We start from the raw sequence: 47188 nt of genomic DNA, 5'->3' as shown, positions 1-47188 counted from the left end.
CCGGTACTAATAGGCCGAGTGGCTTGAACACACTGAACGTTCAAAGCATCTCGCTGTGTGTTGTTCGCGTCCCTGTGTGGTTCCCAGAAAACAAACGGGGAACCTGTTTTGATAAGTAAATTTTCGAGCTGTCCGCTCGGACGATGAGTTTCCGCACCTGTGGGTGTTGGGGTTGGTCGTTCGGTGGTTATGGCGAGGGGGAAACACCCGGTCCCATTCCGAACCCGGTAGTTAAGCCTCTCAGCGCCGATGGTACTGCATGGGAGACTGTGTGGGAGAGTAGGACGCCGCCGGACCTTTTTTGCAGGGAGGCCCCGCCGATTTTCGGCGGGGCCTTTCTCATTTTCAGATGAGATCGCATAATGCGTGAACCGCTAATGGGGCGCGGGGCGGGCGGGAGCTTGCCGCCCATCAGCGCGGAGATGAAGACGTGCAGGGCCCGGGTCGTGGAGATCAGGTCGCCGGCGGCGCGGAGCATGGTGGGGTTCTGGTCGCCGACGTCGACGACCTTCCACTGGTCGCCGTCCTGGTAGCGGCAGTTGCCGCAGGCGAACGGCTCGGGGAGAGCTGGGGAGGTACCGGCCACCACGGTGCCCGACAGCCCGAGCGGGTCCAGGATGCGCCGCTGCATCTCCTCGGCGTAGGAGCGGCCGGTGAGCGGTTCGATGAGCAGCGAGGCCAGCGTGTAGTTGGTGTTGGAGTAGCTGAAGTCGGTGCCCGGCTCGAACCCCCGAGCCCCACCATGGTGGAGATGGTCCGCAAGATCACCGAGGCCTCCGACGCCACGCCGGCCCCGTCCGCTGCAGCACACCAGCGGCCTGCACAACTACACCGACGAGGTAGAGCCCGACGGGACGCTCGTGCAGGGGATCCCCTTGAGGGGCAAGGACTGGGTGGACAACGGGCTCCACGTTTACCAGCCGGAAGAGCTGGTGAAGTTCGCGCTGGCCAAGCCGTCCCGACCGGGCCGGTCGCCGAGGTCAGGTGATGGAACCCTCGGTGGCGGCCTTGTGCGCCGAACCGGCGGCACCGGCGGCCGACATCAACGACACGGCGCCCCATGCGGCCGTCCGCAAGCCGGTTTCGTCCTGCTCGGACAGGGTGATGGACATGAGAGCGTGATCCTGCTGCGCCGCCTCACCGGCCGCCCGCCGTGACCCTTTCAGACACCCTCTGGCGCCCCCGTGCAGGCCGAAGCCGCCGACGCCGGGCGGCGGACGCTAGTTCTACGAGATCCCTGCCGCAGGGACGACCCTTGAGAAGTAGGGAACTTTTTTTGCTCGCACGTGGCCAATGAGACGTTGCATCCTTAATGCACTACTCAGGACACTGAAGAAATATGTGGGCGAGGTCCATGGAGAGTAGGATCCTACCGGCTCTTCGCTTCCGATCCTCAGCGCAATGCTTCGCCGTGACTCGGTGCCGATAAAAGCTACGGTTTCCGTAGTGTGATATCCAGGTCGATGCTTCCTGTGAGAAACGGAGAGATCTGTGGCCCTTACTGTTAACGCGGTAACTATCGACGCTCAAGACAGTATCATCGGAGTGCATCGGTACAATGGCTCCGGGACTTCGTGGACTCAGATCAGGGGACCGGTCACCGTCAGTGAGACGGTGGGCGGAAGATGGGGAATTATTGTGGGAGGGACCGGCGGCGAGGCGGGGCAGATATTTGGCTATAGCGGTACGCCCTTTGACTGGTTCTCTATGGGTGAGCGTGGTTCGACATACGCCGTCTCCGATGAAACGGTCTACAAGACGACTCCAGATAGTAGTCAGGTGCTCCAGTTTGACGGTTTCGATGGCGCAACCCCACTCTGGAGCAATGTTGGCGGCCCTGCGCATCTGCGCGCAGCGGGTTCCGCTGGTGTAGTAGCGCACATGCCCGATGTCTTTGGTGACACCTTCCTCTACACCGGAAACCCGAACGACTGGCAACGCATCGGCCCCAGTGGTTCGGCTTATGCAGTGGGGGATACGGTTTATCGCTCACACCCCCTTGGTAACACGGTATTCAAGTACAATGGCGGAACCTCATGGGAAGATATTGGCGGTCCCCCTAATGGCGCCGCTCAGCTCTTTGTCGGGGGTTTCGGCCTCATCGCCACCGCCCTTGACGGAGTGAGTGGGGTCTTCCGGTATCGAGGCACCCCAGGAAACTGGGAACGCATTGGCGACCAGACGCGCTCCTGTGCGGTCACAGACGAGACGGTGTATCGCGTGGGTAACGATGGGACCGTATTTCGGTACAACGGGTCCGGGAATTCTTGGTCTTCCATTGGTCGTCCCGACCGCGTTATGGACCTCTTTGTCGCTGGTGATTAGGTGCCAGGACGTGGCTCCCGCCCACATTCGACGCGTCCTGGCAGACGGTGCGCCGCCGCTTCACCGAGTGGAGCGCCGCGCGGGTATGGGCCAAGCTCCACCGGGTCCTGCTGGACGAACTCGGCGCGACCGGTGAGCTGGACTGGTCGCGCTGCGCGATCGACGCCCGACTCCTAATGACTTCTGATCGCCGCCCCTCGGCCTGGCCGTTGGTCGATGTCTGGCCCGAATCAGGAGCATGGGACTCCCCTCGACAGGCTGACACGCTGGCGGAGTAGAACCGGGCGGGCGGCGGTCATTTGGGGCCTGAAGGGGAAGCCAGCAAGATCGTGGGCTGAGCCAGCCGCAGGAGCACTGCTCACCTGGATGGGGGCCACGAGCCCCGGCGCAGAGGGCGGACCTGCGGTCGGCTGGGGTCACGGACTGCTGATCGGATGTTGAGCCCGGAGCTCTCTCATTAGGGCGTGGCGTGTCCCCTGCACGGCTCACCGACCTGCACCAAGTCCCGTCGAAGGAGCGGTGGATCTTAAAAGGAGTTGTTCGCGGCGCATGGCGACACTCCCCAAGAGCCGATCCCCGTAGCCATCGAGACGGGCCGCGGCCTGCTGGTCGCCTGCCTGCGAGCCACCGGCCGCAAGGTCTATGCCATCAATCCGCTCTCCGTCGCCCGCTATCGGGAACGCCCCACCGTCGCCCGGTCCAAAAGCGACCACGCCGACGCCATGACCTTGGCGAACATCCTGCGTGTCGACGCCGCCCACCACCGGCCGCTGCCCGCCGACTCGGAACTGGTCCAAGCGATCGCGGTGCTGGCTCGCGCCCAGCAGGACGCGGTCTGGAACCGCCAGCAGCTGGCCAACCAGCTCCGTTCCCTGCTGCGCGAATACTTCCCCGCCGCCCTGAAGGCCTTCCAGCTCAAGAACATCGGGCTGATCAGCCGTGAAGCCCGCGCCGTCCTGGCCCTCGCACCGACCCCGGCCCGAGCGGCCAAGCTCACCAAGCCGCGCATCATCGCCGCGCTGCGCCGCACTAGACGCGAGCGGAACCTGCAGGCCTGGGCCGACCGGCTCCACTCGATCTTCCGCGAAGAGCAGATGCGCCAGCTTCCGATGGTCGAGGACGCCTTCGGCAAACAGGCGCTGGCACTGCTGCGCCAGGCCGATGCCGCCTGCCAGGCCGCCGACGAACTCGCCCAGGCCACCAGCGAGGTCTTCCATCAACATCCCGACACCTCGATCGTGACCAGCTTCCCCGGCCTGGCCGATCTCACCCGCGCCCGGGTCCTGGCCGAGATCGGCGACGACCGTGAACGCTTCGCCGATGCCAGACGGCTGAAGGCCTACGCCGGGTCCGCGCCCATCACCCGAGCCTCCGGCAAGTCCACGGTGGTCCACCACCGCAAGGTCAAGAACCAAAGGCTGGCAGCGGCCGGCTATGTGCGGGCCTTCGCCTCGCTTCAAGCCGCAGGACCCAGAGCCCACTACGACCACCGCCGCAACGTCGGCGACCGCCACTCCAGTGCCTTGCGCAACACCTTCAACCGCATGCTCGGATGCCTGTTCCACTGCCTGCGAACCAGCACGCCCTACGACGAACAACAAGCCTTCGGCCCCCGCCTCGCCGCCGTCCCTTGACACACTACGAAGATCGGATGTCTGTCGACCGCGGCAAACCTGGGTCGAAAATTCACCTACTGGTCGACCGTGCCGGTCTGCCGCTGTCCGTCGGAATCTCGGGGGCCAACACACGACGAACTCGGGCTGGAGCCGCTGGTGAGGGGCATCCCGCCCATCAGGTCAAACGACGGCGGGCGAGGTGATGCGGCCTTGCTGCGGTGCCCCCGCCGCAGGTGCGCGGCGGCGGGGGCGTGAGCGTGTGACGGTGCGGGCCGTGGTCGGCTTCGGTTATGGCTTGAGGAACGTCGTGACGGGGTCGATGAGGGCGGCGGCGGGGGCGTCGTGGCCCACGCCTTCCAGGATCTGGACGCGCGCGTCGGGCATGGCCTCGGCGAGGCGGACGGCCGTGTCGCGAAAGAACGGGGCGCTGGCGGTGCCCGCGAGGACGAGCGTGGGGACGGTGACGGAGCCGGCCGCGTCGCGCGGGATCACGCCGTCGTCGCCCATGACCGCGTAGTCGTACGGCATGGTCGGGGCGATCGCCTGCATGCCGGGGTCGGCGCCGATGCCCGCGGCCATCTCGTCCGGCATGCCGGTCGCCGCCATGAACGTCCTGATCGCGTCGGCGCGGCGGTCGTCCGCGATGGCGGTGCGGACGTCCTCGGCGAGCGAGCGGGCCCGGGAGCGGCTCTCCTCGTCGTCCCCGCCGTACGGGGGCTCGTGCAGGACGAGCCGTCCGATCGGCAGGCCCGCGGCGGCGGCCAGCAGGGCGAGGGCGGCACCGGACGACATGCCGTGGACGAACGCGGTGCCGCCGGCGGCCGTGATGAGGGCCGCGATGTCCTCGACCTCGCGTTCGGGGGCGTAGGGGGCGGTGTCGCCGCTGTCGCCGCGGCCCCGGCGGTCGTAGTTGAGGACGGTGAAGTGCGCGGCGAGGGCCTCGGCCAGGTCGCGGGTCGCGCGGCGGTCGCAGAACATGCCGCCGACCAGGACGAGCGGCGGGCCGTCGCCGAGCCGGTCGTAGGCGATGCGCGTGCCGTCCGCGGAGATCACGTGATCGGTCATGTCCCTAGGAGACCGGGCGGGCGCCGGGAATTCATCGGAACGGGGGATGGGACGGCCGGATCCGGCCGGGCGGCCGCCCTCGTCACACCAGGTGGACTTCGACGCCGGCGTCGCGGAGGCGCGCGACGGCCGGGGCGGGGGCCGTCCGGTCGGTGACGACCGCGTCGAGTCCGGTGACGGGGCAGACGAGGCCGAGGCCGGTGCGGCCGAACTTGGCGGCGTCGCAGACGGCGACGGTGCGGCGGGCGGCGGCGATCGCGGCGCGCTTGACGGGGACCTCGTCGAGGTCGTGGGCGGTGAGGCCGTGCTCGGCGGAGAGTCCGCAGACGCCGAGGACGGCGGTGTCGACGCGGAGGGACGCCAGGGACGCCTCGGTGAGCGGCCCCGTGAACGCGAGGGCGCCGGGCGTGGTGCGGCCCCCGGGGACCAGGAGGCGGACGTCCGGGGCGCCGGTGAGGGCGTTCGCGGAGTGCATGTCGAGGGGGACGACGGTGAGGCGGCGGGCGGCGAGTGTGCGGGCGATCGTGAGGGTGGTCGTGCCGCCGTCGAGGATGACGGCCTCGCCGTCGGTGAGGAGTTCGTCCAGCTTCGCGGCGATGCGCTGCTTGGTGTCGACGGCCTCGTGCTCGCGCACGGCGAACGGCATGGCCTCGCCGCGCAGCAGCAGGCTGACGGCGCCGCCCCGGACGCGGCGCAGGACGCCCTGCTCGGCGAGCTGGTCGAGGTCGCGCCGGATCGTCATCTCGGACGCGCCGGTCGCCGCGGCGAGGTCGGCCACGGTGACGTGCTCGTTCGTCCGCAAGTGATCGATGAGCACGAGGACGCGGTCTGAACTTTCCATGTGTTCAATCAAACAGGTTCTGTGTTAGAAACGTCAACATGACGTGGATCGTGTTCGACTACGCGGGTGTCATCAGCCTCTCGCCGCCCCGGGACGCGGGGGCGCTGCTGCCGCAGACCGTCGGCGTGGAGCCGGCGCGGTTCTGGCCGGTGTACTGGGCGCGGCGGGAGCCGTACGACCTGGCGGAGGTGACGGCGGCCGAGTTCTGGGACGACGTCTGCGGCCGCCTCGGCGTCCGGGCGGACCCCGATCTGGTCGAGGTCCTGGTGACCCTGGACGTCCGGACGTGGGGGCACGTGAACCGGGGGACGGTCGGGCTGCTGGGGGAGCTGGCGGCGGGCGGGACGCGGCTGGCGCTGCTGTCGAACGCGCCGGTCGAGCTGGCCCGCATGGTCGACGCCCGTCCGTGGGCGGGGTTGTTCCGGCACCGGCTGTTCAGCGCCGACCTGCGGCTGGTCAAGCCCGACCCGGAGATCTTCCGGACGCTGCTGGCGCGCCTCGAGGCCGGACCGGACGACGTCGTGTTCGTCGACGACCGCGCGGAGAACGTGCGGGCGGCCGAGGCGGCCGGGATCCGGGGCGTCCTGTTCGAGCGTGTCGAGGACGTGCGGGCGGAGCTGCTCGCGGCCACCGGGGGCCGCCGCGGCTGACGCGGCGGCCGTCCGGGACGGTCAGGAGGCGGCGGGGAGGTCGGTATAGAGGCGGCTCGGGTCCTCGGCCAGGGCGGCCTTGACCTGCGCGCTCGCGGCGTCGACGAGCACTTCGAGCCGGCCGTCCTCGATGCCGTCGAGCCCGGCGCGGGCGACGTCGGCCGGGTCGAGCAGGTCGCCGTCGTAGCCGGCCATCATGTCGGTGGCGGCGCCGCCGAGGTGCATGCCGGTGACCAGGGTGCCCTGGGCGGCGAGTTCGAGGCGGACCCCGTTGGTCAGGCTCCACTCGGCGGCCTTGGCGGCGCTGTAGGCGTTGGCGCCGTCGTGGGCGAGCCACGACAGCACCGACAGGACGTTCAGGATCGCGCCGCCCGCCAGGTTCGGCGCGAAGGCGCGGATCATGCCGAGCGTCCCGTAGAAGTGCGTGTCCATCTCGCGGCGGACGTCGTCCAGGTCGCCGGTGACCAGGTTCGTGTACGTGGCGATGCCGGCGTTGTTGATCAGCAGGGTGACGTCCGGGGCGGCCTCGGCGGCGGCCCGGACGGACGCGGGGTCGGTGATGTCGAGCCGCAGCGGTTCGGCGCCCGGCACGTCGATGAGCTCGGGGCGGCGGGCCGTCGCGTAGACCTTCGCGGCGCCGCGCTCGAGCAGCTGCTGGACGAAGTGGCGTCCGATGCCGCGGTTGGCACCGGTGACGAGGGCGGTCGATCCGGCGATCTTCATGGGTGTTCCTCGGTGTCGGCGGGGGCGCGGTGAGCGCCCGTTCGCCGCTACGCTAGAACTTGACGTTGACGTTAAAGGCAAGTGTTTGTGGCCGGAGTCACGCCGGAGGCGACGATGCGCATCGGGGAACTGGCGGAACGGGCGGGCGTGAGCACGCGCGCCCTGCGGTACTACGAGGAGCAGGGGCTGCTGGAGCCGCAGCGCAGCGCGGGCGGGCAGCGGACGTACCCGGACGGGGCGGTCGACCGGGTGCGGCTGATCCGGCAGCTCTACGCGGCGGGCCTGCCGAGCCGGTCGATCGTCCCGCTGGTGCCGTGCATGGTGACGGGCCGGGCGACGCCCGAGCTGCTCGGCCGGCTCGCGGCGGAGCGGGACCGCATCGACGGGCAGATCCGCGAGCTCACGGCCGCCCGCGAGCGGCTCGACGAGGTGATCGTGCAGGCCGCCGAGAGCGTGCACACCCCGTGCGAGCCGGCGTGACGCCGTCCCGTCCGGTCCCGTAGGTCAGATCTCGCCGCCGGACAGGACGGTGTCGGCGTCGACGATCCGGTACGCGTAGCCCTGCTCGGCGAGGAACCGCTGCCGGTGGGCGGCGTAGTCCTGGTCGAGGGTGTCGCGGGCGACGACGGCGTAGAAGCGGGCGCCCTGCCCGTTCGCCTTCGGGCGCAGCAGGCGGCCGAGGCGCTGGGCCTCCTCCTGCCGCGACCCGTACGCGCCGGACACCTGGACGGCGACGGACGCCTCGGGCAGGTCGATCGAGAAGTTCGCGACCTTCGAGACGACCAGGACGTTCAGCTCGCCCGAGCGGAACGCGTCGAAGAGCCGTTCGCGCTCGCGCACGCGGGTCTCGCCCTTGATCACCGGGGCGTCGAGGAGGGCGCCGAGTTCGTCGAGCTGGTCGATGTACTGGCCGATGACGAGGGTCTGCTCGCCGGCGTGCCGGTCGACGAGGGACTTGACGAGCTTGGTCTTGGTGTCGGTGGTGGCGCAGAAGCGGTACCGCTCCTCCGGCTCGGCGGTCGCGTAGGCGAGCCGCTCGGAGTCGGTGAGGGTGACGCGGACCTCGACGCAGTCGGCGGGCGCGATCCAGCCCTGCGTCTCCATGTCCTTCCAGGGCGCGTCGTACCGTTTGGGGCCGATGAGGGAGAAGACGTCCCCCTCGCGGCCGTCCTCGCGGACGAGCGTGGCGGTGAGGCCGATGCGGCGGCGGGCCTGCAGGTCGGCGGTCATCCGGAAGATCGGCGCGGGCAGCAGGTGGACCTCGTCGTAGACGATCAGGCCCCAGTCGCGGGCGTCGAACAGCTCGAGGTGCGCGTAGGCGCCCTTCCGGCGGGTGGTCATGATCTGGTAGGTGGCGATCGTGACCGGCCGGATCTCCTTCTTCGTGCCGGTGTACTCGCCGATCTCGTCCTCGGTGAGGGACGTGCGGCGGATCAGCTCCTGCTTCCACTGGTGCGCCGACACGGTGTTGGTGACGAGGATCAGCGTGGTGGCCTTGGCGCGGGCCATGGCGGTGGCGCCGACGATCGTCTTCCCGGCACCGCACGGCAGGACGACGACGCCCGAGCCGCCGTGCCAGAACGCCTCCGCGGCGTCCCGCTGGTAGGAGCGCAGCTCCCAGCCGTCCTCGGCGAGCTCGATGGGGTGGGCCTCGCCGTCGACGTAGCCGGCGAGGTCCTCGGCGGGCCAGCCGAGCTTGAGCAGGGCCTGCTTGAGGGCGCCGCGCTCGCTCGGGTGGACGATCACCGCGTCGTCGCCGACGCGGTCGCCGAGCATCCCCTTGATCTTCTTCGCCCGCAGGACCTCCTCGAGGACGGACCGGTCGGACGACGACAGGACGAGCCCGTGGTCCGGGTGCTTCTCGAGGCGGAGCCGTCCGTACCGGGCCATCGTGTCGGCGACGTCGACGAGCAGCGCGTGCGGCACCGGGTAGCGGGAGAACTTCAGCAGCGTGTCGACGACCTGTTCGGCGTCGTGCCCGGCGGCGCGGGCGTTCCACAGGGCGAGGGGCGTCACGCGGTAGGTGTGGACGTGCTCGGGCGCCCGTTCGAGCTCGGCGAACGGCGCGATCTCCTTGCGGCAGGCGTCGGCCCGGTCGTGGTCGACCTCGAGCAGGAGGGTCTTGTCGGACTGGACGATGAGCGGACCGTCGGACACAGGTAAGCAGCCCCCGTCGGGAATCGTGGCTGGGATCGCGGGTGTCCCGCCGATGCACGGTACCCGAGGCGCGGCGGACCCGTAGGGACAACGAGCGGGGACCGGCCGTGTCTTCCCGGTCAGGCGCGGGTGGCGGCGAGGACGGACGCGAGCAGGCCGGGGAAGCGGGCGTCGAGGTCGTCGCGGCGGAGGGACAGCAGGTTCTCCCGGCCGGACGGGCGCTGCCAGATGACGCCGCTGTCGCGGAGCACCTTCCAGTGGTGGGTGAGCGTGGACTTGGAGACGTCGTCGAGGATGACGCCGCAGGACTGCTCGCCGCCGTCGGCGAGGGCGCGGACGATGCGGAGCCGGAGCGGGTTGCCGAGCGCGGACAGGACGTTCTCCAGCAGGATCTGCTCGCGCTCGGGGTGCTGGGCGATCACGGGGGCCAGTCTACGCGACCGTACGACTGTTCGTAAGTTGACGAACAGTTCGACTGTACGTATGTTCTCGAACAGTTCGACGGCCGCCGAACCCCCATCGTTCCCCCCTCGAGAGGTCGTCCAGGTACATGTCGTCCATGACCGTGCGCCGTCCAGGCTGGGCTCTGGCCCTGCTGGCGACGGCGCAGCTCATCTACTCCCTCGACATCAACATCGTTTACGTGGCGCTGCCCGAACTGGCCGCCGACCTCGGCTTCTCCGAGCAGACCCGGCAGTGGGTCGTGAGCGCCTACGTGGTGTTCGCGGGCGGCTTCCTCCTGCTCGGCGGCCGCGCGGCCGACCTGCTCGGACGCCGCCGCATGTTCGTCCTCGCGCTCTCCCTGTACGGGCTGTCGTCCCTGGCCGGCGGACTCGCGGACGCGCAGGGCGTGATCGTCGCCGCGCGTGCCGTGCAGGGGATCGGCGGCGCGCTGCTGCTGCCGTCCACCCTCGCCCTGATCGGCACCCTGTTCGAGGAGGGGCCGCGGCGGAACCGGGCCCTCGCCGTCTGGGGCGGCGCCGGCGCGAGCGGGCTGACGCTCGGCGCGCTGCTCGGCGGGGTGCTCACGCAGGCGTTCGGCTGGCCCGCGGTGTTCTACGTCAACGTCCCGCTGGCCGGGGCCGTCGCCGTCGCCGCGCTGCTGGTCGTCCCGCGCGACGAGCGGGACGGGACGTCCCGCCGGTTCGACCTCCCGGGGGCGCTGACCGCGACGGCCGGTGCGACGCTGCTGGTGTTCGCGCTCGTCCAGGGCCCGGAGATCGGCTGGACGCAACCGGCGGTGCTCGGCGCTTTCGTCCTCGCGGCGGCGAGCCTCGCCGCGTTCGCGCTGATCGAGTCGCGGGGCGCCGACCCGCTCCTGCCGTTCGCGATGCTGCGGAACCGGAGCCTGGTCGTCGGCGTGACCGTCACCTTCGTGTTCATGGGGACGTTCGGGGCGCTGCCCTACTTCCTGACCGTGCTGTTCCAGGACGTCCACGGCTTCTCCGCGCTGGAGGCGGGCCTCGCGTTCCTCGTGCCGTCCGCCGCGATCGCGTCCGGCACCCAGCTCGGCGCGCGGATGGTCGGACGGTTCGGGGCGCGGCGGACCCTCGTCGCCGGGTTCGCCCTCGGCGCCGCCGGGACCGTCGCCCTCGCCGCCGGGTTCGGCGTCGGCGCGGCGTTCACGACCGCCGTGCCGGGGCTGGTGGTGTCCGGAGTCGGCCAGGGGATCGTGTGGACGGCGATGTGGATCGCCGCGTCCACGGGCGTCCCGCCCGAACGGCAGGGCGTCGCGAACGGGACGGCGTCGATGGCGCTGAACCTCGGGAACGCGATCGGCCTCGCCGTCCTCACCGTCGCCGCGAACGCCGGGACGGACGGCCGCACCGGCGACCTGCTCCGCGCCGCCGTCGCCGACGGCGGCCGGACCGCGGTGCTGCTCGCCGCCGCGGGCATGGCCGCCGGCCTCGCCGCGTCCCTCGCCCTGCGCACCCCCGCGCGGACGTCACCGCCGGTGCGGGTGCCGGATCAGATGCCCTCGTCGTAGTAGACCGGGTCGGGCTCGGAGCGGACGTCGAAATAGATGAGCAGCGCGAACGCGATGATGACGATCAGCGTCGACACGCCGAAGATCACCCAGCTCCAGATCATGAGGCTGCGCGACGACTCCGGCTGCCGCTCCGCCCGCTGGATCGCCAGCGCACCGGTGATGATGCCGGGGATCGCGAGCACGTTGCAGCACGACACGACCGCCAGGCTGTTGCAGACAAGCGCGATGATCGCGCTCGTCATGCTCGCGGGCCGGCGCGGGACACCGGGCGGCCCGTACCCGGGACCGGGCCCGTACCCCGGACCGGGCCCGTAGCCGGGCCCGTGCCCGTAGGGCTGCCCGTACGCACCGTTCGGGTCCCAGCCCTGGGATGAGCCGTGGGGCGAGTCCCAGCCCGACGGCGGAGTACCTCCGTATCCGCTCACGCGGCCCTCCCTGTGCGATTCCCCGGCCCGCCGCGGCCGGGTGAACCAACCTACCGGCAATAAGGGACATTCGGTTGGATGCCGGAACCCACTCCCGAGTTCCTCCCGGCCCGGAATCGGCACGGCCTCCAGGCGCAGAGCGCCTTCCGGCCGCGCCGGAGAAAAGCCCCCCACCCCCGGGGAGGGGACCCACCCTCCGGCCGGGGCATGCGCCGCCCTGGACGCGGGCCACGCTTCCCGGGGGGCCTTCCGGGTGGGCGGGCGCCGCGCCGGGCGCGGGCCCGCTCCCGGGCGTGCGCTTGCTGGGGGCGCTTCTCCTGGGGCCCGTTCTCCGGGCGGGCGCCGTGCTGCGGTGCCTTCTTCGGGGCGTGGGGTCGAAGAGGTACGGGGTGTGCGGTGGGGTCAGGGGGTGTCCAGGTCGGAGACGCCGGTTATTCGGTGGAGGGCGAAGCGGTGGACGGCGGCGCGGGTGGCGTCGTAGCCGGTGAGGAAGCCGCCCTCGACGCGGACGGGTTCGACGATGCGGCTGGACGCCTGGCCCTGCTGGTCGAGGTAGCCGATCCAGACGCGGCCGCCCCGCTCGACGGCGGCGCGGAGCCGTTCGACGGTCGCCATCGCGGGGGAGCGGGGCGGGTCGCCGCCGGGGGCGTCGGGGGTGCGGTCGGGGCCGTGGCGGGACGCCTCGTCGCCGGCCCGCAGGGCCCGGACGGCCGCCGCGATCATCGACGCGTCGGCGTGCGGGTCCTGCCGCACCCGGACGATCTCCGCGCTGGGCGGGGGGTCGGCGCGCTGCGCGTCCGGGCGGGTGACGATGACGCCGCCGCCGGGCGACTCGGCCACCGGGGCGAGGCCCATCGCGCGGAGGCCGTCCAGGAGTTCGGCGCGGTGCAGGCCGGACGCGAGGACGGTCGGGGCGAGCCGGTGCAGGCGGAGGGGTTCGGCGCGGCGGTCGGCGAGGATTTCGTCGAGCATCGCGGGGGAGTCGGCGCGGACGTAGGAGGTGAGGGAGCCGACGCGGAGCTGCCCGTGGCGGCGGGCGACGTCCTCGATCAGGTACGTGAGCGGCTGGGGGAGGGGTGTCGCGGAGTGCCGGGCCAGGAGGGCGGTGAGGTCGGCGGCGGTGCGGCCGGCGTCGAGGGCGCGGCGGACGGACGCGGGCGTGAACCGGTAGACGGTCGCGCCGCCGGTGGACTCGACGTCGGCGGTGAGCGCCAGCTCGCGGGCCAGTTCGGTGACGAGGGGGCCGGGCGCGATCGCGGTGAGGTCGGCCTGGATGAGGATCTCGTCGACGGGTTCGGGGAGGTGCTTGTCGAGTTCGGGTTCGGGGTCGTCCCCGGAGAGCAGCGCGCGGGCGAACGGGGCGAGTTCCCCGAAACCGGTCAGGCCGAGGGCGGCGGCCTCGCGCAGCGTCCAGCCGAGCAGCCGGTCGCGGAGGGCGCCGCCGCGGCGGGGCCGCAGCCACGCGAGGCGGGCGCGCAGGGCGTCCGTGGACGGGACGGTGCCGCGTTCGGCCTCGCCGAGGACCTGCAGGACGGCGCGGCGGGTCGCGGGCGCGGAGCCGCGCACCATCGCCTCGCTGAGCGCGTTGATCAGCCGGTCGCGGTCGTCGCGCTCCCCGGCGAGCCCGGCGACGCGGTCGGAGCGCAGCCAGCCGCGGGCGAGTTCGGTCCAGCGGCCGGCGGTGTCGCGCATCAGCCACAGGTCGTAGGCGGGGGTGGGCAGCCATTCGCCGTCGAGGTCGCCGCTGCGGGTGAGCAGGCCGGTGGCGAGCGCGGACTCGATCAGCAGCGCGGCGTGCCACTCGGGGACGTCCAGCAGGGCCGCGGCGGCGCGCAGGTCGCGGACGGCGAGGCCGCCGCTGCGCAGCACGGCGGGCGGCTCCAGGCCCCAGTGTTCGAGGAGTTCCTCGACGAGCCGGACGGCGGTCGCGGCCTCCCCGGCGGCGGCCCGGACGACCGTCTCCTCGGAGTGCGCGGGGCCGGTGGGCTCGCCGAGCGGGGGCGGGTCGGCGAGGACGTCCCGGAACAGCCGGCCGTCGCGCAGGTGCAGCGCGACCTCGCGGGGGAGGGTGACCGTCCGGTCGTCCTCGGCGGCGAGGAGGCCGCGGGCCAGCAGCCGCTCGATGGGGGTGGTGGCGGTGTCGACGCGGACGGGGCGGCGGGCGTCGGCGACGCGGCCGACGGGCGGTCCCCACGCGAGCTGGTCGAGGGCGGCGCGGGCCTCGGGTCCGGCGTCGTCGATCAGCGGGCCGGGCGCGGCGAGGTGTTCGGCGAGGCGGGCGAGGAGCCGGTCGGCGTCGGGGAAGCCGCGGGGCGCCGTCCCGTCCAGATCGGCGACCAGGACGGTGAGGCGCTCGGGGGAGTAGCCCGCGAACACCTCGCGGACGGGCGGGCCGAGCCCCGCCGGGTGCGGGAGGGCCTGGCGGACGCCCGGTGCCGCGTTCGGCGTCCGGCCGCCCCAGGCGAGGCCGTGGCGGCGCAGGACGGCGAGGGCGTCGTCGACGCGGGCGCGGGGGGCGCCGAGGGCGGCGGCGAGCGCGCGGGGGGCCGGGTCCGGGAGGACGAGGACGGCCTCCAGGACGGCGAGCGTGAACCGGTCGAGCCGGTCGAGGGCCCGGGAGATCGCGGCGGGGGTGGTGGCGCGGGCGGCGAGGGCCGTCAGGTCGGCGGGGACGGGCGCGAGCAGTTCGGGACGCGCGGACAGCAGCGCACGCAGCTCGTCGTCGCTCCGTGCGCGGAGCCAGTCCGCATACGTCTCCATGCAGCGCCACTCCTGCCGGCCGGGACCCGCCCGGCCCGCCGATTCTCTGCCCGTCGTCGCGTGCCGCCGTCGTGACGGCTCTCTTCAGGGTAGGAGCACCCGAAGCGTGCGGTGGCGGCGGCGCGCCCCCGACCCGCCGGACGGCCCGGTTCGTCCGGGCGGGTCAGGACGCGGGCGAGGACTCGCGGGCGACCAGCCCCATGCCGAGCCGGGCCCAGCTCTCCACGAAGCGCCGCTCGTCGATGCGGGTCGGCGGCTCGTACATCGACTCGTTCGCCAGCCAGTAGTTCACGACCGCGCCGCCCAGGATGGAGGCGACGGCGGGCCAGTCCTCGTCGGCGCCCGCGTACTCGGGCTGCTCGGACAGCCAGGTCGCGATCCCGTCGTAGAGCGGGTTGACGATGCCCTCGCGCATCTCCGCGACGAGGTTCGGGAACTGGTCGAGGTCGCGGAACAGCACGCGGATCAGGTCCTGCTCCTCGCGCATCTTGGCGAGGCCGGCCTGGCAGGTCATCCGGAGCCGGACCTCCAGCGGCCGGTCCTTGTACGAGCCGGACTGGGCGAGGACGTCGCTGATCTGCTTGCGGGTCCGTTCGATGTGCTCGCGGATGGCGGAGGAGAGGACCTCCTCCTTGGACCGGAAGTGCCGGTAGAGACCGCCCGCGCCCGGGGACAGCCCGGCCGCGGCCTCGATCTCGGCGACGGACGTCGCGGCGTAGCCCCGGTCGGCGAACAGCCGGAGCGACTCGGCCACGATCCGCTCGCGAGTACTTGGCGTCATGGTGATGATTTCCTCCGCAAGAACAGTAAGGCATCCCCGACTCGATGACGGCTGCTCAGGCCCGGCGAGCCCCGTTTCGTGACCGTTCTCGCAGGAGACGGCGGCGCCCGCCGGTCAGGCGAGGCGCCGGACGAGCGCGGCGAGGACCCGGCCGGCGGCCAGGTACACGAGGGCGGCGAGGCCGTAGTTCACCGCGACGGCGACCTTCGGGTCGTCCGGGCGGAAGACGTCCTCGAACTGCCAGGCGAGCCGGTCGGCGGAGCCGGCGAACCATTCGACGATCCCGTTGCCGGTGTTGGCCTCGAACACGACGAACAGGATGTGGATCGCGAGGATCGCCACGACGGCCGTCGTGACGACCGAGACGGCGGTGGCGACGGCGCCGACGGCCCGCGCGGGTGCGCGGGGCGCGCGGCGGCGTCCCGTCCGGGTGGTGGGGTCGGTGCCGGTGGTGCCGTTCGTCATGGCGCCCTCCTTCGCCGGGCCGGCTGATCGTTCTTTTGCCGGGGGTGGTCCTATCGGGTACTGCGTTTTCCCTGGTGGGGCGGTTGCTGGCCGGGGTGCCGGGTATCCCTGCAGCACGGGCGGAGTTCCCGGTGACCGGACAGGCCAGTTCCGGCCACGCGGAACGGTTCCCGCGCGGAAAGTTCCCGCGCTCTCCCACTCGGATCCCGTCGCATCGCCACTACCGGGAGGGCGCGGGTACTCGCGTCTCGAGCGTCCTAAGAGGACCTTTACCCTGTGGGGCGTGCTGCACCGCGATTCACCGGAAATGTCACCGGAAACGTTCGCCGAACCCCCGCCGGGCGCGCGGACCGGTTCCGGGCCGGTCGTCGGATTCGACCTCGACCTGACGCTCGCCGACACCCGCGCCGGGATCTCCGCGGTGTACGCGGCGCTCGCCGCCGAGAGCGGCGTCCCCATCGACACCGACGTGGTCGTGGGACGGCTCGGGCCGCCGCTGGAGGTCGAGCTCGCGCACTGGTTCCCGGCGGCCGAGGTGCCCGCGATGGCGGACCGGTACCGGGCGATCTACCCCGAGGTGGCGCTCCCGGCGACGGTCGTCATGCCCGGCGCGGCGGCGGCGGTCGACGCGGTGCGGGCGCTGGGCGGGCGGGTCGTCGTGGTGTCCGGGAAGAACCAGGCCGACACCGAGCGGACGGTCCGGTTCCTCGGGCTGCCCGTGGACGCGGTGGTCGGCGGCCTGTTCGGCGCCGACAAGGGCGCCGCGCTGCGCGCGCACGGCGCGGGCGCCTACATCGGGGACCACACCGGCGACGTGGACGCGGCGCGGGCCGCCGCGGCGGTGGCCGTCGGCGTCGCGACCGGCCCGTTCGACGCGGCCGCCCTGACCGCCTACGGCGCGGACGTCGTCCTGCCCGACCTGCACGCGTTCCCGGACTGGCTCGGGCGTTTCGCGACCCGCTGACGGGACATTTCCCGCGCGCCGAAAATGGGGTGCCGGGCGAACTCCTTCGGGGTACTTTGCGAGCATCGGTCCCGGTGTGCCGTCCACGCCCCCGGCGTGTTCACCGGCGCGCGGTGAGGCACTAATCTTGGGACCGATTCCAGACGATTACTAGACGAGGTCTCCCGTGCCGACTGGCAAGGTCAAGTGGTACGACTCCGACAAGGGGTTCGGTTTCCTCACCCGCGACGACGGGGGTGAGGTCTTCGTGCACTCCTCCGCCCTCCCGGGCGGGGTGACGACGCTCAAGCCCGGGCAGCGCATCGAGTTCGGCGTGGTCGAGGGCAGGCGCGGGCAGCAGGCGATGCAGGTGCGGCTCCTGGAGACCCTGCCGTCGGTCGAGAAGGCCATCGCCAAGCAGCGGCGCAAGAAGCCGGACGAGATGGTGCTGATCACCGAGGACCTCATCAAGCTGCTCGACGGCATCTCCAACACCTACCGGCGCGGCAAGCACCCCGCGCCGGCCGAGGCCAAGAAGATCGCCACCGTGCTCCGCGCGGTCGCCGACGACCTCAGCCCCTGACGTTCCCGGGGGCGGCGGGCGCCCGCGGCGGGCGCGTTCACTTGGATCCATGGGCGAGAATTGAGGCGTGAGCCCAACGCGTCAGTCCAGCCCAGCTCCCGAGAACGCCAAGACCCCGTCCGAGAACGGGGCGACCCGCCGCTCCACCGGGCCCCGCCGCACCCGGACGCCCGCCGTCGACCGCGCCTGCGCCGAGGCCGTCGACCTCGCCCGCGCGGCGGCGGAGGAGACGGCCCGGCCGGGACAGGTCGGCGAGCATCTCGGCCTCCGCGCCGAGGCCGACCGGTTGGTCACGCACGCGTTCGAGTGCCTCGACCCCGCCTACCGGGGCTGGCGCTGGTCGGTCACCGTGGTGCGGGCGTCCCGCGCCAAGAACGTGACCGTGAACGAGTGCGTCCTCCTCCCCGGGGACGACGCGCTCCTCGCGCCCGACTGGGTGCCGTGGCTCGAGCGGCTCCGCCCCGGCGACCTCGGCCCCGGCGACCTGCTGCCCACCGCGCCCGACGACGTCCGGCTCACCCCGGCGTTCGCGCAGACCGCCGAGGGCGACCGCGAGGCCCAGTGGGAGCCGGGCCTCGGCCGTGTCCGCGTGCTGTCCCGCGAGGGCCGCGACGAGGCCGCCGCCCGCTGGTACGACGGCGTCCACGGCCCCCGCGCCCCCATCGCCGCGTCCGCCCCCGCCCAGTGCTCCACCTGCGGTTTCTACCTGCCGCTCGCGGGCGAGATGCGCCAGGTGTTCGGCGTGTGCGCCAACGAGTACGCCCCCGACGACGGCCGCGTCGTGTCCGCCGACCACGGCTGCGGGGCGCACTCCGAGGCCGTCACGCTGCCCGCGGCGTCCGAGCACGGCCCCCCGGTGATCGACGAGCTCGGCTACGACCTCGTCCCGGGTCCGGGGGACGACTCGGCGCCCCTGGACGACGAGGCGCTCGGCCACAGCTGATCCGGTGACCCGCCCCACGACCCCGGACGCGACGGACCCGGACGCGACGGCCCCGAACGGGACGGCGGCCGCCGACCCGTTCGGCGCCCGCGCCCTCCGCGAGCGGGTGCTGCGCGCCTGGGAGGAGTCGCCCGCCCGGTTCCGCGAGGACGCCAACACCGAGGACGACCACGCCCTCGGCGGCTACCGCGACCGGGTGGTCGTCGAACTGGCGCAGAACGCCGCCGACGCCGCGTCCCGCGCGGGCGTGCCCGGCCGCCTCCGGCTGACGCTGGACGGCGCCGTCCTCACGGCCGCGAACACCGGCGCGCCCCTCGACGCCCCCGGCGTCGAGGCCCTCTCGACCCTCCGCGCGTCCGCGAAACGGGACGACACGGGCGCCGTGGGCCGCTTCGGCGTCGGCTTCGCCGCCGTCGTCGCCGTCACCGACGCCCCCGCGATCGCGTCCCGCACCGGCGCGGTCGCCTGGTCCCGCGACCGCGCCCGCGACCTCGCCGAGGCCCTTCCCGGCGTCGCCGCCGAGGTCGGGCGCCGCTCCGGCCGCGCGCCGCTGCTCCGGCTGCCGTTCGCCGTCCCGCCCGCGGAGGCCCCGCCGGTCCCGGACGGCTTCGACACCGTCGTCCGGCTGCCGCTGCGCGACGACGCCGCGCTCGCGTCCGTCCGGGCGCAGCTCGCCGAGGTCGCGGCCCCGCTGCTGCTCGCGCTCCCGGCCCTCGAGTCGGTCGAGATCGTCCTCGACGGCACCGAACGCACCCTCACCGCCCAACGCCCCGGAACGGCCGAGCCCGCGCGGCGTGCCGAAGGCGAGGAGGCGGGGGGCGCCGGTCGCGTGGACGGCCTGAGCGCGTCCGATGGTGGGGCCGGTGCGCGCCGGGCGGCGGATACCGGTCGGCATGCGGACGGCCTGGCCGCGTTCGGCGGTTCGGACGTGCGGGGCGTGGTGATCGACGGGGTCGAGTGGGCGACCGTCGAGGCGCACGGGGCCGTGCCGGGCGAGTTGCTGGCCGACCGGCCCGTGGAGGAGCGGGACCGGCCGTTCTGGCTGGTGCGGTGGGCGCTGCCCGAGGGCGGGGACGTCCCGCGGGCGCTGCACGCGCCGACGCCGACGGACGAGCCGCTCGACCTGCCCGCGCTGCTGATCGCGTCGTTCCCGCTCGCGCCGGACCGGCGGCACGTCGCCCCCGGGCCGCTCACCGACTTCCTCGTGGCGCGGGCCGCCGACGCGTACGTCCGGCTGATGGGGGCGCGGGCGGCGTCCCCCGGGGTGCTCGGGCTGGTGCCGGGGCCGGTGGCGGCGGGGGAGCTGGACGCGCGGCTGCGGCGGGCGATCGCCGACCGGCTGCCGGAGGCGCCCGTGCTGCCCGGCGGGGCGCGCGGACGGGACGCGCTGGTGCTGGACGCCCCGGCCGGGTTCGTCGAGCTGCTCGGCGGGCACGGGGACGGGCCGGCGGTGTTCGGCGGGCTGCTCCCGCCGGGCTGGCCGGCGCGGAGTCCGGCGCTCGCGGCGCTCGGGGTGCGGCGGGTCGAGCTGGCCGACGTGGTGGACGAGCTGGCCGCGGTCGAGCGGGAACCGGCCTGGTGGCGGGGCGTGTACGCGGCCCTGGAGGGGGCCGACGCGGAGGGCCTCGGCGCGCTGCCGGTGCCGCTGGCGGACGACCGGCTGGTGCGGGGCCCGCGCGGGCTGCTGATCGCGGACGGCGTCGACCCGGCGGGGCTCGGGGCGCTGGGGCTGCGGTTCGTCCATCCGGACGCGGTGCATCCGCTGCTGCGGCGGCTGGGCGCGGTCGAGGCGGGGCCCCGCGCGGTGCTGGGCGATCCGGCGGTGCGGGCGGCGGTCGAGGAGTCGTTCGACGCGGACGATCCGGAGGCGGTCGCGGAGGCGGTGCTCGGGCTCGTCGCGGCGGGGTCGGTCGACCCGGGGGACGAGCCGTGGCTCGCGGAGCTGGCGCTGCCGGGCGACGACGGCGAGCCGTACCCGGCGGGCGAGCTGCTGCTGCCCGGGAGCCCGCTGCGGGGCCTGATGGCGGACGACGCCCCGTTCGGCGTGGTCGACGGCGGGCTGCTCGACCGGTGGGGCGCCGAGACGCTCGCGGCGGTGGGGGTCCTCGACGGGTTCGCGCTGGCCCGCGGCGAGGACGTCGACCTGACTGCGCTGGCCGACGGGGCCGAGACCCTGGAGCTGGACGACGAGGACCGCTGGGCCGACGACGTCCTGCGCCGCATCGGCCCGCAGGACCTGCCGCCCGCCGTGCCGGAGCTGATCGCGGTCCGCGATCTGGAGCTGGTCGACGACTGGGGCGCCGCGCTGCGGCTGCTCGCCGAACCGCCGTGGCGCGCCGCGATCGTCGAACCCGCGCACGTCGTCCTGCACACGGGGCGGCGCGCGGCCGTCCCGTCCTACACGGCCTGGTGGCTGGGGCGGCGGCCGGTGCTGGACGGGCGCAGGCCGCGCGAGTTCCGGCTGCCGGGGGACGCGTCGCTGGCGGGGCTGTACGACGTCGCGCCGGACGGGCCGGACGAGCGGCTGCTGACGGCGCTCGGCGTCCGGACGTCGCTCGACGACCTGCTCGACGAGCCCGGGGGCGCCCGGGAGCTGCTGGAGCGGCTCGCCGACCCGGCTCGGGACGTCGCCCGCGACCGGCTCGGCGCCCTGTGGACGGCGCTCGCGGACGCGCCCGGCCTCGACGTCGAACCGCCGGAGCGGGTGCGGGCCGTCGTCGACGGCGCGGTGGAGGTCGTGGACGCGGGCGACGCGCTCGTCCTGGACCGTCCCGACCTGCTGCCGCTGCTGGCGGGGCAGCCGCTGGTCATCGCGGCGCGCGGCCGGGAGGAGCGGCTCGCCGAACTCCTCGACCTGCCGGCGGCGAGCGACGAGGTCGCCGGGGAGGTCGAGGACGGCGAGGAGCGTCCGGTCCCCGAGGAGGTCCGGGCCGTGCTGCCGGGTGCGCCCGACGTCTACCGTGCGCATGACCGTCTGACCGTGGACGGCACGGACGTGCAGTGGTGGGTAGGGGACGGTCAGGTGCATGCGGACGGCCCTGCGGGGCTGGCGCGCGCGCTGGCGTGGGTCACCGGGGAGTGGGAGGCGCGGCTGCACGCCGAGGCCGTCCTGCGCGATCCGGGGGCGCTGCCCGTCCTGCGGGCCGAAAGCGACCTGGACGACTAGCGGGACGGACGGCTAGGAGTGTTCGTGCTCGCGGCGGGCGGCGGCGCGTTCGGCCTCCAGGCGGGCGCGGCCGGCCTGGAGGCGCGGGATGTACCAGGTGGCGAACAGGCCGATGGCGATGCCGGTGACGCACACCCAGATCCACCAGCGGTCCTCGGCGGGGATGTCGAGGAGCAGCAGGACGACGAGGGCGACGGCCCACGCGCCGGTGCCGACGGCGGCGATGCGGACGTCGTTGGTCTTCATCGGCGGCGGGTCGGGGCGGCGCTGGCGCGTCATGCCTCCAGGGTACGGTGCCCGGACCGGGCGGACGCCGGGCGCCTCCGGGCCGGGGCATGGCAGCATGGGCGGACAGGAGACCGATGAGCATGTCCACTGAACACACCGGGGCCGCGCGGTCGCCGGGGCTGGCCGAGGAGCTGCGCATCTCGATCGCGCGGCTGTCGCGGCGGCTGCGCACGCTGCGCCCGGAGGCGTCCGAGGGCGGGGCGGACAGCCCGCTGCCGCTCACCCAGTTCGCGGCGCTGGCGGCGATCGAGCGGCACGGTTCGATGACGCCCCGCGAGCTGGCCGACCACGAGAAGGTGCAGCCGCCGTCGATGACCCGCGTGATCGGGCATCTGGAGGATCAGGGGCTGGTGCTGCGCAGCCCGCATCCGACGGACGGGCGGCAGGTCGTGCTGCAGGCGACCGAGCGCGGCTGCGCGCTGCTGGCGGCCGAGCGGCGCCGCAAGGAGGCGTGGCTGTCGCGGCGGCTGGGCGAGCTGACCGAGGACGAGCGGGAGATCCTGCGGCGGGCCGCGCCCGTGATCGACAAGCTCAGCCGGTCCTGACCGCCGGGGTTCGTCCGGGTTCCGGCGGGTACCGCCGTGCCGGTCGCTCTCGCGGCCGCTTGCCGGAATGCGTGCGCCGCGATTATCGTTAGCAATGGTAATGAGTTCTGGCGATGAGGGACCCGACGAACCCGGGGGAACGGCGCTCAGGAAGACCGCCGCCCCCGCGCCCGGCCGTGCCGACGTCCCGCCCGCCCCGGACGATCTCCCCGGCGAGAACGGCGAGGACGGCGAGCGGCGCGGCGGCATGTTCCGGTCGCTGCGCAACCGCAACTACCGGCTGTTCGCGACCGGGCAGGTCGTGTCCAACACCGGCACGTGGATGCAGCGCATCGCCCAGGACTGGCTCGTCCTCGAACTGACCCGCAGCAGCGGCACCGCGCTCGGCATCACCACCGGCCTGCAGTTCCTGCCCCTGCTGCTGTTCGGCCTGTGGGGCGGCGTGATCGCCGACCGGTACCCCAAACGCCGCGTCCTGATGATCACGCAGGTGTCGATGGGCGCGCTCGCGCTCGTCCTCGGCCTGCTGGCGATCACCGGGACGGCGCAGGTGTGGCACGTGTACGTGCTCGCGTTCGGGCTCGGCATGGCCACGGTCGTCGACAACCCCACCCGGCAGGCGTTCGCCGTCGAGATGGTCGGGCGGCGCGACCTGCCGAACGCCATCGCGCTGAACAGCGCGATCTTCAACGGCGCCCGCCTGATCGGACCGGCCGTCGCCGGGGTGCTGATCGCGCTGATCGGCACCGGCCCGGTGTTCCTCGTGAACGCCGCGTCCTACGGCGCCGTGCTGCTCGGCCTCCAGGCGATGCGGGCGGACGACCTGCACCCCGCGGAGCCCGTGAAACGCGCGAAGGGCCAGCTCATGGAGGGCCTCCGGTACGTGCGGGGCCGCCGCGACCTGATGATCATCCTGGTGCTGGTGGGGTTCGTCGCGACCTTCGGGATGAACCTGCAGACGACGATCGCGCTCGTCGCCCGCGAGGTCTTCCGCACCGGCGCGTCCTCGTTCGGGCTCGCGACGAGCATGATGGCGCTCGGGGCCGTCACCGGGGCGCTGCTGGCGGCGCGGCGGGCGACCCGGCCCCGGCTGCGGCTGCTGCTGGGCGCGGCGCTGGTGTTCGGCGTCCTGGAGGTCGTCACCGGCGTGATGCCGACCTACTGGTCGTTCCTGCTGATGCTGGTGCCCACCGGCATCGCGCTCATGACGTTCACGACGTCCGCGAACGCGACGATGCAGCTCAGCGTCGCCCCCGAGATGCGCGGCCGCGTCATGGGCCTGTACATGCTGGTGTTCCTCGGGACGAACCCGATCGGGGCCCCGTTCATCGGGTGGGTCGCCGAGACGTTCGGGCCGCGCACCAGCATCGTCCTCGGCGGGATCGTGTGCGCGGTGGCGCCGCTCGCCGTCGCCGCGTTCGCCCGGCGCCCGCCGCGCGGAGCGCCCGGCGGAACGGACGGCCCGCCGGACGGGCCCGAAGACCGGCCCCGGGATCGGTCACGAGGCGCCGTGACCGCGTGACAACGGGTGCCGACTGCTGGAAAGCTGGGCAGGTGGCTCTCGGGACGTGCTCATGAGGCTCTTCGTGGCGCTCGTACCGCCGCCGGACGTCCTGGACGAGCTCGAGGAGGCCGTGCGGCCGCACCGCGACGACGTCCCCGAGCTGAGATGGACGCGGCGCGAGCTGATCCATGTCACGCTCACGTTCCTCGGCGAGTTCGACGACCGGCGGCTCGACCGGCTCCTGCCCCGATTGGAACGTGCCGTGCAGCGGCACGAGCGGATGACGCTGTCGCTGGCGGGCGCGGGCGCGTTCCCCGGCAACGGCGCGCACGCCCGCGTCCTGTGGACCGGCCTGTTCGGCGACCGGCGCGCCCTCGCGCGGCTCGCCGCGTCCACCACGGCGGCCGGGCGGCGCGCCGGGATGCCGCACGACAAGCACCGCGGGTTCCGCCCCCACCTGACGCTGGCGCGGTCGCGGCGCCCCGTGGACGTCCGCCCGCTGCTGGAGTCGCTGTCGGCGTTCGCCGGGTCGCCCTGGACGGCCGACTCCGTGCGGCTCATGCGCAGCCACCTGCCCGGCAAGGACCACCCGGAACTGGCCTACGAGCCGCTGAAGACGTGGTCGCTGCGTCAGAGCTCCGGCGGCGGCGGGGCGGGACGGTCCGCGTCCGGCGGCCCCCACGGGACGCCGTAGCGCTCGCAGGCGCGGCGCAGCTCCGTCAGGTCCGGCGGGAACGCGACCTGCCGCAGCACCCGCCCCGACGGCCCCCACGCGACCAGCCGCGGCATCCGCGCCGACGACTCGTCCACGCCGACGCCGCCGATGCGGTCGCGGGCCAGCTCCCACTCCACGCGCCCGCGCCGGGTGACGACCGCGAGACCGGCCGCCGACACCCGCAGCTGCGCCCGGTTCCGGTCGTACAGCCAGTTGCCGACGAGCCCGATCAGCGCCCCCGCGGGCACCGCCCAGCTCGCCACGAGGCCGAACCCGCCCAGCTCCGGGCCGAGCCACACCGCGCCGAGCAGCGCCACCGCCTCGCACAGCGCCACGCTCATCGCGTACGTGCCGACCCGGGACCGGCGCGTCGCGTCGAGCGTCGTGCCGGGCGCGGCCGCCGGGCCGGGCGGCGCGTCCAGGTCCAGCGTGAACGCGGGAACGGCCGGGATGTCCTCGGTGTCGGCGTCCGCCCGGTCGTCGGCCGGGTCGTCGCCGCGCTCGGCCGGGCGCGCGTCCGGCCCGCCCTCCCGGGCGGCGCCCGGCGCCAGCGACGCGGGGGCCGGCTCGGCGTCCGGGCCGGGGTCGGCGAGCGTCGACACGGCCGAATGGAACGCCGCGCTCAGGTAGGCGTCGTACTCGGCGTCGTTGACCGGCAGCCCCTCCCGGCGCGCCGACTCGCGCAGGTCCGTCCGGGAGATCCGCAGCGCCGACAGCGGCGCGGCGAGCAGCTCGTCGCCGTCCGCGTCGTGCAGCCGCACCCACGCGTGCCCCGCGATCGTCAGCAGCTCGATCACCCCGAGGTGCTCGCCCGGCACCTGCATGACGACGTCCCCGGCGGCGTCCGCCCAGCCCAGCCCGCCGTCCGCGACGACGAGCCGGCCGCCGGGCACCCACGGGAAGACGTCCGGCACCCGGTCCAGGCCGTAGTGCGGGCGGCGCGGCGGGCGCGCCCCCGGCGTGATCACCCGGTAGCCGCGGTCGTCCAGGGCGTGCGCGAGCTGGAACCCGTCCAGGCCGTCCGCGGGCAGCCGCGCCAGCAGCTCCAGCCGGTGCCCGAACGCGAGCGCGGCCAGCTCGGCGCGCTGCGGCTCCCCGGACAGCGGGTCGACCCGCAGCCCCGGCCCCACGACGATCGCCGCGATCTCCGCCGCCGCGACCTCCAGCGCCGCGCGCCCGCCCGGACGGGCCCGCACGGCCAGCCGCTCGGGCGAGATCGTCCACCGGACCTGCGCCGCCCGCGCCAGCCGCCGGCGGGCCGCCAGCACCCCGGCGACCGCGGCGACCGCCCAGCAGGCCGCGGCGAGCCGCGCGCCGAACGCGCCCGTCCCCTCCACCGCGATCCGGACGATCATCACCGCGCCCAGCACCCCGGTCAGCGCGCCCAGCGCCGCGATCCGGCGGCGGCTCGGCAGCGGCGCGGGCGTGTCCAGCCGCACCTCGCCGCCGTGCCGGGGCAGATGCTCGCCCGGCTCGTGCGCGGCGGCCAGCAGCGCCGCCTCCTGGTCCAGCAGCCGCTTCTCCGCCGCGTGGTCGCGCGGCAGCGCCCCGACGCTCGCCGGGCCGTCGTCCAGCCCGGGGACGCGCAGCGCCTCCTCGACGGCCGGGTCGAGCAGGTCGCCCGCCTCCCCGTCCAGCAGGTGCAGCGGGATGCCGAGCCGCCGGGCGGCGACGAACAGCGCGATCGGCTCCATGCCGAGCGAGACGGTCGGACCCACCGCCGTCCGCCCGAACCGGTGGAAGACGGTCAGCACGCCGTCGCCGGTGGTGACGGCCAGCGCGTCGATGCGGTCGCGCTCGTAGCGGGTGAGGGTGAGGCCGCCGGGGCCGATGCGCTCCAGGCCGTCCGCCGACAGCCGCCAGTACGGGCGGGGCCGGCGGCGCCGCGCCTCCGGCAGCGCCCCCAGCAGCCAGGGGACGGCGCCCACGACGACGATCAGGGACGCCCACAGCCACACCGGGTGGATCGGCAGCAGCGCCAGCCCCGCCGCCGCGACGGTGAACGGCACGGCGGCCACCGGACGCCACCGGCCGCCGGGGCCCGCCAGACCCACCAGCTCATGCTCCACAGCGCTCACGCTCCACCGCGATCACAGTCCACCGCGTTCACCTCCGCGGCGTCCGACTCCACCGTGTCCAACGTCCACCGCGCGCCCGCCGTCACGGCCGCCCGCGTCGCACCGGTCCGCTTCCACAGGGCGCATCCTCACACGCGCCGCCACGGGACCGTGACCGCCTTCCGCGATCCGATCCCCCACCGGAACGGACATGCCGCGCGCGGGACAGGCCGGGCCGGTCACGCGCGTCCCCGCCGGCTCCGCCACCACCCGTACCCCACCGCTCCCGCGATCGCGAGGGCGAGCAACAGGCCCACCCGGGGCCCGGACGCGTCGCGCCGCCCGTCCTCGTCCGCCGCCTCCTCGCCGCCCTGCCCGTTCTCTTGCGCATCGCCCGATCCGCCGTCCGGCGTGCGCGGCGCGGCCGGCAGCGCCTCCTCCGGCAGCGGCACCCGGTGCACCGGCTGGTCCGCGCCCTCCGACGACACCAGCACGCTCCGGCCGTCCGCCGTGTACGTGATCGCCTCGCCCTGCTCCTGCCGCGGGATCGGCACCGAACCGATCCGCTCGCCCGGACGCCCGTCCGCCCCGACCTCGTACACGGTCGCGCCGAAGTACGTGCGGATCACGCACGTCCGGCCGTCCGGGGAGAACGCCGCGCCGGTCGCGATCGCGGGCGCGTCCGCGACCTCCCGCAGCGTGTTGTAGCCCGACGTGCGCAGGTTCGCGGGGGCCTCGTACACCTTGCCGCCGAACAGCTTGCTGACGACGTAAACCCGGTTCGTCCGCGGGTTGATCATCATTGCCTCGGCGTTGCGCGGGCCGTCCTCGTACCGCATCCGGAACGCGGTCGCCTCGAGCGTCTGGCTGCGCAGGCTCCGCGGCTCCGGCACCCGGTAGATCGTCACGTGCGGCCACGCGCCGCCGAGGTTGTCCCCGATGTCGGCCACGAAGATCGCCGGGCGGCCCCGCTCGTCCTCGCCGACCGCCATGGCCTCCCAGTCGCGGGCCTGCGCGCCGCCGATCGTCAGGACGGCCCGCGTCCGCCCGTCCGGGCCGAGCGCGAAGACCTGCGGGACGCCGCCGGAGTCGTTGTGCGTGTAGACCACGCCGTCGTGCCGGGCGCTGACCGCCAGCCCGCTGGACTCGGTGATGCGCGGATCGGCGATCCGGAACGCGATCTCGTCCTCGTCGGCGGCCGCCGCCGGGGCGAACACCACCCCGCCGAGGAGGGCGCCCGCCGCGACGAGCGGCGCGCGGGGGCGCCGCGACCGGGACGGGCGTGCGGGGCGGGACGGGCGCGATGGCATGTCTCGATCATCCCCGTTCCGCACGGGACCCGCGCCGCGCACCCCCGGCCCGCCCGGGGCCGCCGCGGGGCTCGATCCGCAGGATCGACTCGGGCCGCTCAATTCAGCAGCGCGCCGACGACCACGGCCAGGACGAGCGCGGTCAGCACGGTGGGGAGCAGCCATTGGGGCGCGCGGTTCACGCGTCCGAGCTTATTCGGCCGGACGCCCGCCTCGAACCGGCCGCCGATAGATCTGCGTCTCACCCGCCCGGCCCCGCCGGGCCGCCCCGCAGGGGCCGGGCGGGGACGGCTAGAGCCGCTCGACGACGAAGTCGATGCAGGCGGTCAGCGCCTCGACGTCCGCCGGGTCGATCGCCGGGAACATGCCGATGCGCAGCTGGTTGCGGCCGAGCTTGCGGTACGGCTCGGTGTCGACGATCCCGTTCGCCCGCAGGACCTTCGCGACGGCCGCGGCGTCCACGTCGTCGCTGAAGTCGATCGTCCCGACGACCCGCGACCGCTGCGCCGGGTCGATCACGAACGGCGTCGTGTACGAGGTCTTCTCGGCCCACGTGTACAGCCGCTGCGACGAGTCCGCCGTGCGGGACGTCGTCCACTCCAGGCCGCCGTTCTCGTTCATCCACTCGATCTGCTCGGCGAACAGCAGCAGCGTGGCGACGGCCGGGGTGTTGTACGTCTGGTCCTTGGCGGAGTTGTCCACGACGGTCTTCAGGTTGAAGAACTCCGGGACGTACCGGTCGGACTGGGCGATCTCCTCGATCCGCGCCAGCGCCGCCGGGGAGGCCAGGCCGACCCACAGGCCGCCGTCGGACGCGAAGCACTTCTGCGGCGCGAAGTAGTACACGTCCGTCTCGGCGACGTCCACCGGCAGGCCGCCCGCACCGGACGTCGCGTCCACCAGCACCAGCGCCTCGGAGGCCGTCGTGCCCGCCGGGCGGCGGATCGGCATCGCGACGCCCGTGGAGGTCTCGTTGTGGGTGAGCGCGTAGACGTCCACGCCCTCCTCGGCGGCCGGCTCGGGGTGCGAGCCCGGCTGCGCGGAGATGACCGTCGGCTCGCCCAGCCACGGCGCGCCCGTGGTGACCTTCGCGAACTTGCTGGAGAACTCGCCGAACGTCAGGTGCTGCGACCGCTGCCGGACGAGGCCGAACGCGGCGGCGTCCCAGAACGCGGTCGTGCCGCCGTTGCTGAGCAGCACCTCGTACCCCTCGGGGAGCGAGAACAGCTGCGACAGGCCCTCGCGGACCCGGCCCACCAGCGACTTCACCGGCTTCTGCCGGTGCGAGGTCCCCAGGTAGGTCGAGCCGGACCCGGCGAGCGCGGCGAGCTGCTCGGGACGGACCTTGGACGGGCCGCACCCGAACCGGCCGTCGGCGGGCTTGATGTCGGCGGGAATGTCAATGGCAGGATTCGCGCTGTCGGTCACTCGCAGAAGGCTACCGGTTTCGTCGGCAGTGCTCCGCAGGCAGAGCGGGTGTGAAGGCGACCTACCTGCGTAGCGGGCCGCGGACGGTTGGTCGCTTCAGGACGAGAAGGGCACAACCCGGGACCACTGGCCGCATTGACCCCGCACGTCCATCCAGAGGGGTACCGGCACCGCCACCGACCATCACGCTCCGTGCTCTTCCGTGTCGATGAGGTAATAATTCGCCCATGCAACTCCGGTACTCGTTCCGCGTCTACCCCACCGTCGGGCAGCGGCAGGCCCTTGCACGGGCGTTCGGGTGCGTTCGAGTGGTGTACAACGACGCGCTGCGGGCGCGGGAGGCCGCCCGAGAGGCCGGGCTGCCGTTCGTCAAGGCCGCCGAACTGTCGGCGGCCTTGACGAAGGCGAAGAAGACGCCCGAACGGGCGTGGCTGGGCGAGGTGTCCTCGGTGATCCTGCAGCAGGCGCTGCGGGACGTGGAGACCGCCTACCGGGCGTTCTTCGACGGCTTGGCCGGTGAACGTCCCCGCATGGGGGGTTCCACGGTTCAAATCCCGCAAAGACCGGCGCCAGTCGATCCGGTTCACCGCCAACGCCCGCTGGCGCATCACCGAGGGCGGCGAACTCGCGCTCCCCAAGATCGGCGAAGTGAGGGTGAAGTGGTCCCGCACGCTGCCGTCGGTCCCGTCCACGGTGACGGTGATCAAGGACGCCGCCGGGCGGTACATCTGCTCGTTCGTGGTCGAGATCACCGACGAGCCGCTCCCCGAGTCCGATAATCAAGCGATCTATGTGGAGGCGCTGAGCGTGAAGGGGCTGGCCCGTACCCGGCTGGCGAAGTCGGTGCACGACGCCGGGGTGGTCGGCCTTCACGCGCATGTTGGAGTACAAGGCGGCCCGGCACGGACGCACCTTCGCGCGGGTCGGCCGTGCGTTCCCGTCCTCGCAACTGTGCTCGGAGTGCGGGCGACGCGACGGACCCAAGGCTCTGCACGTCCGCCACTGGACCTGTACCGGGTGCGGGATGGTGCACGACCGCGATGTCAACGCCGCCCGCAACATTTTGGTCGAAGGGCGCCGCATCACTGCCTGATGCTCCTGGTCGCCGCTGGACGGAAACTCCCAGACGTCCGGGGGAGGCGGAGACCTTGAACGCCTGTGGAGGGCAGGTAAGACCCACGATCCCGGTTCGTCCGGGGCCGTGGGCACGGCCCGGTGAAGCAGGAAGCCGCGGAAGTGCCGCACCGCTACCGGCGCGGCACAGGCCGAATCCCCGGCCTTCGGGCCGGGGAGCGCGTCAATTCACCTGCGCGGGGCCGCGCCGAGGACCCTCGCGATGACGATGAGGAAGGCGATGCCGCAGACCGCGGCGAGCACGCCGGGCGGGAACAGCCAGTCGTCGCCGCGCTCGTGCGCCTGCACCGCCGTGCGGGCCGAGTCGAAGGTCATGAACGCCAGCAGGGCGGCGACCAGCATGGAGGCGATCCGGCCGGACGCGGCGTCCACGCGGCGCCGCCGCTCCTCCCGTTCGGCCTCGTACCGGCGCAGGGCCGCCCGCCGGTCCTTGGGCGAGCCGAAGTCGTAGGACGCGCCGAGGCCCGTCGCCGGGGCGTCCGGACGTCGCGAGGCCGCGGGCCCGATGTCGCCTTCGAGTGGTTCGTCCTGGTGAAGCGATCGCTCGTGCATCACGCGCTCATGATGCCAAGCACGCGCAAATCCCGACAGTCGGCCGAAGGTGGAAAGTTTCGGGCCGTTCGCCGACGCGGGGGCGAGCGCGTCGTGGCGGGGATTTCCTCGTTCGCCGGGAACGGCGGTCCGGTCCGGCTACGATCTGGACGCGACGGGACCGGGGACGGCGAGGTTCCGCGAGTTCGGGGCGAAGGGCAGGGAAGGCACATGCCCGCCGGAGGCGGACGGGCCGGGAACGGGCAAGGCCCCCGGCGGACCGGGGGCCTCAGCGCGTGTGCGGGGGTGCGATCGGCCGTGTCAGCCGTTGCGCTTGAGGACCTCCGCCGCACCCGCCACCGACTCGATCGAGCGGGTGCCGGGGCCGACGTACTTCGCGCTCGGCCGGACGAGACGGCCGGTGCGCTTCTGCTCGAGGATGTGCGCGGCCCAGCCGGCGGTGCGGCCGCACGTGAACATGGCGGGCATCATCGCCGTCGGGACCTCGGCGAAGTCGAGGATGACCGCGGCCCAGAACTCGACGTTCGTCTCGATCGGGCGGTCGGGGCGGCGCTCGCGCAGCTCGGCGAGGGCCGCGTCCTCCAGGGCCTTCGCGGCCTCGAAGCGCGGGGCGTTCAGCTCCTTGGCGGTGCGGCGCAGCACGCGGGCGCGCGGGTCCTCGGCGCGGTAGACGCGGTGGCCGAAGCCCATGAGGCGGTCGCCCGAGTCGAGGATGTCGGCGACGACCTTGCGGGCGTCGCCGAGCTGCTCGACCTTCTCGATCATCGGCAGGACGCGGGCCGGGGCGCCGCCGTGCAGCGGGCCGGACATCGCGCCGATCGCGCCGGAGATGCTCGCCGCGACGTCCGCGCCGGTGGAGGCGATGACGCGGGCGGTGAACGTCGAGGCGTTCATGCCGTGCTCGGCGGCGGAGACCCAGTAGGCGTCGATGGCGGCGACGTGCTTGGGGTCGGGCTCGCCGCGCCAGCGGACCATGAACCGCTCGGTGATCGTCTTCGCCTCGTCGATCCGCGCCTGCGGGACCATCGGGACGCCGACGCCGCGCGCGGACTGGGCCACGAACGACAGGGCCGTCACCGACACGCGGGCGAGGTCGGCGCGGGCCTCCTCGTCGGAGATGTCGAGCAGCGGGCGCATCCCGTACGCGGGGGCGAGGGTCGGGAGCGCGCTCTGCACGTCGACGCGGACGTCGCCGGAGGTGACCGGCAGGAGGTGGGGGTCGGCCGGCGCCAGGCCGGGGTCGAAGCTGTCGTCGACCAGCAGGCCCCAGGCGTCGCCGAAGGAGACGCGGCCGACGAGATCCTCGATGTCCACGCCCCGGTACCGGAGGGCGCCGCCCTCCTTGTCCGGTTCGGCGATCTCCGTCTCGAAGGCAACGACCCCCTCGAGACCAGGTTTGAAGTCGGACATGTCCGTCCTGCCTTTCGTCCCCAGAGCTGATAAGGCGGTGCCGTGCCATTGAACCCTGTCCGCCTTACTGACCAGTACCCAGGGGGCATGTGAGATGCACAAACCCCTGGTGGGAGGCTCGGACGCTGTGGATCCCGCAACGCCCGACCCAGCACGGCTCCGCAGATCCTATGAGGGAGGCGATTTGTCCGAGTCGGCGCTCCCCGCGGATCCGCTCGCGCTGTTCGCCGCCTGGTTCGCCGAGGTGCACGACTCCGGGCTGCCCGAACCGAACGCGATGGTGCTCGCCACGGCGTCCGCCGACGGCGTCCCGAGCGCCCGCACCGTCCTGCTCAAGGGCTACGGGCCCCACGGGTTCCGCTTCTTCACGAACCTGACGTCCGACAAGGCCCGCGACCTCGCCGGGAACCCGCGCGGCGCGCTCGTCTTCCCCTGGCACGCCCTGCACCGGCAGGTGCGCGTCGCGGGCCCGGTCGTCCCGCTGACGCGCGAGGAGTCGGCCGCCTACTTCCGGACGCGCCCCTACGGTTCGCGCATCGGCGCGTGGGCGAGCGAGCACCAGTCCGGCGTCATCGCCGGACGCGACGAGCTCGAGCGGCGGTTCGCCGAACTCGCCGCACGGTGGCCGGAACCGGACGCGGCCTCCGCGGACGCCGACGCCGTCCCGCTCCCCGACTTCTGGGGCGGCTACCGGCTCGTCCCGTCCTCGATCGAGTTCTGGCAGGGGCGCCACGACCGCCTCCACGACCGCATCAAGTACCGCCGCGACGTTCCTCCACAGGCTGTGGACGACCCGGCCGACGCCGGCCCCTGGACGGCGGTACGGCTGTCCCCGTGACCGGCGGGGGCGCCCGGATCCGAACCGGTGCGGAGGTCAGGGCATCCTGTCCCGGTGACATCGGAACAGCAGCCAACCCCCGCCGACGCTCCTGACACCCCCGAGGGGGAGCCGGAGGAACCCGAACAATCCGGTCCCGCCCCGGGCAAGGGACGTCCGCCCGGACGGCGCCCGGGCGCGCTGCGGCGCATCGCGATCGACACGCGGCCGCTGAACGACCCCGCCTACCGGCGGCTGTGGCTCGGGCAGGGCGTGTCGTTCATCGGCTTCCAGGTGACGTCGGTGGCCGTCCCGGTCCAGGTGTACGACATGACCCACTCGTCCTTCTGGGTGGGCGCGCTCGGGTTCGTCAACCTGGTGCCGCTGATCGTGTTCGGGCTGTGGGGCGGCGCCGTCGCCGACCACATGGACCGGCGGAAGCTGCTGTTCGTCTCGTCCTGCGTGATGTGGGGCGCGACGCTGCTGCTGTTCCTCCAGGCGCTGCTCGGCCTGGACAACCTGTGGCTGATCATGGTGATCGTCGCCGTGCAGGCCATGGGGTTCGCCGTGTCGTCGCCGACCCGCAGCGCGATCATCCCGCGGCTGATCGACGAACCGCTCATCCCCGCCGCGAACACCCTCAACTTCACCGTGATGATGGGGGCCGGGTTCGCCGGGCCGCTGCTCGCCGGGGTGCTCCTGGCGACCTGGAACTACGCGGCGGCGTACGCGCTGGACGCCGTGCTGTTCACGCTCGTCCTGTACGCGGCGCTGCGGCTGCCCCCGATCCCGCCGCTCGGCGAGGTCACCGGCACCCCCGGGCTCCGCTCGGTGATCGACGGGCTGCGCTTCCTCGTCACCCAGCCGGTGCTGCTGATGTCGTTCGTGGTGGACATCATCGCGATGGGCATCGCGATGCCGCGCGCGCTGTTCCCCGAGGTCGCCGAGGCGCGGTTCGGCGGGGAGGGCGCCGTCGGCTGGCTGTTCGCGGCGATCGCGCTCGGCGCCGTCGTCGGCGGCCTGTCCTCCGGATGGGTCGGACGGGTGCGGCGGCAGGGCCTCGCGCTCGTCGCGGCCATCGCGATCTGGGGCCTGGCGGTGGCGGCGGCCGGGCTCGCGCACTCGCTGTGGCTGGCGGTCGTGCTGCTCGCGCTCGGCGGCTTCGCGGACCTGATCTCGTCGGTGTTCCGGCAGACGATCCTGCAGACCTACGCGCCGGACCACATGCGCGGCCGCCTGCAGGGCGTGTTCACGGTCGTGGTCGCGGGCGGGCCCCGCCTCGGGGACGTCCGGGCCGGGGCGGTCGCGAGCGTCGCGGGGGCGAGCGCGTCCTGGGTCGGCGGCGGGATCGCGTGCGCCGTGCTCGTGGTCGTGGCGGGGCTCGCCGTCCCGGCGCTGCTGCGCTACGACCCCCGCACCGCCGAGCCCGTCCGCTAGCCGGCCCGTCCGCCGGCCGGGCGGGTCGCTAGCCGAGTGCGCCGGCGACGATGCGGAGGTCGTCCAGGAGGCCCGCGTAGACGGCGTCGCGGTCCTCGGCGCGCAGGACGGCCGAGGGGTGGATCGTCGCGAGGAGCCGCGTGTCGGCGCGCTCGGGCGGTGCGTCCCCGATCTCCTTCGCGGCGGCGGGGGTGCCGATCGTCTCCAGGTCCGGCAGCGGCATGAGCCGTCCGCGCTCCTTGGTGACGCGGAACGACGAGCCGAGGAGCGCCTTCCCGGCCGTGGCGCCCAGTGAGACGACGACGTCCGGTTCGAGGATCCGCAGCTCCGCCAGCAGCCAGGGGCGGCACGCCCGCATCTCGCCCGCGTTCGGCGGCTGGTGGATCCGGCGCTTGCCGCCCGTCCGCTTGAACTTGAAGTGCTTCACGGCGTTGGTGACGTAGACGTCCCCGCGCTCGATGCCCGCCTCCTCGAGCGCCCGGTCGAGGAGGCGTCCGGCCGGGCCCACGAACGGGGCGCCCCGCCGATCCTCCTGATCACCGGGCTGCTCCCCGACGAGCACGACGCGCCCGTCCGGCCCGCCCTCGCCGAACACCGTCTGGGTGGCGTCGCGGTAGAGGTCGCAGCCGCGGCAGCCGGCCGCCGCGGCGCGGAGTGCGCGCAGGTCGGAGCGGTCCCGCGGGTCCTCCGGAAGGAACATTTCGGCATCGCGGGGAGTTCTTGTGTTCATCTTGCGTTCCCCCGTACCCGCTCTCACGGGGTTATTCGCTCGCCCGCCGCCGAGGCCGTCGAGCAAGTAGACTCGTCACCATAAGACTGGAGGGAGCTGTGACCTCACACGGCCTGATCGATACCACGGAGATGTACCTCCGGACGGTGTTCGAACTCGAAGAGGAGGGGATCATCCCCCTCCGCGCGCGCATCGCGGAACGGCTCTCCCAGAGCGGCCCGACGGTGAGCCAGACGGTCGCGCGCATGGAGCGGGACGGGCTCCTGCGGGTCGAGGGGGATCGGCACCTCGAGCTGACCGACAGCGGCCGCGGCCTCGCCACGCGCGTGATGCGCAAGCACCGGCTCGCCGAGTGCCTGCTGGTCAACGTCATCGGCCTGCCCTGGGAGGACGTCCACATCGAGGCGTGCCGCTGGGAGCACGTCATGTCCGAGGACGTCGAACGCCGGCTCGTCGCGCTGCTCGACAACCCGACCACCTGCCCGCACGGCAACCCGATCCCCGGCCTGGACGAACTGGGCGGCGGAGGCGTCGCCGAGCAGACGCCGCCGCTGTCGGTGATGACCGCCGTCGCCAGCCCGGCCGGCTCGGGCGCCGTCATCCAGCGCATCAGCGAGCAGGTGCAGGGCGACAGCGACCTGATGCTTAGACTCAAGCAGATCGGGATACAACCGGGACGAGAGGTGACTCTTCGGGCGACCGATGACGGGGTGCGGGTGACCTGTGACGACGAGGCCGACGGTCCTGAGACTGAACTGCCGCGCGACATCGCCGAGCACGTCTTCGTCAGCCGCGTCTGAGCGCCCCCGCGTGCCCGTCTCGCAGGTCTATACCGAAGATCTCCTTACCATCGCGCCTTTCGGGCGTATCCCGGCGGTCGGTTCGTCGTTCAATACGACGGGAGAGGTACGCGCGGCACCCGCGCCGCGACGCCCGGTGATCATCGCCGGGCGGGGCGGCACGGACGGGCGAGGAACGCAACGGATCGGGATGGGGAGATGAAGCGTTGGGGGGAAGCGCCCTTCGAGGCGCACCTGCCGCCCGAGACCGTCCTCAACCAGATGGAGATGGCGGTCATCGTCTGCGACCGGTTCTCCAACGTCATCTACGGGAACGCGTTCGCGCGGCAGCTGTTCGGGTTCGGCGGCGACGAGATCATCGGGCACTCGGTGCTGTCCCTCGGCATCGCCGAGGAGGACCACGAGCAGGCCACCGAACTGGCCAAGCACGTTCTCAAGGGCGGCGTGTGGGAGGGCACCTTCTGCAACCTGCGCGCCGACGGCACCACCGTCTACACCCGCGCCCACGCCGTCCCGCTGCGCCACCCGTCCGGCGCGGTGGACGGCGTCGTCATCTTCGCCCGCGAGGCGCTGCGCTCCAACCAGCGCGAGCAGGACCGCTACGGCCTGCTGGAACGCATCGGCGAGCGGCTCGCCGGCTCCCTCGAACTCGAGACGACGCTGCGCCGCGTCGCCGACACGCTCGTCCCGCAGTTCGCCGACCACTGCTTCATCGACCTCTACAGCGGCGACCGCCTCTACCGGCGGGTGTCCCGGCACGCCGGCGGCTGGGAGCCGCCGCCCGGCACGTGGGCAGAGGTCGGCGAGCCCGTCTCGTACCCGCCCGGCCACTTCAGCGCCAAGGCGATGAGCCGCCGCGACGCCGTCCTCGTCGAGGACATGATCCAGCACCGGTTCACCGCGCCGTCCGAGTCGTCCAAGCGGCTCGGCGACGCGATGGGCATCACGTCCGTGATCTCCGCGCCGCTGCTCGTCCGCGGTGAGCTGCTCGGCGTGATGAGCCTCGCCCTGTCGAACCTGTCGAAGCGCCCCGACCCGCACTACGACGGCTTCGACCGAGACCTGCTCGGCGCGATCGCCGGGCGCGTCGCCCTCGCCGTCGACAACGCGATGCTGTTCGAGGAGGAACGCGAGACCGCCCTCGCGTTCCAGAAGCACCTCCTCCCCGGCGACCGTCCCCCGCACCTCGACGGCCTGCAGATCGCGTGGCGGTACGAGCCCGCCCGCCCCCTCGAGTCTCACGGGCACGGCATCCAGACGCAGGTGGGCGGCGACTGGTACGACGTCATCCCGCTGTCCGCCGGGCGCGTCGGCCTCGTCATCGGCGACGTCGAGGGCCGCGGCGCCCGCGCCGCCGCCGTCATGGGGCAGCTGCGCGCCGCGCTGCGCGCCTTCGCCCAGGACGACAAACCGCCCGCCGACATCCTGCGCAAACTCGACGAATGGGTCCGCACCATGACCCGTCCCGAGCGCATGCGGTCCGGCTGGAACAGCGACGACCTCGTCCGCCCGCCCCTCGTCTCCTGCACCTACTTCGTGTACGACGCGTGGTCGCGCGTCCTGGAGTTCGCCAACGCCGGGCACGACCCGCCCCTGCTCATCGTGGACGGCCAGGTCAGCGAGCTGAACTTCGAGAGCGAGGGCGGCATGCTCGGCCTGCGCGCCCCCGGCATGGGCGGCGAGATCCTCTTCAACGAGGAGACCACCGAGCTCAAGCCCGGCTCCACGCTCGTCCTGTACACCGACGGGCTCATCGACCGGCGCCCCAAGGACGACGGCGAGTACTTCACCCGCGAGGAGTCCCGGGCCCGCGTCCGCGCCGCCGTCGCCGAGGTCGCCCGCGGCGGCGTCGAGGCCATCGCGAACGCCGCCTACGACGCCGTCCCCGGCGACATCGACGACGACGTCGCCATCGTCGTCATCCGCACCGCCCCCGACGAGCTCGGCGTCGTCGAGCGCACCTTCCCCGCCGAGCCGATCATGGTGTCGGAGGCCCGCCGCATGGCCGCCGACGCCTTCGCGTCCTGGGGCATGCACGACGAGCAGGCCGAACTCGCGTGCCTGCTGGTGTCCGAGGTCGTCACGAACGTCGTCCTGCACGCCACGACGACGCCGACGCCCCGCCGCGAGCCCGCCATCCCCGTCCCCATCGGCGGGGAGCCGCTCGGCGCGCCCGTCCAGTTCGACATCGACATGGTCGACTCCTTCGACGAGGACGACTGGAACCTCGGCGCCGACCTCGGCCGCCGGGAACCCCCGGCCAAGGAGTTCCGGCTCCGCCTCCGCCGCGGCGCCGAGGCCGTCTGGGTCGAGGTGTTCGACACCGACATGCGGCTGCCCCGCATCCGCAGCGCCGGCGAGACCGACGAGGGCGGCCGCGGCCTCTACCTCGTCGACCAGCTCGCCACCCGCTGGGGCGCCCGCCCCACCCCCGACGGCAAGGCCGTCTGGTTCGAACTCCCGGTCGGCTGACCCCCGCCCCCGGCGGACGTCCGTACCTCAGCCTCCGGTACCCCGGCCAGAGCGGACGGGAACCACTGCGATTGCGAGCGAAGCCAGATTCGAGCGAGGCGAGAATCTGATCGCGCAGCGAGCCCCCTGGGGCGAGTCGGAGCGATGCAGCAATCGCACGCAAGGCCCGTGGAAGGAAGGCCGCCTCGCGGCCTGACGCCGAGGGGCTTGCAATAAGCACGTGAGTCGGAGCGATGCAGCAATCGCACGCGTAGCCCGTTGAAGGAAGGCCGTCTCGCGGCCTGACGCCGAGGGCTACGCAAGAAGCACGTGGGCCCAGGTTTGGGTGAACCAGAGTTCGCCGCCGATGATGCGGGGTTTCGCGCCGGTGCGGGGGCCGCCGTCGACCTCGTCGAGGAGTTCCTCGCGGACGCGGTCGGCGGCGTCGGGGTCGGGGGCGTCGGCCAGCCAGGGTTCGGCGGGACGCTCGACGGTGAAGACGTCGAGGCGGCGGATGGTGCCGCCGGCGGCGGTGACCATGTCGGTGAGGCGCGCGATGGTGGGGGTGCCCGGGTGGTCGGGGTCGCGGAGGCGTTCGATGCGGTCGCGTGCGGTGCCGGCGAAGTTCCCGCGGACGAGGTCGGCCATGATCAGCCGCCCGCCGGGACGCCGGACGCGGAGCAGTTCGCGCAGGACGTCGTGGGGCGCGCCGAGCGCGTAGAGGGCGAACCGTGCGGTGACGAGGGAGAAGGAGCCGTCCGGGTAGGGGAGGGCGGTCGCGTCCGCGCGGACGGTCTCGTGGACGGCTTCGTCGGTGCGGGGGCTCGGGGCGGCCGGGGCGGGGAGGGCGTCGCCGGGCATCCGGACGGGGCCGGTGTGGAAGGCGCGGCCGTCGCGGGCGGCGTCCACGGCGGTGAGGCGGCGGACGCGGGGCGCGAGCAGGGCGGGCAGCGGTCCACGGCCCCGCGCGACGTCCAGGCAGACGTCGCCCGGCTGCGGGTCGACGAAGTCCAGCAGCCGTTTGAGGTGCGGGGCGATCTCGGGGACGACGGTCGCCGGATGCGGCACTGCGGGTCTCCCTCGGTCCGGCCATGCCGCACGGGGTACCGGTCGCGGGCATGCCCGTGACCGGCGGTGCGGCCGGTTTCGTCAGGTATGACTCGCCGCCCGGTCGGTAAGTTCGGACGCCGGGGAAATAATCTGCGCGGGGCCGCCGCGCGTCAGTCCGGGAGCTGGCTCCCGTACAGGGTGAGCGCCACCAGGACGAACACGGTGATCACGGCGATCCGGGTGGGCATGGGCAGGCGCATTTTCACCGCCGCCCAGCGGATCGCGAACGAGACGAGCAGGGCCGTCACGATGAGGGCGATGATGCCGGTCATGGTCACCTTCCACCGGGGGAGTGCCGCCTCCTAGAACGATAGACGTGTAAGCGGCGGGTTACCCGCGGGTCGGCGTGCGGGGGCGGCCCGCTACCCTCGCGGTTGTGGCAGATGTGAATGAAGTGGACGAGCGGGACAAGGTCGACGAGCTGATGGTGCAGCTGGCGCGGGGGCGGGTGGCGCTGGGCGTCGCCGCGTTCGCCGCTCCGGCGCTGACCGTCCGGGCGATGGGGATGGGGCGGGGCGCGGACGGCGGCCGCGACTTCGTCACCCGGATGTTCGCCGCCCGGGAGATCGCGCTCGGGGCCGGTTACCTGCTGAGCGGGGAGGAGGGCCGGAAGCTGTGGGCGCGCCTCGGGTTCGGCGTGGACTCCCTCGACGTGGTGACGGGGCTGCGGGGCCGCAAGCGCGTGCCGCTGTGGGCGGCCGCGGGCGCGCTGGCGGTGTCCGGGAGCGCGGCGGCGATCGGGGCGGCGAAGGTCGCGAGGGACGTGCTGCGGTGACGTGATCTCGCCGGGCTCGTGGGTAGGCCCCTGACGTCACGGACGGGCAGGGGGCGCGGGCATGACGGCGACGGCGGCGCGGGACGAACGGGCCATGCCGGCGGGCAGGGAGCTGTACGCCGTTCTGGGCGCGCTCATGCTGGCGCTGCTGCTGGCGGCCCTCGACCAGACGATCGTGTCGACCGCGCTGCCGACGATCGTCAGCGACCTCGGCGGGCTGAACCACCTGTCGTGGGTCGTGACGGCGTACCTGCTGGCGGCGACGGCGTCCACGCCGCTGTGGGGCAAGCTCGGCGACCAGTACGGCCGCAAGCGGCTGTTCCAGACGTCGATCGTCATCTTCCTGATCGGCTCGGCGCTGTGCGGGATCGCGCAGGGGATGACCGAGCTGATCCTGTTCCGGGCGTTGCAGGGGCTCGGCGGCGGCGGGCTGATGGTGCTGGCCATCGCGATCGTCGGGGAGGTCGTGCCGCCCCGCGAGCGGGGCCGGTACCAGGGGCTGTTCGGCGCGGTGTTCGGCGTGTCGAGCGTGTGCGGGCCGCTGCTCGGCGGCTGGTTCGTCGACAACCTGTCGTGGCGGTGGGTGTTCTACATCAACCTGCCGATCGGCGTGGTGGCGCTCGCGGTGATCGCGGCGGTGCTGCACGCGCGCGGCGAGCGGGAGCGGCACCGGATCGACTACCTGGGGACGCTGCTGATCGTCGGCTGGGCGGTCGGCCTGGTGCTGGTGACGACCTGGGGCGGGACGAGCTACGACTGGGTCTCCCCGCAGATCATCGGGCTCGCCGGGGCGTCGGTGGTGCTGATCGCGGTCTGGGTGCTGGTGGAGCGGCGCGCGGCGGAGCCGATCATGCCGCCGAAGCTCATGGCGCAGCCGGTGTTCGCGATCGGGTCGGCGGTCGGGTTCGTGGTCGGGTTCGCGATGTTCGGCGCGCTGACGTTCCTGCCGATCTTCCTGCAGGTCGTGCACGGCGTGTCGCCGACGCTGTCGGGCGTCCATCTGCTGCCGATGATGCTCGGGATGCTGCTGACCTCGATCGGGTCCGGCCAGATCGTCAGCCGGACCGGCCGGTACAAGATCTTCCCGGTGATCGGCACGCCGATCATCGCGGTCGCGCTGTACCTGCTGTCGCAGATGGACGAGACGTCCTCGACGCTCGCGATGAGCCTGCGGTTCGCGCTGCTGGGGCTGGGGCTCGGGATGGTCCTGCAGATCCTCGTGATCGCCGTGCAGAACGCCGTCCCGTACGAGGACCTGGGCGCGGCGACGTCAGGGGTGACGTTCTTCCGGCAGATCGGCGGCTCGTTCGGCGTCGCCGTGTTCGGCGCGGTGTTCAGCAACACCCTCGCGGGCAACATCGACGTGATCGCCCGGGACCTGCCGCCGGGCTTCGACCCGGGGGCGGTCGAGGGGGACCCGACGCTGCTCGACCGGTTCCCGCCGCAGGTCAGGAACGAGGTGCTGCACGCGTACGCCGACTCCATCGACACCGTGTTCTTCTGGGCCGTCCCGGTGGCCGCCGTGGGGTTCCTGCTGGCGCTGTTCCTGCGGGAGTCGCCGCTGCGCGAGACGTCCCGGACGCCCGACTACGGCGAGGGGTTCGGCGCGGCGCCGACCGTCCGGTCGTCCCGGCACGAGATGGAGCGGTGCCTGAGCGAGCTGATGCGCCGCGACCCGCGCGCCCGCGAGCTGTACGTGAAGCTGGGCGCGCTCGCCGGGGTGGACCTCCCGGCGGGCAGCATGTGGGCGCTGTGCCGGATCGCCAAGGACGGGACGGTCCGCGGCGAGGACCTCGCGGACCGTGCGGGCGTGTCGGTCGAGACCGGGCGCCCGTTCATCGACCGTCTCGTCGACGACGGCCTCGTGGAGCGCCGGGACGGCGCGCTGGTGATCACGCACGCGGGGCGGGGGGTGGCGGAGCGGCTGTTCGCCGCGCGCCGCGAGGGGCTGTCCGCGCACGTGCACGGCTGGTCGCCGGAGGACCATCCCGAACTCGCGGACGTCCTGACCCGCCTCGCCCGCGCGTCGCTCGGCGACGACGCGGACGGCGGGACGATGCGCGGCGCGACCGCCGCCGCCGGGTAACCCCCGTCACATGCCGTTGCGCCATCGGCCCTGTAATCTCATACTGACTGACCGAATCACACTCGGTTTCGGGACGGAACCCAGACAGTTGGAGGCGTAGTGGCCGAGGCGTACATCGTCGGCGCGGTCCGTACCCCCGTCGGCACCAAGAAGGGCGCCCTGAAGGACGTGCACCCCGCCGACCTCGGGGCCCACGTGCTCAAGGAGCTCGTCGACCGCACCGGGGCCGACCCGTCCGCGGTGGAAGACGTGATCATGGGCTGCGTCATGCAGGTCGGCCCGCAGGCGCTCGACATCGCGCGCACCGCGTGGCTGTCGGCGGGCCTGCCGGAGAGCGTGCCCGGCGTGACGATCGACCGGCAGTGCGGGTCCTCGCAGCAGGCGATCCACTTCGCCGCCCAGGGCGTCATGTCCGGCACCCAGGACCTGGTCGTCGCCGCCGGCGTCGAGCAGATGGCGAAGGTCCCGATGGGCTCCAGCATCGTCAAGGGGATGGACTTCCCCTACGGCGAGGGCTGGGCCGAGCGGTACGGCATGCAAGAGATCTCCCAGTTCCGCGGCGCCGAGCTGATGGCCGAGAAGTGGGACTTCAGCCGCGAGGACCTGGAGAAGTTCTCCCTGGAGAGCCACCAGCGCGCCGCCAAGGCGATCGAGGCCGGCTACTTCGACCGGGAGATCGCCCCCATCGCGGGCCTCACCAAGGACGAGGGCGCCCGTCCCGACACCACCCTCGAGAAGATGGCGGAGCTGAAGCTGCTGCGGGAGGGCGGCCGCATCACCGCCGCCGTCGCGTCGCAGATCTCCATCGGCTCGTCCGCCGTCATGATCGCGTCGGAGGAGGCCGTCAAGCGGCACAACCTGACCCCGCGCGCCCGCATCCACACCCTCGCCGTCACCGGCTCGGACCCGGTCTACATGCTGACCGGCCCGATCCCGGCGACCGAGAAGGCCCTCGACCGCGCCGGCCTCAAGATCGACGACATCGACGTCTTCGAGGTCAACGAGGCGTTCGCCCCGGTCCCGATGGCGTGGGCCCACGACACCGGCGCGTCCCTGGAGAAGACCAACCCCAACGGCGGCGCCATCGCGCTCGGCCACCCGCTGGGCGCCACCGGCGGCGTCCTGATGACCAAGCTCCTGCACGAGCTGGAGCGCACCGGCGGCCGCTACGGCCTGCAGACGATGTGCGAGGGCGGCGGCCAGGCCAACGCCACCATCATCGAGCGCCTCTGACGGAAAGCCGTTTCGCGAGCGGCCTCGGCCCGAGCCTGCCGGCTCGGCCCGAGGCCGCCCGTGGTGTCGGGGCGTCGTGTTCGTGTGCGGACGGTGAGGCGTAGATGGACGAGACGGTGCTGTACACGGTCGGCGAGCGGGTCGCGCGGATCACGCTGAACCGGCCGGACGCGCGGAACGCGCTCAGCGACCGGATGATCGACGAGCTGCTCGACGCGTTCGAGCGGGCGAAGAACGACGACGACGTGCGCGTGATCGTCCTGACGGGCGCGGGCGACCGGGCGTTCTGCGCGGGCGCGGACCTCGGCGGGCTCGGTGCGCGGCAGGCGGACGGACGGTCGGTGGCCGATTCCGCAGCGATCCGGGAGAGCGCGCCGTTCCGGCTGTTCACGGCGTTCCCGAAGCTCGGCAAGCCGATCATCGCGCGGCTGGCGGGGCACGCGGTGGCGGGCGGGCTCGGGCTCGCGGCGGCGTGCGACCTGGTGATCGCGGCGGACGACGTGAAGCTGGCGACGCCCGAGGTGAACGTGGGCCTCTGGCCGATGATGATCATGGCGATCATCAACCGGAACGTCGTCCCCAAGCAGGCGTTCAAGCTGTACTACACGGGCGCCCGCATCACCGCGGCGGAGGGCCGGGAGATCGGCCTGGTCACCGAGGTGGTGCCGCGGGACGGGCTGGACGCGCGGGTGGACGAGCTGGCGCGGACGATCGCGGCGAAGAGCCCGCTCGGGCTGCGCCGGGGCCGCGACGCGTTCTTCGCGATCGAGGGGCGCCCGCTGGAGGACCAGGTGGAGCACCTGCTGGGCGAGCTGGTGCGGCTCGCGGGCAGCGAGGACGCCCGGGAGGGCATCGCGGCGTTCCTGGAGAACCGCGCCCCCGACTTCCACGGCCACTAGGGCACGGGCAGGGTGATCGTCCGCTGCAGGCGGGCGGCGGTCGCCTTCATCCGGTCGGCGGCGCGCTCGATCTTGGGCAGCTTCGCGGGGCGGCAGGACAGCGCGAGGGCCGCGCGGACGGTGCCGGTCGCGTCGGTGACCGGGACGGCGGCGCAGCCGGTGCCGAGCGCGTACTCCTCGCGGTCGATGGACAGGCCGGTGGACGAGCGCAGCGTGCGGAGCAGCCGGTGCGGCTCGGTGATCGTGTGCGGGGTGAGGTCGGCGAGCCGGTGCCGGGCGAGGTAGTCGCGGCGGCGCTCCTCGTCGAGCTGGGCGATCAGGCACTTGCCGAGCGCGGTGGCGTGCGGGGCCTCGTCGAAGCCCACCCAGACGTCGACGCGGGGCGTGCGGGGGCCGTCGACGATGTCGATGAGCCGGATCTCGCCGTCGACGTGCATGGCGAAGTACGCCGCGGCGCCGAGCTCGTCCCGGAGCGCGACTAGGGCGGGGCGGACGCGGGCGAGGAGCTGCTGCGCGCGGCTCTTGCCGTGCAGGCTGGAGACGCGCTCGCCGAGCACCCAGACGCCGTCCGACAGCCGGGTGGCGTAGCCCTCGTGCGCGAGGGTGCGCAGCAGGTGGTAGGTGGTGGCGAGGGGCAGACCGGCCTCGCGGGCGAGCTGCTTGGCGGGCGCCCCGCTGGGGTGCGACGACACCGCCTCCATCAGATGCAGAGCACGCTGCACCGAGGCGATGAGTGTGGGTCTGCGTGTCTCGTCCATCACGCAAAGCGAACCCTGCCCGCCGAAGCCGGTCAAGGGCTTTGCCGAGACCCGTCAAGGAAGATCGCGCGACATGTGCGGCGACCTGCGGAGAGAGTACTCCGGGCGGATCCGGGGAGTGACCTTCCAAGGGGACGGACGGACGGTCAGGGCGAGGAGCCGGCATGAGTCAGCCGATGCGCACGGAAGAGCACGTCGACGAGCGGACCGCGCGGAGGGTGGCGGAGGAGGCGCGGGAGGCCGAGTGGCGGCTGCCGAGCTTCGGCAAGCAGCTGTTCCTCGGCGACTTCCGGCTCGACCTGGTGCACCCGCACCCGCGTCCCGGCGCGGACGACCGGGCGCGGGGCGACGCGTTCCTGGCGAAGCTCACGGAGTTCTGCGCGAACGAGGTCGACCCGGCGCGGATCGAGCGGGACGCCCGCATCCCGGACGAGACGCTGCGGGGCCTGCGCGACCTCGGGGCGTTCGGCATGAAGGTCCCCGAGCGGTACGGCGGGCTCGGGCTCGGCCAGTTCCACTACGGGCGCGCGCTGATGGTCGCGGGGTCGGTGAGCCCGGCGATCGGGGCGCTGCTGTCGGCGCACCAGTCGATCGGCGTCCCGCAGCCGGTGAAGATGTTCGGGACGGACGAGCAGAAGGAGACGTGGCTGCCGCGCTGCGCGACGCAGATCACCGCGTTCCTGCTGACCGAGCCCGACGTCGGCTCGGACCCGGCGCGGCTGCGGGCGACGGCCGTCCCGGACGGGGACGACTACGTCCTCAACGGCGTGAAGCTGTGGACGACGAACGGCGTCGTGGCGGACCTCGTGGTGGTGATGGCGCGGGTCCCGAAGTCGGACGGCCACCGGGGCGGGATCTCCGCGTTCGTCGTCGACATGGACACCCCCGGCATCACGGTCGAGAACCGGAACGCGTTCATGGGGCTGCGCGGCATCGAGAACGGCGTGACGCGGTTCCACGACGTGCGCGTCCCGAAGGCGAACATGATCGGGAAGGAGGGCGCCGGGCTGAAGATCGCGCTGGCGACCCTCAACACCGGACGGCTGTCGCTGCCGGCGATGTGCGCGGCGAGCGGCAAGTGGGCGGCGAAGATCGCCCGGGAGTGGTCGGCGGAGCGGGTGCAGTGGGGCCGTCCGGTCGGGCGGCACGAGGCGGTCGCCCGCAAGGTGGCGTTCATCGCCGCGACGGCGTACGCGATGGAGGCCGTGCACGACCTGTCGGCCCGGCTGGCGGACGACGAGCGCAACGACATCCGGATCGAGGCGGCGCTCGCGAAGCTGTGGTCGTCGGAGATGGCGTGCCGCGTGGCGGACGAGCTGGTGCAGGTGCGCGGCGGCCGCGGCTACGAGACGGCCGAGTCGCTCGCGGCGCGCGGCGAGCGCGGCGTCCCGGCCGAGCAGATGCTTCGCGACCTGCGCATCAACCGGATCTTCGAGGGGTCCAGCGAGATCATGCACCTGCTGATCGCGCGGGAGGCGGTGGACGCGCACCTGTCGGTGGCGGGCGACATCATCGATCCCGACGCGTCCGCGGCGGACAAGGCGCGGGCGGCCGCGCGGGCCGGCGGGTTCTACGCGCGCTGGCTGCCGACGCTCGTCACGGGCCCGGGGCGGCGGCCCGGTTCGTACGCGGAGTTCGGCCCGCTCGCGCAGCACCTGCGGTACGTGGAGCGCGCGTCCCGCAAGCTGGCCCGGTCGATCTTCTACGCGGCGGGCC

General features: G+C 73.4%; 43 protein-coding genes, 1 rRNA gene and 4 pseudogenes (1 of these 48 only partly in view). 26 read left to right on the top strand and 22 right to left on the bottom strand.

What is annotated here, in order from left to right; translation table 11 throughout:
• The first annotated feature begins 179 nt into the window (after positions 1–179).
• A 5S ribosomal RNA gene (gene rrf, locus AB0L25_RS06405) occupies positions 180–296 on the top strand.
• Between the two features lie 149 nt (positions 297–445).
• Here the strand turns inward: rrf and AB0L25_RS06400 are convergent.
• Positions 446–811: pseudogene (locus AB0L25_RS06400) on the bottom strand (serine hydrolase); the annotation flags it as partial.
• 169 nt (positions 812–980) lie between these two features.
• Entirely contained in the window at positions 981–1112 is a 132-nt protein-coding gene (locus AB0L25_RS06395) for a hypothetical protein (RefSeq protein WP_500169236.1), read from the bottom strand.
• A gap of 379 nt (positions 1113–1491) precedes the next feature.
• Here AB0L25_RS06395 and AB0L25_RS06390 point away from each other — a divergent pair, with 379 nt between their 5' ends.
• The 4 genes and pseudogenes from AB0L25_RS06390 to AB0L25_RS06375 form a co-directional block, all read left to right on the top strand.
• Positions 1492–2325: a hypothetical protein gene (locus AB0L25_RS06390; protein ID WP_500169234.1), complete on the top strand. Its 834-nt coding sequence runs from the start codon at positions 1492–1494 to the stop codon at positions 2323–2325.
• Positions 2326–2333: 8 nt separating this feature from the next.
• Positions 2334–2492, top strand: a pseudogene (locus AB0L25_RS06385) (IS5/IS1182 family transposase); the annotation flags it as partial.
• 366 nt (positions 2493–2858) lie between these two features.
• A pseudogene (locus AB0L25_RS06380) lies at positions 2859–3959 on the top strand (IS110 family transposase); the annotation flags it as partial.
• 26 nt (positions 3960–3985) lie between these two features.
• A pseudogene (locus AB0L25_RS06375) lies at positions 3986–4072 on the top strand (IS5/IS1182 family transposase); the annotation flags it as partial.
• A gap of 157 nt (positions 4073–4229) precedes the next feature.
• Here AB0L25_RS06375 and AB0L25_RS06370 read toward each other — a convergent pair.
• Both AB0L25_RS06370 and AB0L25_RS06365 read right to left on the bottom strand, forming a co-directional pair.
• Positions 4230–5006 carry an alpha/beta fold hydrolase gene (locus AB0L25_RS06370; RefSeq protein ID WP_500169232.1) on the bottom strand — a complete coding sequence of 259 codons (777 nt, stop codon included), beginning with the start codon at positions 5004–5006 and terminating at the stop codon, positions 4230–4232.
• A gap of 82 nt (positions 5007–5088) precedes the next feature.
• Positions 5089–5847: a DeoR/GlpR family DNA-binding transcription regulator gene (locus AB0L25_RS06365; protein WP_500169230.1), complete on the bottom strand. Its 759-nt coding sequence runs from the start codon at positions 5845–5847 to the stop codon at positions 5089–5091.
• 38 nt (positions 5848–5885) lie between these two features.
• Between AB0L25_RS06365 and AB0L25_RS06360 the strand changes: the two genes are divergently transcribed.
• Positions 5886–6497, top strand: a complete 612-nt coding sequence (locus tag AB0L25_RS06360; RefSeq protein ID WP_500169228.1) for an HAD family hydrolase — start codon at positions 5886–5888, stop codon at positions 6495–6497.
• Positions 6498–6518: 21 nt separating this feature from the next.
• On the opposite strand, the gene AB0L25_RS06355 is transcribed toward AB0L25_RS06360, so the two are convergent.
• Positions 6519–7220 carry an SDR family oxidoreductase gene (locus AB0L25_RS06355; protein ID WP_500169226.1) on the bottom strand — a complete coding sequence of 234 codons (702 nt, stop codon included), beginning with the start codon at positions 7218–7220 and terminating at the stop codon, positions 6519–6521.
• Between the two features lie 114 nt (positions 7221–7334).
• Here AB0L25_RS06355 and AB0L25_RS06350 point away from each other — a divergent pair, with 114 nt between their 5' ends.
• The gene (locus tag AB0L25_RS06350; protein ID WP_500169224.1) at positions 7335–7700 is read left to right on the top strand and encodes a MerR family transcriptional regulator; all 366 of its coding nucleotides are present in this window, start codon (positions 7335–7337) and stop codon (positions 7698–7700) included.
• Between the two features lie 24 nt (positions 7701–7724).
• Here AB0L25_RS06350 and AB0L25_RS06345 read toward each other — a convergent pair whose 3' ends face one another.
• The gene (locus AB0L25_RS06345; protein WP_500169222.1) at positions 7725–9377 is read right to left on the bottom strand and encodes a DNA repair helicase XPB; all 1653 of its coding nucleotides are present in this window, start codon (positions 9375–9377) and stop codon (positions 7725–7727) included.
• Between the two features lie 119 nt (positions 9378–9496).
• Positions 9497–9799: an ArsR/SmtB family transcription factor gene (locus AB0L25_RS06340; protein WP_500169220.1), complete on the bottom strand. Its 303-nt coding sequence runs from the start codon at positions 9797–9799 to the stop codon at positions 9497–9499.
• Positions 9800–9927: 128 nt separating this feature from the next.
• On the opposite strand from AB0L25_RS06340, the gene AB0L25_RS06335 reads away from it, so the two are divergent.
• Positions 9928–11364, top strand: a complete 1437-nt coding sequence (locus tag AB0L25_RS06335) for an MFS transporter (protein WP_500169218.1) — start codon at positions 9928–9930, stop codon at positions 11362–11364.
• Here the strand turns inward: AB0L25_RS06335 and AB0L25_RS06330 are convergent.
• The 4 genes from AB0L25_RS06330 to AB0L25_RS06315 form a co-directional block, all read right to left on the bottom strand.
• Positions 11346–11792, bottom strand: a complete 447-nt coding sequence (locus AB0L25_RS06330) for a hypothetical protein (protein ID WP_500169217.1) — start codon at positions 11790–11792, stop codon at positions 11346–11348. The genes AB0L25_RS06335 and AB0L25_RS06330 overlap by 19 nt on opposite strands.
• Positions 11793–12194: 402 nt before the next feature.
• On the bottom strand, positions 12195–14552 hold the full coding sequence (locus AB0L25_RS06325; protein ID WP_500169215.1) for a helicase-associated domain-containing protein: 2358 nt from the start codon (positions 14550–14552) through the stop codon (positions 12195–12197).
• 163 nt (positions 14553–14715) lie between these two features.
• The gene (locus AB0L25_RS06320; RefSeq protein WP_500169213.1) at positions 14716–15333 is read right to left on the bottom strand and encodes a TetR/AcrR family transcriptional regulator; all 618 of its coding nucleotides are present in this window, start codon (positions 15331–15333) and stop codon (positions 14716–14718) included.
• A gap of 114 nt (positions 15334–15447) precedes the next feature.
• Positions 15448–15798 carry a hypothetical protein gene (locus tag AB0L25_RS06315; protein WP_500169211.1) on the bottom strand — a complete coding sequence of 117 codons (351 nt, stop codon included), beginning with the start codon at positions 15796–15798 and terminating at the stop codon, positions 15448–15450.
• Between the two features lie 307 nt (positions 15799–16105).
• On the opposite strand from AB0L25_RS06315, the gene AB0L25_RS06310 reads away from it, so the two are divergent.
• The 4 genes from AB0L25_RS06310 (at position 16106) to AB0L25_RS06295 (ending at position 21433) form a co-directional block, all read left to right on the top strand.
• A complete protein-coding gene (locus AB0L25_RS06310; protein WP_500169209.1) occupies positions 16106–16762 on the top strand; it encodes an HAD family hydrolase in 657 nt (218 codons plus the stop codon).
• Between the two features lie 166 nt (positions 16763–16928).
• The gene (locus AB0L25_RS06305) at positions 16929–17324 is read left to right on the top strand and encodes a cold-shock protein (protein ID WP_500169207.1); all 396 of its coding nucleotides are present in this window, start codon (positions 16929–16931) and stop codon (positions 17322–17324) included.
• 67 nt (positions 17325–17391) lie between these two features.
• Positions 17392–18267 carry a DUF3027 domain-containing protein gene (locus AB0L25_RS06300; protein WP_500169205.1) on the top strand — a complete coding sequence of 292 codons (876 nt, stop codon included), beginning with the start codon at positions 17392–17394 and terminating at the stop codon, positions 18265–18267.
• A gap of 4 nt (positions 18268–18271) precedes the next feature.
• Positions 18272–21433, top strand: a complete 3162-nt coding sequence (locus AB0L25_RS06295; RefSeq protein WP_500169203.1) for a sacsin N-terminal ATP-binding-like domain-containing protein — start codon at positions 18272–18274, stop codon at positions 21431–21433.
• A gap of 12 nt (positions 21434–21445) precedes the next feature.
• Here the strand turns inward: AB0L25_RS06295 and AB0L25_RS06290 are convergent, their stop codons facing one another.
• Complete coding sequence (locus tag AB0L25_RS06290; protein ID WP_500169201.1) at positions 21446–21712, bottom strand: DUF2530 domain-containing protein; 267 nt, start codon at positions 21710–21712, stop codon at positions 21446–21448.
• An 89-nt stretch (positions 21713–21801) separates the two neighbouring features.
• On the opposite strand from AB0L25_RS06290, the gene AB0L25_RS06285 reads away from it, so the two are divergent.
• The 3 genes from AB0L25_RS06285 (at position 21802) to thpR (ending at position 24464) form a co-directional block, all read left to right on the top strand.
• The gene (locus tag AB0L25_RS06285; protein WP_500169200.1) at positions 21802–22266 is read left to right on the top strand and encodes a MarR family winged helix-turn-helix transcriptional regulator; all 465 of its coding nucleotides are present in this window, start codon (positions 21802–21804) and stop codon (positions 22264–22266) included.
• Between the two features lie 247 nt (positions 22267–22513).
• On the top strand, positions 22514–23788 hold the full coding sequence (locus tag AB0L25_RS06280; RefSeq protein ID WP_500169249.1) for an MFS transporter: 1275 nt from the start codon (positions 22514–22516) through the stop codon (positions 23786–23788).
• Between the two features lie 52 nt (positions 23789–23840).
• Positions 23841–24464 carry an RNA 2',3'-cyclic phosphodiesterase gene (gene thpR, locus AB0L25_RS06275; RefSeq protein WP_500169198.1) on the top strand — a complete coding sequence of 208 codons (624 nt, stop codon included), beginning with the start codon at positions 23841–23843 and terminating at the stop codon, positions 24462–24464.
• Here the strand turns inward: thpR and AB0L25_RS06270 are convergent.
• From AB0L25_RS06270 to serC, 4 genes are all read right to left on the bottom strand, one after another.
• Entirely contained in the window at positions 24401–26554 is a 2154-nt protein-coding gene (locus tag AB0L25_RS06270; RefSeq protein ID WP_500169196.1) for a hypothetical protein, read from the bottom strand. The two genes, thpR and AB0L25_RS06270, sit on opposite strands and share 64 nt — an antisense overlap.
• 227 nt (positions 26555–26781) lie before the next feature.
• On the bottom strand, positions 26782–27852 hold the full coding sequence (locus tag AB0L25_RS06265; RefSeq protein ID WP_500169194.1) for a lactonase family protein: 1071 nt from the start codon (positions 27850–27852) through the stop codon (positions 26782–26784).
• 98 nt (positions 27853–27950) lie between these two features.
• On the bottom strand, positions 27951–28097 hold the full coding sequence (locus tag AB0L25_RS06260) for a hypothetical protein (RefSeq protein WP_157433002.1): 147 nt from the start codon (positions 28095–28097) through the stop codon (positions 27951–27953).
• A gap of 46 nt (positions 28098–28143) precedes the next feature.
• On the bottom strand, positions 28144–29280 hold the full coding sequence (gene serC, locus AB0L25_RS06255; protein ID WP_500169193.1) for a phosphoserine transaminase: 1137 nt from the start codon (positions 29278–29280) through the stop codon (positions 28144–28146).
• A gap of 227 nt (positions 29281–29507) precedes the next feature.
• On the opposite strand from serC, the gene AB0L25_RS06250 reads away from it, so the two are divergent.
• Together AB0L25_RS06250 and AB0L25_RS06245 are read left to right on the top strand one after the other, a co-directional pair.
• Positions 29508–30059 carry a helix-turn-helix domain-containing protein gene (locus AB0L25_RS06250; protein WP_500169191.1) on the top strand — a complete coding sequence of 184 codons (552 nt, stop codon included), beginning with the start codon at positions 29508–29510 and terminating at the stop codon, positions 30057–30059.
• A 98-nt stretch (positions 30060–30157) separates the two neighbouring features.
• The gene (locus AB0L25_RS06245) at positions 30158–30373 is read left to right on the top strand and encodes a zinc ribbon domain-containing protein (protein ID WP_500169189.1); all 216 of its coding nucleotides are present in this window, start codon (positions 30158–30160) and stop codon (positions 30371–30373) included.
• A gap of 209 nt (positions 30374–30582) precedes the next feature.
• Here AB0L25_RS06245 and AB0L25_RS06240 read toward each other — a convergent pair whose 3' ends face one another.
• Both AB0L25_RS06240 and AB0L25_RS06235 read right to left on the bottom strand, forming a co-directional pair.
• Positions 30583–30969 (bottom strand): hypothetical protein, encoded by a 387-nt coding sequence (locus AB0L25_RS06240; RefSeq protein ID WP_500169187.1) that lies wholly within the window; start codon positions 30967–30969, stop codon positions 30583–30585.
• Positions 30970–31266: 297 nt separating this feature from the next.
• Positions 31267–32376 (bottom strand): citrate synthase 2, encoded by a 1110-nt coding sequence (locus AB0L25_RS06235; RefSeq protein WP_500169185.1) that lies wholly within the window; start codon positions 32374–32376, stop codon positions 31267–31269.
• Between the two features lie 94 nt (positions 32377–32470).
• On the opposite strand from AB0L25_RS06235, the gene pdxH reads away from it, so the two are divergent.
• On the top strand, positions 32471–33214 hold the full coding sequence (gene pdxH, locus AB0L25_RS06230) for a pyridoxamine 5'-phosphate oxidase (RefSeq protein WP_500169183.1): 744 nt from the start codon (positions 32471–32473) through the stop codon (positions 33212–33214).
• Positions 33215–33268: 54 nt separating this feature from the next.
• Positions 33269–34630, top strand: coding sequence for an MFS transporter (locus tag AB0L25_RS06225; protein WP_500169181.1), 1362 nt, complete (start codon positions 33269–33271; stop codon positions 34628–34630).
• A gap of 28 nt (positions 34631–34658) precedes the next feature.
• Here the strand turns inward: AB0L25_RS06225 and AB0L25_RS06220 are convergent, their stop codons facing one another.
• Positions 34659–35360 (bottom strand): UdgX family uracil-DNA binding protein, encoded by a 702-nt coding sequence (locus tag AB0L25_RS06220; protein WP_500169179.1) that lies wholly within the window; start codon positions 35358–35360, stop codon positions 34659–34661.
• Positions 35361–35458: 98 nt separating this feature from the next.
• Between AB0L25_RS06220 and AB0L25_RS06215 the strand changes: the two genes are divergently transcribed.
• Positions 35459–36160, top strand: coding sequence for an iron-dependent transcriptional repressor DtxR (locus tag AB0L25_RS06215; protein WP_500169177.1), 702 nt, complete (start codon positions 35459–35461; stop codon positions 36158–36160).
• Positions 36161–36358: 198 nt separating this feature from the next.
• The gene (locus tag AB0L25_RS06210; RefSeq protein ID WP_500169175.1) at positions 36359–38632 is read left to right on the top strand and encodes an ATP-binding SpoIIE family protein phosphatase; all 2274 of its coding nucleotides are present in this window, start codon (positions 36359–36361) and stop codon (positions 38630–38632) included.
• A 294-nt stretch (positions 38633–38926) separates the two neighbouring features.
• Here AB0L25_RS06210 and AB0L25_RS06205 read toward each other — a convergent pair whose 3' ends face one another.
• Positions 38927–39679, bottom strand: a complete 753-nt coding sequence (locus AB0L25_RS06205; protein ID WP_500169173.1) for a class I SAM-dependent methyltransferase — start codon at positions 39677–39679, stop codon at positions 38927–38929.
• 152 nt (positions 39680–39831) lie between these two features.
• Entirely contained in the window at positions 39832–39993 is a 162-nt protein-coding gene (locus AB0L25_RS06200; RefSeq protein WP_500169171.1) for a hypothetical protein, read from the bottom strand.
• Between the two features lie 104 nt (positions 39994–40097).
• On the opposite strand from AB0L25_RS06200, the gene AB0L25_RS06195 reads away from it, so the two are divergent.
• From AB0L25_RS06195 to AB0L25_RS06180, 4 genes are all read left to right on the top strand, one after another.
• Positions 40098–40496 carry a hypothetical protein gene (locus AB0L25_RS06195; RefSeq protein ID WP_500169169.1) on the top strand — a complete coding sequence of 133 codons (399 nt, stop codon included), beginning with the start codon at positions 40098–40100 and terminating at the stop codon, positions 40494–40496.
• 61 nt (positions 40497–40557) lie between these two features.
• Positions 40558–42582, top strand: a complete 2025-nt coding sequence (locus AB0L25_RS06190) for an MFS transporter (RefSeq protein WP_500169167.1) — start codon at positions 40558–40560, stop codon at positions 42580–42582.
• A 99-nt stretch (positions 42583–42681) separates the two neighbouring features.
• Positions 42682–43815, top strand: a complete 1134-nt coding sequence (locus AB0L25_RS06185) for an acetyl-CoA C-acetyltransferase (protein ID WP_500169165.1) — start codon at positions 42682–42684, stop codon at positions 43813–43815.
• 104 nt (positions 43816–43919) lie between these two features.
• On the top strand, positions 43920–44714 hold the full coding sequence (locus AB0L25_RS06180) for an enoyl-CoA hydratase/isomerase family protein (protein ID WP_500169163.1): 795 nt from the start codon (positions 43920–43922) through the stop codon (positions 44712–44714).
• Here AB0L25_RS06180 and AB0L25_RS06175 read toward each other — a convergent pair.
• The gene (locus tag AB0L25_RS06175) at positions 44711–45472 is read right to left on the bottom strand and encodes an IclR family transcriptional regulator (protein WP_500169161.1); all 762 of its coding nucleotides are present in this window, start codon (positions 45470–45472) and stop codon (positions 44711–44713) included. The genes AB0L25_RS06180 and AB0L25_RS06175 overlap by 4 nt on opposite strands.
• Positions 45473–45636: 164 nt before the next feature.
• Here AB0L25_RS06175 and AB0L25_RS06170 point away from each other — a divergent pair, with 164 nt between their 5' ends.
• Positions 45637–47188, top strand: the 5' portion of a protein-coding gene (locus AB0L25_RS06170; RefSeq protein WP_500169159.1) for an acyl-CoA dehydrogenase family protein. 404 nt of this gene lie beyond the right edge of the window; the window shows 1552 of its 1956 coding nt (coding positions 1–1552); its start codon is at positions 45637–45639; its stop codon lies off the right edge, out of view.

Source organism: Spirillospora sp. NPDC052242 (genome assembly GCF_040679555.1).
Taxonomy (GTDB): Bacteria; Actinomycetota; Actinomycetes; order Streptosporangiales; family Streptosporangiaceae; genus Spirillospora.
The sequence above is the reverse complement of the archived record's forward strand: the minus strand, read 5'-3'. Positions and strand labels throughout refer to the sequence as shown.

Bases quoted from the DNA above. Each gene is read 5' to 3' on its own strand.
- AB0L25_RS06350 (WP_500169224.1), top strand. From the start codon at position 7,335: ATGCGCATCGGGGAACTGGCGGAACGGGCGGGCGTGAGCACGCGCGCC.
- AB0L25_RS06285 (WP_500169200.1), top strand. From the start codon at position 21,802: ATGTCCACTGAACACACCGGGGCCGCGCGGTCGCCGGGGCTGGCCGAG.
- AB0L25_RS06395 (WP_500169236.1), bottom strand. From the start codon at position 1,112: ATGTCCATCACCCTGTCCGAGCAGGACGAAACCGGCTTGCGGACGGCC.
- AB0L25_RS06180 (WP_500169163.1), top strand. From the start codon at position 43,920: ATGGACGAGACGGTGCTGTACACGGTCGGCGAGCGGGTCGCGCGGATC.
- AB0L25_RS06220 (WP_500169179.1), bottom strand. From the start codon at position 35,360: ATGAACACAAGAACTCCCCGCGATGCCGAAATGTTCCTTCCGGAGGAC.
- AB0L25_RS06250 (WP_500169191.1), top strand. From the start codon at position 29,508: ATGCAACTCCGGTACTCGTTCCGCGTCTACCCCACCGTCGGGCAGCGG.
- AB0L25_RS06310 (WP_500169209.1), top strand. From the start codon at position 16,106: ATGTCACCGGAAACGTTCGCCGAACCCCCGCCGGGCGCGCGGACCGGT.
- AB0L25_RS06190 (WP_500169167.1), top strand. From the start codon at position 40,558: ATGACGGCGACGGCGGCGCGGGACGAACGGGCCATGCCGGCGGGCAGG.
- AB0L25_RS06335 (WP_500169218.1), top strand. From the start codon at position 9,928: ATGTCGTCCATGACCGTGCGCCGTCCAGGCTGGGCTCTGGCCCTGCTG.
- AB0L25_RS06280 (WP_500169249.1), top strand. From the start codon at position 22,514: ATGTTCCGGTCGCTGCGCAACCGCAACTACCGGCTGTTCGCGACCGGG.
- AB0L25_RS06360 (WP_500169228.1), top strand. From the start codon at position 5,886: ATGACGTGGATCGTGTTCGACTACGCGGGTGTCATCAGCCTCTCGCCG.
- AB0L25_RS06370 (WP_500169232.1), bottom strand. From the start codon at position 5,006: ATGACCGATCACGTGATCTCCGCGGACGGCACGCGCATCGCCTACGAC.
- AB0L25_RS06210 (WP_500169175.1), top strand. From the start codon at position 36,359: ATGAAGCGTTGGGGGGAAGCGCCCTTCGAGGCGCACCTGCCGCCCGAG.
- AB0L25_RS06315 (WP_500169211.1), bottom strand. From the start codon at position 15,798: ATGACGAACGGCACCACCGGCACCGACCCCACCACCCGGACGGGACGC.
- AB0L25_RS06325 (WP_500169215.1), bottom strand. From the start codon at position 14,552: ATGGAGACGTATGCGGACTGGCTCCGCGCACGGAGCGACGACGAGCTG.
- AB0L25_RS06175 (WP_500169161.1), bottom strand. From the start codon at position 45,472: ATGGACGAGACACGCAGACCCACACTCATCGCCTCGGTGCAGCGTGCT.
- AB0L25_RS06320 (WP_500169213.1), bottom strand. From the start codon at position 15,333: ATGACGCCAAGTACTCGCGAGCGGATCGTGGCCGAGTCGCTCCGGCTG.
- AB0L25_RS06290 (WP_500169201.1), bottom strand. From the start codon at position 21,712: ATGACGCGCCAGCGCCGCCCCGACCCGCCGCCGATGAAGACCAACGAC.
- AB0L25_RS06235 (WP_500169185.1), bottom strand. From the start codon at position 32,376: ATGTCCGACTTCAAACCTGGTCTCGAGGGGGTCGTTGCCTTCGAGACG.
- AB0L25_RS06265 (WP_500169194.1), bottom strand. From the start codon at position 27,852: ATGCCATCGCGCCCGTCCCGCCCCGCACGCCCGTCCCGGTCGCGGCGC.
- AB0L25_RS06200 (WP_500169171.1), bottom strand. From the start codon at position 39,993: ATGACCGGCATCATCGCCCTCATCGTGACGGCCCTGCTCGTCTCGTTC.
- AB0L25_RS06245 (WP_500169189.1), top strand. From the start codon at position 30,158: ATGTTGGAGTACAAGGCGGCCCGGCACGGACGCACCTTCGCGCGGGTC.
- thpR (WP_500169198.1), top strand. From the start codon at position 23,841: ATGAGGCTCTTCGTGGCGCTCGTACCGCCGCCGGACGTCCTGGACGAG.
- AB0L25_RS06355 (WP_500169226.1), bottom strand. From the start codon at position 7,220: ATGAAGATCGCCGGATCGACCGCCCTCGTCACCGGTGCCAACCGCGGC.
- AB0L25_RS06365 (WP_500169230.1), bottom strand. From the start codon at position 5,847: ATGGAAAGTTCAGACCGCGTCCTCGTGCTCATCGATCACTTGCGGACG.
- pdxH (WP_500169183.1), top strand. From the start codon at position 32,471: ATGCACAAACCCCTGGTGGGAGGCTCGGACGCTGTGGATCCCGCAACG.